A 55933-nucleotide genomic window follows, 5' to 3' on the forward strand; every position below is an offset into this window, starting at 1 on the left:
CCTTCAACCAATCCTCAATTACCTCCCGTACCTGAGCTAAATTACGAAACAGGTACGCATTTAATATCTCCCGACGAAAACTTCCAGTAAAGCGCTCGATAAAAGCATTCTGAACGGTCCGCCGTAGCGGTGGGTTTGCCCGGTTGAATCCAATGCAAACGGATCTCTTTCGCTTCGCACCACTCCGTCAGCGCAGTACTGATAAATTCAGGACCATTATCACAGCGCAGACAGTCTGGGTTTCCATAGCTTTCAAGCAATTGCTCAAGAAAACGAATAACCCGTTTAGCGGGTAGTGAATAATCTACCTCTACGCCCAATGCCTCTCGACTATAATCATCCAAGACATTGAGAGTCCGAAATCGACGGCCATCTCGCAAAGCGTCAGCCATAAAATCCAAAGACCATACCTGGTTTACAGCCGTTGCTTTGGGTAAGGGCTTACGCACATGATCCGGCAAGCGCCTTCGTTTCCGTTTGGGCAGGTTTAACCCTAATTGGCGATAAACGCGCCAAAGCCGTTTGTGGTTGTACGGATGACCCTGCCGACGCAAGCGGTGACGAATCTTCCAAAATCCCCATCCTGGATGACGCCGGGCAATGGTTTGAAGGGCCTGTTCAACTTCGTTATCCGGCTGGCGCTTGGATAGGTAAGCATTCGACGGCTTAACCCAGCCAAACGGCAAGCGCGCTGCTGGCTATAGACCTTGGCTTTGACAATCCACTGGGCCAACTGACGACGTTGAGCAGGCCCTACCACAGCGATTTCTATGGATTAAGCAAGGGCTATCGTATAATTTTTGTCATATTTTTCACCCCGACGAACCACCGCGCAAACCCGGTGAATCAGCTTATTACGAACTGCATTCAACACCAGCATCGTATGCTTGCCCTCACCTATTTTTCGTAGGTAGTAGTCCTGAAGATCGCCTTTGACCTGGATCGCCGACATGGTGCCCATGTGAATCAAGGATTTCAGCCGCTTTCTGGCCTGGTGGCTCACTCTGGTTTTACCACGAACACTCGTGCCCGAACGGTACTCGAAGGGAGCAACACCAGCATGGCAAGCCAACTTTTTAGGATCACTAATAGTCTGCATCTCATTAGTGGCTACTAACAGTTCCGTCGCAATCACAGGCCCAATGCCCGGCACAGAGACTATCAGATCAAACAATTCCTTCAGCCGAGCATCGGTCTGAATGAGATCCTTGATCTGTTGTTCAACGACTTTTTGTTCTTCTTGGAGAGCCGTTAGCGACTTTTTGACATTGCCTTTGAGTGTCTTTTGCAACGATTTGCCGATGAACGTTTCCTGCTCGGCTACCGGAACAGCCAACAGATTATAGGCTTGGTTGAGCCGCTGACGGGTGGCACTCAGAAAAGCCAGTTTCTGAATAATCTCGCGTGGCGGCTGCCAGAGGCACATTTGGTCGCGGAAACGATAGGCGTATTGGGCAATCCGCTGAGCATCAATTTTATCGGTTTTGCCCCGTTGCATCCCACCAGCCTGTTTGATCTGCAAGGATGATTCCAGCCAGATCGCCAGTTTTTGTTGGTCAAGTAAGTCCAACAGGTGGGCGTTGTAGATGCCAGTATGTTCCATGCAAAAAACGGCCTGTTTGGGGTTCCAGCCAGGCAGTGCTTTAAACTGGGCGAAAGCAGTCTTGATGCCCGCCAAGGTGTTGGGCGTGTGGGTGCTGAGTCGCACCCCTTGTTGAGTGTATACGGCCCAATCGAGGGTGTCTTTCGCGATGTCGATGCCAATAAAGTAGCAAAAGTCCATGATGCTATTTAGTTTTGGATGAGTAGTCAACAACTTGCTTACACTCGAACCCTTTTGTGGGCCTGAGAACCCTAATTTCTATCCGAGTCTGGGCAATGTAAACAGAGTGGGGACTGAATCGCTGCATAGGTCTAACTCCTTGGCGGACCGATAGTGTACCCCATTCTGGTTGACTACTGGCAAGCTACCCAATCTTGGTTTCTTACCAGCCCTCAAACCTAAAGGGCGGACCGTCACTTTTTTTTGAGGGCTTCTTTTATAACTTCATGGTCCAGGCTCAGTTCAGCCGGTCCGCCGGTGCGGTACATTTTCTTCAGCCGTCGGTTCTCGTCCGCTCCGGCGGCCCGGTTCGAGATCTTTGAGCCGTTTCAACTCGGAGGCTTCCATACCGCAGTACTTCTGTCGCTCCGGCGCCCCGGCTCTAGTTGTAGAAGGTGGCTTCACGAATGCCATGCTCACGAGCGATTTGTACAACGGTCTGGCCATTTTGCTGTTGTTTAAGAATAGCCACGATTTGGGCTTCACTGAATCGGTTTGCTTTCATTTTTCTTCCCTTTTGTGAAAAGTTAGGGGGAAGTCTCTATTTTTCAACCGATCACTTTTAGGGGAAGCTTACAGTGGTTAGTATTCCCCCTAAGGTGTCGATCTCTGAGTTGATGGGCACCCTAAAAGGCAAGTTGGCCATTAAGCTCTTCAAAAGTTATCCTCAACTCAAGAAGAAGCCCTACTGGGGTAATCATTTCTGGGCACGGGGTTATTTTGTGAACACGGTTGGTATCAATGAAGATCATATTCGTCGGTATGTAAAGCACCAAGAGGCTGAAGATCGTAAAGAAGAAAGCCAGAATGAAGGTTTCGACCTGTTTGAGTCTCCTAATGAGTAGTCTGCGGGCTATGCCCGCCACTTTTTACCAAATCCACCTGCAAAGCAGGTGGTTGTTTAATTTATAAGAGTTAACTTTGGGGAGGTTAACTCATTGACAGTTGGTGAGCAGAACAATTCAAGCTAACATCTGTTCATAAAACTCTTTGGGTATTAAGTACGATCATTTAATGCCTGTTTCGAAACCTAATCCCTTTACTCTGCAAATCTGAATTTTCATTCTATTTATTTTCTATTCTTTATAATAAAACTGTCTAGTTTTTAAGGTGAGGTCTGTTTTTTATTTATTTCGGTGTCCGATTATACTTCAGCAACTCATTTGCCCACGGAATAAAATAGGAGAAGTTGGGCGCATCTGTGTGACCGCCGTTATGTTGGCGCCAGGCCAGTTCCCCGTTTAGCAGACCCGTTAGAACAGGGGGCATTTTCTCGGCATTGTACTCGTTATTTACACTTAAGTCTCGTACTCCCAGCAATTTAAACACAGGTCCAGCGGCCACGGTAGCCTTATAACTCCCCGCCTGATCGAGCCATCTGGCATCCCCTTTTTCGGGTATTCCGTAGCTAACAAAAGTAGGTCGTGGTGCACACAGTGCCAGTAATTCGTGTGAATCAATCGGAAGATCACAGCCTGTTTTGCGGCCAAATGATGATTCGTCAGTCGCGTATTTCAGGTAATTACCCGCCATCCAGTGGTAACCACCACTACCCGCAAGGTTTTCAACAGCTTCGCCAAATACCCGGCGTTGTAGCGTAACCCCGCCTTTCCCCGATGAACCGATTAAAACCATGCCAAAACGCTGGTCAAAAGCCATTGTGACTAAGGCCGCTTTCCCATACCGCGAAACCCCTTCAATGCCTACCTGCTTAGCGTTGACCTGTGGCTCGGTTTCCAAATAATCTAAAGCCCGTGAGGCTCCCCATGCCCAGGCTCTCAAGGCACCCCAATCATCAGGCTTGCGGGGCTGGCCTTTGTTCACTAAGCCAATGATACCCCGTGTCAGACCAGCTCCGTTGTCGGCCTGAATACTACTTGTTTCGAGTGTGCAATAGCCCCAGCCAGCTGCCAATAACTGTTCGGTTGGGGATGAGTCGGCGTTGGGGGCCGGCGCAAAAAAGTTAGGTCCGGGCAGGCGGGTAATGGGATCGTAAGCTGGATAACGGTCAAAAATGGCTTTCAACTCCGGATTTTGCTTGATCATCATTTCCTTGAACGCCGTATTGATTTTTTCCATGTCAGCTAACGAAGGCTGGGCGGGAGCCGGTAAGGCCGGGGGCAAGAACCCAAACATTATCAGGACCGGAATAGGGCCTTTTACATTCTGGGGTAATACCAGCACCATATTGATGTTCACATTGATTAACGGGTATTCGCTATTATCTACCTGACCAATCAGTTGTTTGGCTACTACCGGAATTCGGCCTACGAATTCGTTATCCGTAACTTTAGTAATCCAGGTTACTTTTGGTACGTTCTTAGGCACGCGGCCATACATTTCCCGTTCAAAATCGTCTATGATTTCGGGACGCCGAACTTTCCACCATTGCTCAGGTGTGGTGACTTTTTTCCCATTCTTCGTAGTCAGCACATCGGGTAGTTGCGGGCAGGGATCAGCCTGCGACTCGTCGTAATTAGCATGGTTTGGATCTGACTCGTTACCACTTGGACCGGGTCTTAGTTTTTTGATGCCCAGCTGTTGCATCATATTCGCCTGATCCTGAATGGCCGTGAGCGTTTTAAGGGGGGGATATTTACTACTGTCGATGCTTGCCTGTTGGGCCACTCCCTTAGTAAGGAACATTGACAACATAAGTATCAGATACTTTTGCATAGGAATTGAGGTTTAGAGAAAGGTTATTGGTCAGTTCGGAAGGGCGAGGCAGGCAGACCTTCTTTGTTGTAGAGATTCGGATTTACGGGATTGTCGGCCCAGGCATAGCGAACGTATTGAGGAGCCGCTACTTCGTCGCTCCACACAATTACCTTTCCGTCTTCTATTTTCGCTTTCGCCCAGACAAACTTTTTGTCAGCACCGGCAATGGCGAATTCACTGGGTTCCTCGCCATCATTCGTTATCAGCCCTCCACCCGTATTGGTAAATCTGACGACGATTTTATCCTTTTCAACCGTGGCAGATTGAACTAACGGACCTGAATACACGATGGCTTCTTTGTAAGCAGTTTTTATTGCTGCCAGCGCCAGCCTTTCGCCAACACCTTTTTTGTTATCGGGGTGAATATCGTTCCACTCGCCCAGGTCAATTGCTACGGCCATGGCGGTGTTAGGGAGTGCCAGGGTCTTAAGTTGCGCTTCTCTCAACACCGCCCAACTGCTTTCGGTTGGCTTATAATTGTAATCCATAAAGCCAGGTAGCTGTACATACAAGAAGGGTAGATCTCCTTGTCGCCATTTCTGTCGCCAGTCTTTTAGCAAAGCCGGAAGCAGGGCTGCATATTCCTGAGGTTTACCAGCATTACTTTCGCCCTGATACCAACAAAATCCTTTGATTCCATAGTTAATTTCTGGAGCGACCATCGCATTATATAAGGCCGTTGGTTGATTCTGAGCATTAATCCCTCCAGCAGAATTCCCTCCTGCGAGAGGCCGATAGGCAGTACCTACTTTATAGTGCCAGGTTCCTTTCAGATCAACAGTGTCGGCTCCGGCGAAAAGACAGTAAGGTTTGTCGGGTACGAAGCCGCCTTTACCAGCGTTGTTGGTTACCCGCACGACCAGTAGGTTTTTGCCCGCTTTCAGAACATCGGCTGGCACTGAATAGCGCCGTTGAGGATACATATAGGTAGTTTTTCCAACCGACTTGCCATTAATGTAGAGTTCGTCAGCGTCAACGATGCGTCCCAGAAATACTTTGGCGGGTTTACCCACCATCGAAGCGGGTACGTCGATTTCTTTTCGGTACCAAACAACCCCATTCAAATCCCGGATACCCTGATCTTCCCAATAGCCCGGAACGTTAATTGGATGCCAGCCTTTGGGTATGTATGCAGCATCGTACCATTTTGTACTTCCCGATAAACCTAAATCGACGGGCGGAACGGGTCTATTCGTATTCGTTTGTTGTCGGCGGCTCAGGCTATTGATATAGGTCGTGTCTTTATTCTTTTCAATAGTCGCCTTCAGTGTCGAAAATTCGGCCAGGCTTTCTTCACTAGTCCAGGCCTCAATGGGCGTGCCTCCTACACTGGCGTTGATGATACCTATGGGTATCTTATAGCGTTCGTAGAGTTTTTTGGCGAAGAAGTAAGCAACAGCAGAAAAAGGGCGTACATCCTCGCCCACGGCTGATTTCCACTGACCATTTGGCAGATCGGCCTGGGGAGCTTGAAGGTTCGTTAAGGTCGGTATCCAGAACTGCCGAATTTGTGGGTAATTGGCTTCTGCAATTTCGTTGGCATACGTAACGTCGTGGATATTCATCTGATGCACCATGTTGCTTTGCCCACTACAAAACCAGACGTCACCCAATAAAATATCGTTGAGCAGAAGCCGTGACTTGCCGACTATCTCCATCGTGAATGGGCCTCCTGCCGACATAGAGGGCAGCTTCACTAACCACTGTCTGGTAGTGTTGGTTACCGTTTTGTAGTTTTTGTTTTTAAACCGCACCGTAATTGGCTCGCCGGGAGTAGCCCATCCCCAAATATTGAGCGGAACATCTCGTTGCAGCACCATTCCATCGCTGATCAGCTTAGGCAACCGGAGCTGGGCGTGGACTGCTGTATGGGCAATGAAAAGAAAACAGAGTAAGGCAAAACGTTTCATTAGGTGTTAAGGTATTTTTTCGACAGGATTAACAAGATTGATTATGTCGTTTAAAATTCTGCCAATCTTGTTAATCCTGTCGAAAAAGGTAGTTATTGTTTAACCGTCTCTTCCGGACCGAGATAACTTTGTTCAAGACCACCGAAATCAAGGACCAATTTTTGGAGAACAACGCCGGGGTTTACCATCCAGAATTTTACCGTGTGTTTTCCGGCTGTGGCAATTTTGTGCGTCGTGGATTTAATGATGATATTCTCCGACACCCATTTATTCCAGATGCCTTTGTCGCTGGTTTTATCTTCTTTATTCAGGCTAAGGAGTTGTGGGATTTCATCATCCACCGACATGGCGTATTGCAGACCGTTTTCGTCCCGGAAAAGATTTAACGTAGGGGAGAAGTAAGCGTTGATCGAGCATTCCCCTGCTTTATCCGTGACGATCTCGTACTCCAGGTGGGGCGCATTCCCACCTGGCTTTTGCTCGCTGGCTGTTACCGGGAAGGGTGTAATAGCCGACCCCGTTCGGCCATGATCTGGCAAGACTTTCCAGCTAATCCCACCAGTAGTTACGGCTTTGGTATAGTGGTCAGCATCGATGGAAATTCCATGTTTGGCAGGCTGAACGGGAGTCGTTTTAGGTCTTGACCCTACAGCCGAATCTGGTGAGAGATACTGAACTGTTGGTATTTTTTGCTGGTTGGGCTGCTGCCAGTACGTATAGCCAATGTGGGTCTGACTCATCAGGTGATTCCATTTGCCCTTATTCAGGCGATGATATGCCAAGGTAATTAATGAATCCTTGACGTACAGTTCATTTACTTTATCGGCATACTGGTTGGTTTCTTTCCACTTATTCACATAAGCCTGTTTATTCAACGCTACGGTATAGTACATCTCATTCAGGTTCGAACAGGCTTTAATCGGGTGCAGAACCAGTTGAAAATAAGCGTCTTTATACATTTCGGTTAATTCATTGTTTATGCTTTCCGCTTTAATCAGAAGTTCTTTATACGCGTCGACTACTGTTTTCCATTCGCCAGAAGCTAAACTATAGGTATTTGCATCGAGCAGTTCTGGTTTTCGTCGGGCATTGTACTTTCCATAGTTCGCCAGCAACCTGGCAATGTCGTTGGCATGCGATTTCCCGAATTGATCGGCGGCCCAATGTTCTGTATAAGCAGTCAGTTGGTCTGCGTCAATTTTTTTGGGATTCCAGGCATAGTCCAGAAAGAAAGAAATCGGAAATTCCATGGGTTTAATGTCGCCAACGTTGACAATCCAGATGTCGCGCACGTTGTATTCCCAGGCTAAGTGCATTTGTTCCCAGATACGCGGAAGTGGATTGGTATTTAGCCATTTATAGTTACGCGGTCCGCCGACGTAATCGAAATGATAGTAGATGCCATAGCCCCCTTTACGCGGTTTTTCATCTAGCCTGGGAAGTTTACGCAGGTTCCCCCAGTTATCGTCGGAAAGTAGCAGCGTTACATCATCGGGCACCCGCATCCCCTTGTCGTAATAATCCTGAACCTCTTTGTAGAGCGCCCATAGTTGCGGAGTTTCTGTTGCTGGTTTGCCAGTTACCTCATTGATAATGGCGCGCTGATCGGTTACAATTTGTTCCAGCAATGCGGTAGCCGTTTCTCTGGACATCGGTGCGTCGCCATCGCCCCGCATGCCAACACTCACAATTTTTTCGTTCGTGGCTCGCTTAATACCATCACGCCAGAACTGTTGTAGTTTTTCTTTGTTTGTTTCATAATTCCAGGGGCCTCCGCCTACTCTACGCCATTCGTCGTGCGCCCGCATTAGAGGCTCGTGGTGCGATGTGCCAATGACAATGCCATATTTATCAGCGGCTTTGATGTTCAGAGAGTCATCGGCGTAAAAAGCATTGCCCCACATGGCAGGCCATATATAGTTGCCTTTCAACCGGAGAACCAGTTCAAAAAACTTCTCGTAGAATAGGTGGTTAAAGCCGCCAAATTTTTCTTTCGTCCAGCCCGAAAGTGCCGGGGCTTCATCGTTGATAAAAAGACCTCTGTATTTTACGTTCGGTGCATCGGTCAGGTTAATCTTTTCGTTAATGAAAAGCTCTTTCTGGTGCACTACGGGTACGTCGGCCCACCAGTGCCAGGGCGATATCCCCATTTGTTTGGACAACTCGAATACGCCATAAGCGGCACCCCGTCGGTCATTCCCGGCAATGAGTAGCGTATGAGTTATACCCGGAGCCGGATTCGTAATGGTTTGTACTAACGAGGCTTCCCATTTTTTATCAATTGCACTCGTATTGATCTTCCTTTGCGAAGCCAGTTGTTTTATGAAAGATGACTGTTGTAACGTCCCAATGGCAATGACGTTTTTATAGTTGCTACTGATAGCCGTAACAATAGGAATCTTTTTGCCGGTTACTTGCTCAATGTCCTGTTGCAGTAGTGTTGCGGCTGTTTTTACCAGTTCGGGTTCATGACTATCAATATAAATCACCGCTTTCGTAACTGCGAAAGCGGATTTGTCTACCAGGATACGCTGAGCCCAGCCTGAGGATGAAAGAAGGATGAACAGACTTACAAGTAGGGTTGCTTTCATTTTGCTATCGACATTAAGTATCGAAAGGAGTGAATGGGCTTGCTTTAAAAATTCACCACGCCCTCAAACGCTTTCTTAGGCTGGCCACTCTGGTCAAATAACAGCGGATAATCTTTGCGGCCTGCAACGGGGAAATTATCCAGCCAGGAGTACCGATCAGATAGGTTCCAGAATGTAACGCCGGTGATTTTGTCGCGATGCTTACGAAATACCTCGAACAGCATTTTGTAATGGGCTGCCTGTTTATCAGCGATTTCTGGCGTAAACTCGCTTTTGTCTGAATCGCGACGTTCCCGACGCTCGTGCTCCTTGGGGTAGACGGATACGTCGACTTCTGTAAACTGCACCTTTAGGCCCAGGCTGGCAAACTTGTTGATCGACTCCTCTAATTCGTGTCGGGTAGGTTCGTAAATGGACCAGTGAGCCTGTAAACCGACTCCATCAATGGGTACCATTTTGTCCTTTAGTTTTTTCAGCAACTGGTAAATCCGATTCCGCTTCGAGGCATCTTCGGTATTGTAATCGTTGTAGAATAGTTGGGCCGATGGATCTGCTTCGTGGGCATATTGAAAGGCCTTTTCGATGTAGTCTTCGCCGATGATCTCGTAAAATTTCGATTGACGGTAGATGCTTTTACCAGTATCAGGAACTGCTTCATTCACGACGTCCCAGGCGTAAATTTTACCTTTATATCGGCCCATAACGTCGGTAATATGCCGTTTTAGCCGGGTGAGCAACACGTCACGACTTACGGTTTTTCCCGTTGAATCAGTAAAAAACCAGCGGGGCGTCTGGTTGTGCCAACAGAGCGTATGACCTCGTAGTTTGATATTGTTCTGCTGGGCAAAATCGGCGATGGCATCAGCATCTTTCCAGTTGTAACGGTTCTCTTCTGGATGTATAGGCCCCATTTTCATGGCATTTTCGGGCGTTATACTGTTGAATTGGACTTTGATCAATTCAGCATCCGGCCCCGGCTGTATCATCCGTGGATTAACGGCCACACCAATTGGAAAATAAGACTTATAGGCTTCTTTGAGCGTAGGCTGATTGATTGGATCGGCGGGAGGGAGTGTTGCCCCCAAGACGATAAAGCTCCCAATCAGAAGCGCTAATCCCGTTCGTTTTTTCATGAGTAGTTAGGGGAAGGTGAAATGAATAATGTAGAATGGATAATGAGTCTACTGAAAAACATTATCCATTCTACATTACTCATTATCAATTATATACCTGCTCAGTAGCCCGGATTTTGCGGGAACTTTGGCCCGTCTACAACGCGGTCGATTTGCGATTGTGGAATGGGGCGTAGCATATTAAAGTCCTGTATGTAAGGAGCTGCCTCTGGATTCCAGGCTTTCACGCGACGAACCAGCGAACGAGTTCGAACCAAATCTTGCCAGCGTTGCCATTCACCGAAAAACTCACGGCTCCGCTCGTCCAGAATAAAATCTACCGTTAGGTCAGCTGGGGTGATTGTCATCGCGGTAACAGCCGCTGTATTCTGCACTGCCGTGTTTGTTTTGCGATAAGCCGCCCGTTGGCGCACGACGTTAATGAGCGCAGCTGCCTTCGTTGCGTCACCTGCTTTCAGGTAGGCTTCAGCTCCGGTCAGATACACATCCGAAAAGCGGTATAAAACCACTGGGCGCGTTGATGGATCGTTGATGTTGGCCCCCCGACTAGGGTCCATGAATTTCTTTAGCGCAGGGTAAATCGCGTTATTCCATAGGCTCGGCGGTACTACAATTCCTTTAAAGGGTCTTGTCCCAATAAACTGGGGAGCACCAGCTACTTCATAGTCCGTAAACAAGACCGTTGTATCAACGCCCACAACCGTTGTATAACCAATCCCCCGGCTGTTGTTAGCGGTTGTGGCCGTATTCGTAACCGACGTATTCGCGATGTAAACGGTATAGAATGAATTGGCGAACCGCGAATCGACATCGCGTTTGGTAAAGGCCTGATCCAGGAAGTAATTCTTCCCCGAATTATCACCCGATGGCCATTTGTAGCTGTTGGGGCGCATCCGAATAAAAGGCCGTCCGTAATACGAATCCCGAAGCATGCCTGAAGGGCCCGCAAAAACCAAGGTTCCAGCGGCATTTTTGTAGGCGTTGACGGTGCTGTTGGTCGGGTAATTCCAGTTGGTGAGCCAGGGCGTCAGGTTTTGCGCAGCGCCACCAGCGGCCTGACCACCTACGGTGTAATAGCCATATTTAGGATCAGAAGAGTGATCGCTGACGAACATGGATTCTTTGCCGTAATCATTGGCTGGTAGAAACGCGTCGCCGAAATCTTGCCACAGGTCCAGGCCGTAAGTGCCTTTGTTGGCAATGATATCTGCGCAGATCGAAGCCGCCTGGGTGAAGTCATCCGCTGTATTGTTTAGCCAGCCACGAGTCAGGTAGGCTTTGGCTAGCAACAGTTGCGCCACTGGTTTGGTAGCCGCTTTCCCCAGAAAGGGAGCCGTTGGCTGATTCGGTAAATCAGTAGCCGCTTCCGTCAAGTCTTTGATAATCTGTTCGTAAACTTGCGCTACTGGCTGACGTGAATCGGCCTGAGACGGTACCGTGATAAAGGTCGTATGCAGGGGAACATCGCCAAAGGTCTGTACTAAATAAAAGTACCAGAAACCCCGTAAAAACTTGGCCTGTGCCAGATATTGTCGGCGGGTAGCATCGGGTAGGTCAACGGTTTGTCCATATTGCAGTACGCCATTTAAGGTATTAATGTCCTGGAATGCCACGTTCCAGGCAGCGCCAAAGTTACCGCTATTAAGCCCGTTATAGGTGTAAACGGGGCTTCCTCCTGAACTGGCTCCCTGCAAAAACTCGTCGGTTCCTCCCTGCATTTCTACGGTGAACCCTTCGGTACCCCAGTCTGATCGAATATCGTTATAGACCCCGGCGATTCCGCCTAACACACCAGAAGCACTGTTAAAGAACGAAGGGACAACTTGTGATTGGGGGTGCTCCTCCAGCAATTTTTCACAACCTGTGCTGAAAAAAGCAATCAGACCAAGAACGCACCCTATTTTTATGGTTTTCATTGTCGTGCTGATAATTAGAATTTAAGATTGACGCCCAGTGTGAATTGCCGTACAGGTGGATTATTTAAATTGACCACAACCTGACGGGCAGGTGTACCTGTGTCGCCAGCCGTTGTTGTTACCGTTCCGCCATTGCTTCCGGCTGCTAGGGCATAACCGTTCCCTTCTGGATCAATAGCCAGGTGATCTCGAACCAATGGTGAATAAAGAATAAGAGGGTTGGTTGCATTCAGATACACCCGGGCCGAGCTAAACCCAATCTTCTTAATCAATTGCGTAGCGAACGTATAGCCCAGATTTATGCTTCTAACCTTGATGAATGAGCCATCGTAATAGCCCAGCGTGGAAGCATAATACAGCACAGAATTGTTGGCATCCGGTGCCGGGAAGGCATTTGTTGGATTCGTGTCGGTCCAGTAATCAACCTTGATCTGGTTAACACGTCCCTGATTGAAGAAGGGGAATCCACCCGCACCACCTGCGTTACCCGTGAGGTAAGGAACCACCACTTTCATGCCCATCCGGGCGAAGGTGACAATCGACAGATCGAACCCTTTAAAGCTGAACCGATTGGTTAGGCCACCTTCCCAGTTCGGCTGGAAGTTACCGATGATCTGTCGGTCCTGAGGGTCGATTTTTCCATCCCCGTTAACGTCTTCCACCCGGATTTGACCCGGCTGCTGAACCGGTGAGGTTTGTTTGGCCAGCGTACCGTTTTCCTTATCGGCATTCTGCCAGATACCTATTTTTTTGTAGTCGTAGATTACACTCAGCGGTTGGCCAACGAACCAGCCTGCGCCGACATTCGATTGCTCAGCAGGAGTGGTAAGCTGAGTGATTTTTTCCCGGTTGAAGAAGAAAACCACATCCGCGCTCCAGTTAAATCCTTTTGGGTGCCGAATAATATCGCCGGTTATAGAAATCTCCATGCCCTTTCCTTCTGTTCTACCCAGATTCTTCAACGTAGAACCGGCTCCGTTACTGGCTGGTAGTGGGACCGATAGCAGGATGTCTTTTGTTTTCTGATGGTAATAGTCAATGCTACCTGTCAGGCGGTTGCTGAATAAACCAAAATCAAGACCGATGTCCACCTGTGACGTTGATTGCCAGCCTAAGTTGGTTGCGGGCAAACTGGTAACTGTGTATGCTAATTGCTGACCAGCGGTGCCCTGCCCAAAATTGTAATACCCCGCCGTTAGTGCGCCCAACGTGGCATATGGACTTACGTTCCGGTTTCCCGATATACCAAAGCCACCTCTCAGTTTTAGATTGGTAATCGCCTGTATACTCTTGATGAAACTTTCCTCGGCGATGTTCCAGCCCAGGCCAATGGCCGGGTAGTTGAAATATTGATTCCCCGGCGAGAGCGTAGAGGACCCATCGCGTCGCATCGTGAGGGTAAGCAAGTATTTGTCTGCGTAACTATAGTTGACCCGACCCATGTACGAGATCAGCCCTTGTTCGGTAAAGGATTGCAGGGTGGGGTCTGCTACAGGTGTGCCGCTGGCCAGACCAAAATTAGAGCTGAGGATGTAATCAGCCGGAACTCCGGTTACACTGAAATTACTTCCCTGTGAGTGGTCTTTTACGACTTCAAACAAGCCAGTAAACCCAATTTTATGTTTCTGGGCAATGGTTTTGTCGTAATAAAGCAAGTGCTGTAAATCGTAATTCCAGGTTTCCGAATTACTGAGACTGGCGCTGGACGATGACTGAACGGTAGCTGTATTCACATACGTCAACGGTCCGCTGTAGTTATTGCCTGCGCCCTGGCTATAGTTCAAGCCCGCATTGAACCGGTATCGTAATCCATCAATGATGTTCACTTCGGCGTAAATACTGTTGAACGTTCGAAGATTGCGGTTGCGGGCCAGGATGGCGTCGCTTTTTGTCGTAAGCGTTAACGGGCTAATGTAGTTGGGCGCATCAAGCGACCCGACTGCGGGCTGAAGATTTACCGTGCCATCTGCGTTGTAGGGAGAGGCCAATGGGGTTAACCGAACCAGGTTCGAAGGAACACCTGCCCCACCCGGTGTATTCGTATACGTCAGGGTATTCAGCGTGTTTAACCCCACTTTTATTCGACGGCCAATGCGCTGATCGATGGTGGCCCGGATATTATAACGGTTGAAGTTCTGGCCAGGAATAATGCCTTGCTCCCGGAAAAAACCGGCATTCATACCATACTGCGTCGTTTCGGTGCCACCTTGTAAACTCAATTGATGGTTGGAAGTGTAGCCTTTCTGGTAGATAAGCTTCTGCCAATCCGTAGAAACGCCCGCTGCCAAGGCATCCTTTTCCGCCTGCGTTAGACCGTACGACGTTGTGCCTGGAGACGTCCGGTTATAGGTGGCGGCATCGGTTTTAAACTGCGCATATTCGGCCCCATTATACACCGGATACTCATTCATGATGGACGTAACGCTTTGGTAACCATCATAGCTGATGACAGGCTTGCCAGTTTTCCCTCGTTTAGTCGTTATGAGCAGTACGCCACCTGCCCCCCGCGATCCGTAGATAGCAGTAGCCGATGCATCTTTCAGGATTTCGATATTGGCAATGTCATCGGGGTTGATGTCATTGAGACCACTATAAGGTATCCCATCGACCACAACCAGCGGACCATCCAGCGCATCGGCTCCCGTTTGACTAGTGGTCAGGGTGCGGTTTCCTCGGATACGAATCTGCCCTTGCGAACCCGGTGTAGCGCCGTTGCTCGTAATCGATACCCCGGCAGCCCGCCCTTTTAGCTGGTTTACCAAATTAGGGGCAGGTACTTCCTTCAGCGTCGTTTCGGTAACGGTTGCTACCGCACCTGTGATATCTCGTTTTCGTTGCGTACCATAGCCAACGACCACTACTTCGTTGAGGGTTTTGTCGTCGGTTGCCAGCGTAACATTGATGACTGATCGGCTACCCACAGACACCTCCTGCGAGGTATAGCCAATAAAGGAGAAAACAAGTACGATTCCGGCCTCCTCGGGAATGGAGAGACGATAATTTCCCGTAACGTCTGTTGTTGTGCCCCGCGTCGTATTCTTGATCTGGATATTGACGCCTGGCAGCCCCTCGCCGTTTTCTGCTGTAACTCGACCCGTCAGTTGCTTATCTACACGGATTGGGTTACTGATTTGTCTATTTACAAACTCCTGCGGCCTGCCGTCATGAGCAATACTTATCTGGGTCAGAATAATGGCAAGCATAATTTGTATGCCTGAGCCTCTCATAATCCTTTCCCACCGGTTGTGATTCAGTAAAATGTGATGCATCGGTTTACGTAGGTTATCATTTACTGCGTTTAGGAGTACTTATAGCTGCCCAAAGAGGGTGGACAGTGATTTAATTGTAAAGTTCTAATTATTAAATTTGTAAAGCAATCGGTTGCATAACAAATTTTTCATGATATAGTATAATTGCATTTATTGCACTGTTTTAGTTTATAACTGTGTTTTTTGTTGGATATTGGTCTTTTTGAACGCTATTATGGATAAAATACACTGTATTACTTGCAAATTTTATAAGTATTTATACGGATAATTAATGGTATTCAATCGATTGCAAAATTAGTTTATGTAATTTGGATTGTATTTTGCTCCACTACCAATAGGTATTTACCACAATGCAGAAGGAAATTACCATTTACGACATAGCCAAACAGTTGGAGCTCTCCCCGGCAACAGTAAGTCGGGCTTTGAACGACCATCCGGCCATTAATCAGAATACCAAGACGTTAGTTGCCAATAAAGCGATGGAGATGGGGTATCGCTCCAATATGTTTGCCAGTAACCTTCGTCGGCAGCGGACCAAGACTATAGGCGTAATTGTACCCAGGCTAGACAGTGCTTTTATGTCGACCGTTTTATCGGGTATGGAGAAAGTAGCTAATGAAAGCAGTTATAATCTGATTATCAGCCAGTCTTTAGAGTCAGTCACGAAAGAAATTGCGAACGCAAAAACCATGTTCGATAGTCGGGTGGACGGATTACTGGTATCGCTGGCGTCTGACACAGATAATCTCGACCATTTCAATACATTTTTTAGGAAGGGGATTCCCCTTATCCTGTTTGATCGGGTAATCGCTCAGAAAAACTGCATCAATATTGTTATTGACAACCAAAAAGCGGGCTATGATGCAACGATCCACCTGATTAATCAGGGCTGTAAACGCATCCTGCATGTAACAGGTAGTTTGAAACGCAATGTGTATGCTGACCGGTTAAGAGGGTACAAACTAGCTTTGCTTGAACATGGATTGACGGGCGGAGCCGAGTTAGAACGGAGCACTAATTTGACTCGGCAGGACGGCCTGGATCTAGTCAATTACATTAAAAGTATGGCTATTCCACCCGATGGCCTTTTTATCGCCAGTGATTTTTGTGCGGCAACCTGTATTACCGCCTTAAAGCAAAGTGGCTTTTCTGTTCCAACCGATATTGCGGTAGTTGGTTTCAATGATGACCCCGTTTCGCTGGTCATTGATCCTGGGTTAACGACCATCCATTATCCTGGTCAGGAGATGGGGGAAATAGCAGCACAAAGCTTAATTAATCACTTGAATGGGTTGTTGCGGTTAAGTACGACCAATACCATTCTCTTGAATCACGAACTGGTCGTTAGAGGTTCCTCACAACGAGTCGTGTCACAAAGCACATTACCCTAAGTCGGACGTTTTTCTGAACGGTGGCTGGGTAGGAGGGAAGGGGCTGGAAACGGCTTTTTTGCGTTCAATAAACCCGTTCAATTTAATGGTTCACCATTTTTAGTCAAGTTTTGGTTTTTGTGAACGAATGACCTCTATCAGAGTACCTTGCGTATGCAGTCTGATTACCTATCCTTCATCCTTTATTAAGTAACTTCGCCGATGGGAGGTCATGTTTGTTACGATCCCATTTTTCTCAAAAAGACGTCTTTCCTTTCCCGCTAAATGGATCAATTAGTTTCTGAAATTCGGCAGATTATTCATCAATCAAGAGAAAGTGCAGTTCGCTCTATCAATCATGCCCTAGCCCTAATGTACTGGCATATTGGCCGGGTTATCGTGGAAGATGAGCAGCAAGGGCAAGACCGGGCCACGTATGGTAAAGGGCTGATTAAAAACCTTTCGAGTCAATTAGTTGCAGATTATGGCGAAAACTTTTCGAGCCGAAATCTCCAGTTAAGTCGACAGTTTTACCTCACCTATCCAATTGTGAACTCACTGAGTTCACAATTGACCTGGACGCATTATAAAGTCTTGGTGCGATGGGAAGACGCTAGTAAGCGAGCGTTCTACATGGCCGAAACGGAGAAAAATGCCTGGACGGTGCGGCAACTGGAGCGGCAGATCAACAGCTTACTGTATGAACGGTTATTGATGAGTCAGGATAAGGAAAGTGTTTTAGCGATTGCTCAATCGCAAGCTAAGCCAACTCAACCTCATCAGGTGATCAAAGATCCTATGGTGTTAGAATTTTTAGGATTGAAACCACAAGCAAGTTATTACGAGCATGACATTGAAAGCGCCATTATCACCCATATTCAGGAATTTCTCTTGGAGCTAGGTAATGGTTTCTCCTTCGTCGCCCGGCAAAAGCGGATCATCATTGACAGTGACGAATTCAAAATTGACTTAGTCTTCTATAATCGGTTATTACAATGTTTTGTGCTGCTAGATCTGAAAATGGATAAGATAACTCATCAAGATTTAGGCCAGTTACAAATGTATGTTAACTACTACGACCGAGATATAAAGGAGTCTTATGAAAATCCCACGATTGGTGTTTTGTTATGTGCGGACAAGAATGACGCCGTGGTCCGGTATACGCTGCCGGAGAACAATACCCAGTTATTTGCCAGTAAGTATCAATTGCATCTACCTACAGAGCAGCAGCTAATCGACGAAATTCGAAAAGAATTAACGGGCGATGAGGCTGACCTGTAACATTATTTGCACGCAATTCCTTTTTAGTTATTAGCTCAGTAACTGTCGAATAAGTACACCCTCCATGACCACAAGAAAAAGGTGTTTGTAGAAATCACGGTTTAGCCTTAAGATGGGGTGGACTTGCAACATAATACTGGACAATGTACGGCCAGCTGATGAGTACTGGGGTCGCCAAGAACAAATCGTAGCGGAACGGCAAAAAACTAAGCAGTTAACTATGATTAGTCGACGGAAAAATCATATTTTTCAGCGCTTACAAAGTGATTAAAAGTATCTCTTCTCTTTTCAACCGCATTTGTCCACTTTGGGCTGACGATATACACTTACAAGAATCCCACATTTAACTTCCTTTTCAGAAGAACATTTTAACTCAACGATCCAAACTATATAATTTTCTATTCTCCTCTGTTAAAGGGGCAATTTTATCTGGATGATTTTCTATCCATTGAATTGCTCCCTCTGCTGTATAAGATATCCTGATTGTGTTGTTTCCAGAAACTGTCAGGATACGGTTAGCATCAGCAGAGAACACCGCCGAATTCACCGTAGCCTTATAGGGCAGGGTAGCTAGCAGCTTGCCCTGGCTATCCCACAGTCGAGCTGTCTGGTCGAGGGAAGCCGTCAGGATACGGCTGGCATCAGCAGAGAACACCGCCGAATTCACTGCAGCCTCATGGTTCAGGGTAGCTAGCAGCTTGCCCTGGCTATCCCACAGCCGAGCTGTCTGGTCGAAGGAAGCCGTCAGGATACGGCTGGCATCGGCAGAGAACACCGCCGAATTCACTGCAGCCTCATGGTTCAGGGTAGCCAGCAGCTTGCCCTGGCTATCCCACACCCGAGCTGTCTGGTCGTCGGAAGCCGTCAGGATACGGTTAGCATCAGCAGAGAACACCGCCGAATTCACTGCAGCCTTATGGTGCAGGGTAGCCAGCAGCTTGCCCTGGCTATCCCACAGCCGAGCTGTCTGGTCGAAGGAAGCCGTCAGGATACGGCTGGCATCAGCAGAGAACACTGCCGAATTCACCTCATTCTTATGGTGCAGGGTAGCCAGCAGCTTACCCTGGCTATCCCACACACAGCCGAGCTGTGCTGTCGAGAGAAGCCGTCAGGATACGGCTGGCATCAGCAGAGAACACCGCCCTATACACTGCATCTTTATGGTGCAGAGTAGCCAGCAGCTTACCCTGGCTATCCCACAGCCGAGCTGTCTGGTCGAAGGAAGCCGTCAGGATACGGCTGGCATCAGCAGAGAACACTGCCGAATACACCGTATTCTTGTGTCTCAAGGTTGATTTAGCGAACCATACGCTATCTGAGCGATTAAACTCATTGACAATTCGATCATAAACTTGAGGTAAGCTTAAGTTATAAGCTGCTGCAGCCTTTAACAATTGTAACGCCTGATCGGGAGGTAGCTTAGCACTTTCCGCTGCCCAGTAATAAGCTTTTATCTGCTGGGCATTTTCCTTTGCTGTTACATAGAAATAAGTAGCAATTACTGAAGCTATTAACGCCATAACGGCTATTACTGTGGCAGTTTGGCTACGTATGTTAGCTTGCTTCGTTAACACATTTACTTTATATTCCAATGTTCTCGCTTGTTCTTCTGCAAGCCTCTTTCGTTCTTCTGCCAGCCTCTCTAGTTCCTCTTCTACTTTTTTTCGCTCTTCGCGATATTCGGTCACTGGCTTTACCAGCGTGTCATGCGCCAGTTCATAAATCATCCGGCCCTGACTATCACGCTCTACCCGCAGCAGTGAAGTTGCTACTAGTTTATTAAGTAATTCCTCCGTCAGTCCCTCTCCTACAAAACGGCTTAGAAGGTACTCCAGCGCAAACGGAAGGCGTCGGCCTTGTTTAACCAGTTCTTCCTCAATAATTTTTTTAGCGATTACTTGTTCTTCAGGTTTTAAAAGCTCTAAGGTTTGAACATAGTAGCTACGAAATATATCCTGAATACCGACTTCTTCGTTTGTGTTTATTTTAGCCGAATGAATGTTATTACTATCCGTATTCAGGAACAATAAATCATTATAATGAAGAATGATAGGTTGTCGGTTTTGCCGCTGGATTTCTGGTACAATAAACTTCTCAAATGTGCTACACACAATTTGTAAGTTAGTTGTCTCAATTTTATGGTCCTGAACATTCCGAATACCCGTTAGAATTTGGTCTATAAAATCTGGATCGTACTCAAAAGCAGGTGTTTTGTAGCCCCCTTCTTTATTGGCTGGTTGCCGAATTGCGTCAATCGCTTCATCATCATCTAAAGCGTCTAATTCATAACAGTGCCTTAAAACTGCTGGATGAAAATCTTTTAATTCATTGAGCAAAGCCAACCGATCCGTGCGAATAGAGAAAACCACTTTTATCTCCGGTTTCCGGTAAAGCAGTTCCTGATCGGTCTCATCGAGCACTTTTATACGCTGGCTACTGGCAGCCAGCAGCCAGTCGGGAACAATCCGGTACAAAACGTCGGACAACTGCTGCTTGAAGTCAATAACCTGGTTGGCTGGGTACGAAAACAATTCCTCAAATTGATCAAACAGTAGCACAAACTGATTCACATCTGTTTGAATCTGAAAGTTTTTGATCCGGTACCAAATTGACTGGTTATTGGGCGACAGATTGGACAGTAAGCCGTCAACTACACTTGACGCAAATAACTCGCCCGTGGCTTCTGCCGGTGTAAGCTGTCGTGAGCGGTCTTCCGGGTTATAATTGCCGAAACGAATTTTGAAGAAAGGCAATTGGGCTTTTTGTAGCTTGGGCACAATACCGGCGTTGATCAGTGAGCTTTTGCCAAAACCACTTCGGCCGTATAGCACCACTATCTGTTGAGTATAAATCAGCTTAAATAATTCTTCGCGGTCGTGATCACGGCCGAAAAATAGATCCTGTTCTTCAGTCGTAAAAGGTTTGATACCAGGATAGCGTGTATTCACAGTAGAGTTATGGTATGGTTTAGGAGTTCATTTCATCAAGTAGTCGCTTGATCTCAGTGGCTACTTGCTGCCAGGCATGGTTAGGCTTTGCCCAATCTTCTACGGCTATTAATTGGTAATCGTTACCCGGATCTTTCGGACTGAAATTCAAATCCTTTAACAAAGGCAGACCTTTATCTAAAGGCGCAGCATCTTCAAACATTGTAGCTCTTACCAGAACCGGTACTATATGCACATCTGTACGCTGTTGTCGTAACCCCAAAGCTTCTTTAAGCTCAATGTTATAGCAATAGGTAGAATTCAAAAAGTAATCGCTAATCAACAGTATAATAATTTTTGACCGCTTTAATTGCATAGCAATTTCATTAGACCACTCTTCGCCCGCTCTAAGCGCATCATCAGCCCAAATTTTTACGCGCCCACTGTTCTCAAGTTGAAATAATTTGAGTTTAAGATCGTCCTTAAATAAGTTGTCCTTTCTCGCATAAGAAATGAATATTGGCACCGCGTAATTGGAAGAAATTGAATGCCGCCCATCTTTCTCTTCTGTATTTCCGGAACGCTGGCTGCGTAAAATGCCTTCCTGTTGACACTTAGCGTGGAGTTCATTAATAAAGACAGAAGGCTCTAAATCGATTACCCCCAACGAAAAATTGTTCATCACAAAAGTTAAGGCGTTATGTTGGAGAGAAGTAACTGCGGCGGCCCGGTAGGCTTCATGGGCACATAACTTCTTTAGCAGAAGATGCATGTACCACTTATCAAACATCGCTCCTAGGAAGATATATGTATTGGCGTTACGTAGGACGGCATTCAGATTAGTAGGGAAATCTTTTGGACCAAAAATATTGGATAGATAGGTGAATAAATCGTCGAAGGTCAGAATCAATTGTTGATCATTATCTGATTTACTCAGGAGGTTGTAAATTAATGGCTCATCGATGGAAGGCAATTTTGCAATTGGCTCGGGGTTTTCCCGAATGGGCTGGAACCCAAACTGGACCTTCAAGCCTTTCTGCTCCAAGGTGGTTTTCAACGTATCATCGGGAATTAGCGATAGAATTAGATGAAACGGTAAATCAGCCAGCCCGTTATAAAATTTCTGCAAGCCGAAGTGTGTTCGGTAAAAAGTCTGGAGGGCATCGGCCACTTCGAGCCTTACATCAAACCGTTGAAAGAAGAACAACTCTTCATTAGGGAAAACATGTAAATCGTCTTTCGAGAACTGACCGGCTAATGATTCACTAAATTCATCAAATAAGGATTTATCATTCGATCTGGCCACGTCTGGGCCTATAATAAAAACACAACGTTCCTCTTTAAGCGCCTTGAGTAAGACATTTCATCGTACGCTCACGCGTTGAATCATTGTAGACATAATAAAAGAAGGTTCGTGTGAAAATTAAGAGGCTCACTTATAAAAATATAGCCATATGAGTGGAGGTAAAATGTCCCTAGTCTCACAAAACGCCGTATTCTGCGTCCGTCAAAGAGCTGATCGGTTACGAAGTCCATGCTCCAGCACTGACAAATACTGGAGAGTTGAGGCCGATCTAGTCGACGTAAGGCCATTCGATAACGCTGAGATTGTTTACTGCGCAAGTTGAGCCCTTCAAGACGATATAAACGGTGTACCCGCTTGTGATTATCGCGCCAACCTTGCCGTCTAAGCAGAGTAAAAATGCGCTGACATCCATACCGTACACGGGTTTCAGCAATTTCTCGAATGCGTTTTCGAATCACCGTATCATCTCGCCTACGAGCTTTGTAAAACCAGGTTGACCTACGTAGCATTACTACTTCACAGGCTCGTCGATTCAATATCCGGTACTCATCTATCAGGCCCCGGGCCAACCCTCGGCGTTGGGCTGACCTCAGAGCTTTTTTTGATCACCTCCTGGAGCATCTACTTCTCAAGGCTTAAATCAGCGACCAACTGCTTTAATTGTTGGTTCTCCTCTTCGAGTTGACGAAGTCGCCGAAGTTCGGGAACGCCCAAGTCCCCATACTTTTTCTTCCAATTATAGAAGGTCGCTTCGCTAATGCCCATCTTGCGGTAAACCTCAGCGACAACGGTTCCGGTGTCGGCCTGTCGAAGCGCGAAAACAATCTGAGCTTCGGTGAATTTGGTCTTCTTCATAAGCAATTATTTGGTTGTTAAAAGTACCGAAAATCGCCCGAACTCTCTACTTTAGAGCGGGCCACTTTACAGGGAGGAGGTCAAAAAAAGGGTGTTTTTCCCGTATCTAAAGAATAATTATAAATATAACTTGGTGCAATTTTTCAAAAATATGGAAACAATTCATTGTATATAAAATATTTTAAATACAATGAATACTTGTACTAGATGCTACTTGCTTAGAAGACTATCATAATATATTCAAAACTGAGCAAGTTAATAGTATATATTTAATTAGATTTTGTTACTTATAAGAGGAGTATTGAACTAGTTCTGCCGCGCATACTACTTTATGAATAAGCCTAAAATTTTCATTTCATACGCTCATTCTGATGAAGAATACAAGGTAAACATTGAGAAACAACTTTCAACCTTAAAAAGAAATAATGAGATAGAACTATGGAATGATAGAATGATAAATGCAGGTAAAGAGTGGGATAAAGAAATAAAAAAGGAGCTACTTGAGGCAGATATTATTTTGTTGCTTATAAGTGCAGACTTTTTAGCTTCTGATTACTGTAATGATATCGAAGTTAGAATTGCTCTTGAGAAACATGAGTTAAAACAAGCTATTATAATTCCAATAATTATTAGAGCTTGCGATTGGAATGCGGCACCATTTGGTAAAATACAAGCGTTACCTAAAAATGCTAAACCAATTAAAAATTGGCCCGATGTTGACGAAGCATATCTTGATGTTATAAGAGGTATTAGAAATATTTTGTTTCATAAAACCCAAATAGAAATATCGAGTACACATATACTACACGAGTTTCCAACCTATCCAATGGTAGATGCGGTTGATGTTCCTAAAAATATTATTGATAACATAAGTAAGACAATTCCTATAAATGAAGCTGAAACTTGGATAAATGAGGCTAACAGATTTAGGAAAAAAGCTGACCCTGATGATCCAAAAACAACCATTATTGAGCTGCATACACTTCAATCGGTCTATCAACTTTCATCTTCCGATTACTGGGCTAAAGTGATAGGGCAAGCAAGACTACACGGACCTAGAATGTTAGCAGCCTTACTGCTAACAGTACCTGATTCTGGATTTACAACTAGTGCTAAAGAAGATAAAGATGAATTGTTACAAAGACTAAAACAATATAATTTATGAAAACCTTTGTCAAGTGCTTATCGGGTATATTGCTACTTATTAATATTTTGGGGCAATTACACGCGCAAAATACGATAGAACTTGATTCGAAGAGTAATACCCAAGCCCTCGGAGCTATTTCTAAATATACATACAATCAGGCTAGTATTGTAGATGATGAGTTAGAAAGAATGGGTTTCACTATACCCACAAATATAGCTCGAAACCAATGGATGAATTTTCCAACTGTTAGAAAGATAGAATGGGCTTACTTGTCGGCAGAAAAAGCTGCTCCTGGCAGTGGAGAAAAGGTTTTAGCTTTGTTATCAAAAAGCCTTGCCCAACAATATCAATCCGCTAACACAGATCCACTCTTAAGTCGTTTAATAAATATTTCTACCTCTCCTAGAATACAATTTGCTAAAATAATTAATCTACCTACTGTTTCACCAGTTAGAGTAGATATAAAAAAGGTGATTGTTAAAATTGCAAAATACACTGATGATGATGCGTTAGGGGGAATAAATGGGGTTTTGACAAAGCACTTTGGTTTCACTGAGAATGAAGCTTTTGATATTCAACGCAACACTAGGAATATTAATGAAGCTTTACAAAAAGGGATAACTGATTGTAAAGGTTGTGGTGATGTAAAAGTCCAAAAAGCAAACATCAAAAGTGTTATAACCGATCTTAATAAATCTTTTGAGAGCAGTCGCTATGAGGCTGATTTCGTTCCTTTTATGGATAACAATGGTGGGTTCAGTGATGGTGGTGGGTTCAGTGATGGTGGTGGCTTCAGTGGTAGTGGTGGCTTTAGTGGTGGTAGAAGCGGAAATATCTATTCTGATCCCACGACAACAAGTGTTAAACCACGTGGTAATGGGCCTAGAGGTGGTGGCGTGAGACCGCCATCAACTTCGTTTAATTCTCAAACTCACTACTCTAATTTTGTTAAAGCAAATTATTCAGGCTCAAATTCTTCAAGAAGATTTTCAGCGATGAAAATCAAAAGAGGGGGGTTTGGTGGAGTCATATTTGGTAATACAGTTAAAGTAGATCCCAATTTAAAAAAGTTAGTGTTGGATAGTTTGCAATGGATACCTAATGTTGATAACAAGTTTGAGGAAAGAGGTACTTTAGTTTTTAACTACAAATTAGGCTCTCCTAAGTATGTAAAGAATATATTATTGGAAGATTTTTTCGCTGCTTATGATATCATTTTTAATAATAGGAACGATGACTCTAAGTTTGTGGAGGGAGCAGGTATTGGATTAGCTAGCCTTACTTATGGGGCAAATACATCCTCTTTCAATGGAATATATTATACTGATTATAAAGGTAGAGAGAAGAGAAATATCTTACTTCATCCATCTGTTGCAAATTTAACAATTGGCCGTTCGCTTATTTATACAGATACTGCGCCGATTATTCTTAAAGATATTACTCATAAAATACCTAGTAAATATGAAATTAATAAAGTTAATAATGTTTTATCTAGATTTACAGATTGGAAAGTAGCAGATATGCCAGTAATAATCTCATACAATAATGATGAAATTGTTTTAAATACTATTAAGTCAATATCTGATAATAAAATTTATTTTACAATGATAGGAATAGGTGAATCTAGTTTTTTCGAGTACAATAGAGTAGATTCAACATCTTTTAACAATATTGCTCCAATTCTTTATAAAACTAATTATAACTATAAGCGAGTAAATGATTTTATAAAAATATTTGATATACTTAGATATGTTAAATCTGAAAAAGTTACTAAAATAACTTCACAACCTGTTTACGATAAATTTACACTTTACCCTCATTATATTGCTTTCGACACTACAGGTATTTTTTTTGAAACTCCATTGCAAGAAGGAACTAATTGGAGAAAAATTATAAACTCTAAGATCGATAGCGTACAATACACTAGCGGGGTAGATACGATTAAACACAATATTGCAAAAAGTATGTTACAATCTGCGATTAATGATAATACGAAGAACGATACCTTATGGAAACGAATAAATAACTATTATTATGCTCAACAAAATATAGAAAAAATATGTAATACTACTACCAATAAATCTACATATACTAACTCTTTAGATATATATGAACGCTATACTATTTCAGATTCTTTGTATAAATTAATCGACAATGATCCCAGGATACTAAACTTAAAAAATAGATTAAAACATTTATCAGACAGCCTGAAGGTTCTTAATTCTCTACTAAGCAATAAAGAATCCTTTCTTAATTCATACTGTCCAGACAAATTAAAAGATTACAGAAAATTAAATTCTGAGTTAAAAACCTTAAAATATGCATCTGAAAAGTATTACTCCGTATATGATTCAATTCAATATATAGTAATGTCTTGCGATGCTTATGTTAGTTTGTCTGATAAACTAAAATCAATGAGAAAATCAGAATATGAAGTTTATGATGATATATATAAATTTAGAAATTCTGTATACCGTAATGAAATAGAATTACTACGTCTAATAACTAAAGAAAGAAATTCGTTGAATTTTTTAGTAAGGAAGATATGTGCAGAAAAATAAATTTGGTGAAGGGGAGTTTCCAACATCCGTACGAGATGTTTCATGAATATTATTCCATAAAGATACCTAGCTATTGATGGGTGAATTGAGTGAACACTAAAAGAAACGTTCGATTTCTTTACTTGGCCAAGGCTCAGCAAATTGATATTATTTGAGCCCATTTTTTCGGTAATAAACTCTTCAATTAATTAATGAAAGCTTTCAGTCAGTCCAAATCGAGTTGTTTTGCTAATATAGCTGACCTGGTGGAACATTTCGTACGAATGTTGGCCGCCCCCCTTATTCCATATAATCGGTGAAAACCTGGCTTGTCTGCCAGCCAGTCAGTTAGTCTGAGTATGAAATGGTCTTCGTAACAAAGCCATGACGCACGTTGTGCAAACGATACAAATCTGACAAATATGCGTTAAGCATAACCACTTGTTATATAGGTAACTAGCTAACTAACAATGGTTAATCGTATTAAAAAGGACAGCAGTGTGATTAGCTATCAGGGCAATATTTGAGCCTCCAAGTTCAACCATAAAGCTGGACGCACACCACCTCCATCTCTGGGGCTGCCGAAGACACCGTTACCTCGTACGTAAACATGGCCATGTTTATTGATGCTCGCACCAGTTCGTCCGTAATAGCCGGGTGACCGGAGCCGCCACCAATGAAAATCACCCCCGTATCTGGCTTGACGTTTACTATTATTGTCGTCATCGATGGCCCAGGTCTGCCCCCCTTTATTCCTCAGGTTTGTGATGCTGTCGCCGAAATACTGGCAAACCTCTTCCAGGCTTAATAGAAATAAGTGGTCAGTCGTGTCTTGGCCACCTGGTGTGTTAAACCACGGATTGTTATCATTTCGGTTTGTAATCTCCATGATTCTTGCTTTCTCGCCTTGGCTGAACGCCGTATAAATTGCCTCGTTAAGATAGTGCCTTAAGGCGCAGTTGGCCCAAGTAATGTCTTCAAAATTAGTATGGTACCATCTCAGTTCCAATATATCTTGGGTAATAAGGAGTGCCCTGCGGCCGTCCTCAATAGCCAGCACTTGCCAAGCATACTGGCCAAAGGTTATGATGTCATCTTTAACCATTCTCTCTATATTGGATAGGTCAACATCATGCGGTAACTGTCTGGTTAGTCAACTTTCTTAATCTCAGTCGCACTGAGGGTGATCGTAAATTCACGCCGTTGACTATTCCAGCAATGTACCCGCTCACCGTATTGACTGATCACGGGGACAGGCCAGTCAATTTCACCGTTAGCCTCAACTAACTCCTGAGCAATCTTCGGGTCAATTAGCGTTACCAAGTCATCAATCTTGAACTCGTGGTTTTTCTTTATGAAGTACTGGAGTAACTAATCTGCTAGTTAATTTAGGATGAGCTGGTTTAATAGCTAGTAGCCCTTACCTTCCTACCGCTTTACCAGCGGATCAGTCAGCAGGCCCGTGTTTATTATCTGCCTTTGTCCCTGATAAAAGTCTTAAAGTCAAGTAAATGAAAGCATCCAATATCCGTTTTTTTTCGCCCACTGAGAATCGACAGCCTACGGCTAAGGCTGAAAAAGCCACTAAACCAGCTAAACTAAAGTTAACCGGTTACGTTTCGACGGTGGGTAAACTCGTTTTGCCGACCAAGACCGTGGCTCATATAGGGGTCGATCTAGGCAAAACATTCTTCAAAGTAGGCATGGACGAAGGCAAGCGCAAAGCTAAATCGTTGTATTTAGTACCAAGCAATACCGATGAGGGGACCTTTGTCTTCGAGAAAGCGGCTAAAAGTTATACGTTGGCCTTACCCTTTATCTTGAAAAAGAGTGGCGTTGATTTTACTAAAACGAAATACGACTTTACGATTCGTCTTTTCGAGTATGAAGGCACGACCGCCTTTGAACTACAAGTCACCCCTGAGGCAGTGGCTGCCAAAGTTCCATATACTGGTAAGCCAAGAGGCCGAAAACCTAAGCAGGCCTCCGATGCCGAGTAACGTTATTGAGCCCTGACTACTCAGGGCTTTTTTGTGGTTTGTATTTTTTTAGACTGGCAAGGCAATTTTCAACCGGCCTAGATTGCATAAGGCCATCTTATTTCAGCTTCTCTTAAGTTTTCCTTTTTCTGCCATCCTGACAACTTTTAGGCGATGAATTCTATGCCCTTTTCGATTACTCTTGTTTTGTCAAAAGGCAAGAACGCTCCTTCCTAATTAGTGGCAAAAAGCGCCGGGATTTTTTCGCTACTGCTAAGCCTACTATTCGTTTCTCCCCTTACAGAACTTTGAAGTGAAGGTCAAATCTGCTTTTCATCACCTTTACACAACATTTACGCTGGTTCACGTTGAGTCATCACCTACTGACGGGCTTTTACTCGCAATAAACCCTCAATGCCAATAAATTCTAATCCTGAAAAGATTCAGCTATTTGTAACTACGTAAATAGTTACTCGTAATAACGGTTAAAAATCAAAGCTCATAGCGCAGCGAACGCCATCGTTCATCGGGTACTTGATAGCCCAATGCTTGATGAGGCCGATCGCTGTTGTAATGAATAAGCCAGTCCGCTACGACTTGACGAAAACTTGCCTCATCCACTAATTCACGCCAACTCAAGCCTTCCCATTCTAGATTACGCCATAGACTCCGAATGAAAATACTCACGGATGCTTTACCCTGCCTTAAGTCGACGGGCCACACTTCGGCTTGGGAATAAACCGCTTGAACTTCTGGGCTTTTGAAAACTGGATCAATGCCGACCACTAAGGCGGGAGGCTTTCCATAAGTACTTATGGCTAATGACAATACGGTTGCTGTAGGCGTTGGTTTTAACGGCCGCAAAAGATCCCAGGTCAGTAATTTACGACTTAGCAAGTCCATAACACCCACCATTACATAGGTTTTGCGCTGCCACTTGATGACTGACCGGTCGAAAATCCAACAATCGGGTAGATTCGCTTGGGAAAGATTGGCCATAAGATATAAGTATTTAGGAGATCAATCTTCTAACGCCAGTTGCTCCCGTAACCACTCGATGGTCTGGCTTTGGCGGAAGGCAAACCATCCCTGCCGATACTCACCTGACTCATCAATCAGCTGTTTAAATCGTCGGAACGGCTTGGGCTGATCTAGAGCGTAAAGTAGTCGATTACGAAAGAGCGGGGAGTCTACCTCTGAAATAAAGCGCTCCATGATCTGAAACGATTCTCGGCTGCTCATGGAAGTAATCTCCAGATAATCGTCGGGATGGGCTTCGATCTCATCCATCTCTTGTTGCCAGTCATCGGTGTCCGGAAACTGGTCTGGATCAGGAAAGGCGATGAGTTCACCAGTTTGTCGGTGTAGATAGCACTTCATACCTGTTTCCAACTCCTCAACCACTTTTTTTAATTGTTCATCACTCAGCGCTTCCACGGTTAATTTACAATTTAGAATTAACGCTATAGCTTCAATCGCTTAATTACTAGTTCCTTATAAAAGCTTAATCTTCATCCGTTAACGATTCCTTTCCGTCCATACGACCACTGGCTTGATGAAAGGCATAATCCTCAGCACTTAAGTTTATGCGTAGAAACTCATCCATGCCTATATCGTGCCGTTCAAGGACATAGCGCCGAAACGGAAAGCTCCGTTTCGCTTTTTCCAAGCCGCCTGCCTTCTCGGCTCTGCGCAGGCCCTCATGGGGTAAGCCTTCTAAATACTCTTCAAAATAGATCTGGAGCAGTTCCCGGGCAGAACGGCTTTCGGATTGAGGAGCGAGTTGCCGTTCTAGCCAGTCGAGTAAGTCTTCGTTGGAAGCGACGGGTTCGGAATCGGGCTGCCAATCACCTTGTCCAAAGACAGCTAACTCCTTGGCCCTATTATAATAACAGTAGGTAGCATTCCCGATCCGAAACATCCGAGCCATATAGTCTCGTTGTCCTTCTGGTAGTGAGGCTAGCACCTGTGCTTGCTGCACATTGTATTTTTCAATGGGATGTTTCATTGATTTTCAGTATCTATATCGACTTCGCCCTCTACAGGTGGAAATTTTAGTTTGGCTGAATCATGGAACAAGACCCAATCCTGGGCTGATTTGGGCTTTTCGCCCTGATGAATCCGCTCCAATGACCAAATCTGCGCATAGTCAATACGGATTCGCTCCCGTTCAGCGGGCAGTTGGTTTTTCAGAATGACATCGATCTGAAAGCCATCCTTCTCGAAGTTGGGATTCCAGAGGGCATCATAGTCAATATAGAGAGGAGCTTGCCACCAACGCGTAACCGATCGTTCGGTAGGTTGCTGAATGTCAAAGTAATTGGCCTTCAGCCAGTAACTACACTGGGGATCCTGGATATCCTCCACCATTTGTCGGAGTAGTCTTGGCAAAGCTGTTTCGTCGCTCGTCGTCATCGTGTTCAAAAGCAAGGTGTCTTACAAACCTAACTTCATGGCTGCGTTGTGTTTGACCACCTGTTGTACCCGGGTATAGCGGTCAATCATGGTGCGGGTACGGTGTTTCGTTTGTTGCATGATCTCTGAGTCATCGGCTCCATTTAACTTGGCTACCGTCACAAACGACGCCCGCAGCGAGTGGGCCGAATAATCCTGTCCCAGAAAAGCCTTTACCGCACGAGCCACCTGTTTATCCGATAGTCGATCCTCGGTGATTTGCTCCCCCTTCCGGATTCGAACGAAGAGTGGTCCAGTTGCACGATTTAGTATGGCCATATAATCTTGCAGATTCCGGACTGGGCAGGTGTCCGGGTCAGCACTAAAAAACAAGGCTTTCTGCTCGGTTTTACCGTATTGATTGGTTTTGCTACCGGCATAGCTAATCACGGCTCCTTCGCGGGTGAACTGCACTCCCTCCAGATTGAGGGCGACTAATTCGGATCGGCGAAAAGCACAGGAAAAGCCCACTAACAACATCGCCCGATCCCGCAGGCCCGTCAGCGTGGCCGGCATGAGTCGAATATTCCCTTTATACTCCGCTAGGTCGAAGGCCGGGGCTTGGAGCGGTTCAGTACCGATGGTTCGCTTGATGCCCTCCAAGACGATTTTAACCCCTTCGTCGAAACTCGGATCAGGTTGCTGGTGCAGCCGATGCCATTTACGAATACTGGCCAGTCGACGCGACACGGTGGCCCACTTATGTTCGGTGGCCAGATCGGACAGATACGTGGCCAGGGTTGCAGAGGTCATGGGCAGCGGTGGCAATTCATTTCCAGTTAACCACTCAGTCGCATGCTGGATATCCGACTCATAGGCGATCTTGGAGTTCGTTGCCCCTTCGAGTCCCTTCTGAAAAAAGGCGGCCGTTTGCTGGGCCATTTCTTCTTTGGTTGGCCGAAGTACTACGGTCTGGTCGGTCGTTGTCGAGGTTGGTATCATATCTTGGAGTCTAAATCACCAATTCATGCCGAAATATAACATTTATTTATTATGTCCGATAAGTAAAGTTTATTGGACGTAATAATAAGAATGGTATAATCTTAATTCAATAACTATTTAATCAAGATTGCATTTTTATAAGTATTGATTTGTAATTACAAAAATGTAATTACTTTGCTATAGATTTTCCATAAATTGAATCCAATAGGCTATTGGTAGTTCTGCTGAAAGAAGATATCTCGTTGCGGTCATTTGAGAGAAAAATCAATCTCATCAACTCAACTAAAATGTGAGATTTTAATTTTGATTAATGAGATGACATTTTGAGACTGTAGTTTAGATAGAATTGCATTGCTAGGACATCTACTATCTCCATCTTAGTAATAGGGCGTTTCCTGAGAGGCCAAGTTTATTTATTTTGGCTAGCCTTTAGTAAGGAGACGGCTTTTTCCAACACCCTATCCGAACCGCCGATATAATAAGCCGGCTCAGCCTCCAACACTATATCGGGTTGAACCCCATGGCCATCAAACAGCCTCCCGTTGGCCTGAAAAGAAGCCATCGTACTGAGCGTGAGCCGAATGGGTGTGGCGCCCAAAATAAAGCTCTCACTATTGCCACTACCTCCCCCACTGGGTGTACCCAGCAGCGTTACATTTTTCACCCCTTTCAGCCCAGCTAAGAAAATATCGCACGCACTGAAACATTTGGCATTCATCAACACCACCACCGGTTTATCAAAATGATAAATACTGGCGTCCACTCTCGAGCGCAAAGCCAGATAATGCCAGGGGCTAAATTGGCCTACGGGTAGTTCCCATTCCGGTTTAAACCTCTTTTTGAAGCCCTCAATCGCTAACCGCTCAGCTGGGCTCCATTGAGCGTCGTCTTCCCTAAACATGAAGGGACCACCCGCCAGATGATTTTCGTTCCGTGAAACATGAAGCCGATAAGCAGCGGCTGTGAATACATGCGGTGGTGCCGTAGGCGATGCCAGATAGGAGTATAGCCATAGAAGGGCGGCACGATCCCCACCATCGTTATCCCGCACATCCACAATCAAGCCTGATGCATTTCGGAATTGAGGCATCCAAGTGGTTATCTCTTTCAGCGAAGGCTCTTTCTCCATCGTTGGTAAGCGGAGATACCCAATATTGTTGTTCAGTAAACGGGAAGGTTGCTGGGGCCAAATCGGATAGGAGAAAGGAGCCTTAGCGACTGGTAGTTCTACGACCCGGGTATGCTGACCGGTTGCATCGGTCAATTCAACCCGAACGGTTTGTTTCCGGGGAAGGCCCAATTCCTTGCGCCAGTAATCGAGCCGGCCCAGAAAGCGAACCACGCAACGATGTCTGATCCAATGGGGTGCTCCCTTGGGTACGCGCGTAGCCGCCTGATCAATCCACTGCTGGATGGGTCGGCCGTCAATCCGAGTCAGGTAGGGAAAGCCGTCCGCTACAAAAGCTGTATGATTGGATTGCAAGGCAATAAACCGATCCCCTTCGACTTCGATTAGAAAGGGAAGACATCCGCCGGTGGGCCACTGATAGCCCCGCACCCGCGAGTGGCCGTCGATACCCATAGCCACGATTTTTTCAATTTCGACGGCGAAGTGATCGGTCGAAATGCCTGATTTAATTTTTTGCCGTAGTGCCTTTATAGCCTTCAGATAATTGGCTTTATTGGCATATCAGTACGACCAGCGGGTATCCAGCGCTACCTGAAAGGAGTCCAACGCGCTTAATAGGACAGCGACAGAATCCGTTCTGTAAGACAAGGTGGATGGTTTATCTACCAGTCGGTTATACCCATTGGGCTCGATCCATACCCGATCTATCTGAGCTACCCAAGCCCATAGGAAGACTAGTATAATACTACAATGGATAATGAATTTCAACGGTATTAGATTTAGGTTAGCCTATCAAGCAGTTATAAAATAAACAAATACATCTGGATTCCTCAAGCCCGATACGGATAGGTAGCTTAAACACGCTGATCGGATCAATCTCAGTATATGTTCGTTTTTTGTAAGATGGCCATTGCCTGAGGGTGACTTATAGCTTTCCAGTCGGTTCCAGCGGCTGAACTGATCGTTATGGAACGGGGAATAGGGGTATTAGTTTTTGGGAGTGACAACCAAATTCGCAAAATGGGCATCCGTGCCGTAGCCAATCCACAGACCAATGGCCCCCACCTGGTCAGGGCCGTGCTTCAAGTCATTGACAATCAAGCTGGGCTGGCTAGCCCCGTGGACGTACAGCCGGGCTTTATCGCCCTGCACCTCAATCCGAATCTTCGTCCACTCGCCCGCCACTAAGTCCACGTACGACTCATATTTTTCCGGAGTTTCTTTCCGTAATTTTTGCCAGGGATAGTCGGGGTAAGAAACGTACTGCACCGAGTGATTGCGCCGAAGCTGATCCTGGGCCCGACCGTTGGTGGGCCGCAGGTAGATACATTCAAACTTCGACTCGTCGTCGGCCATTCGGAAGGCGATGCCCACAAAGCCCCGGGCTAATTCACCCGCCGTCGCCAGCGGCTTAGCGGCCAGTTCCACTTCAATGGTGCCGTTGTGAAACCGCAGATTCCTGATTTTGGCGTGGGTTACTTCCGGGCCAGCCGTGTTGTTGGCCATAGCGGAATCGCTCACGCGCACACTGGAGTTACCCAGGTAGGTCTCGACGGACACCTGGGCTTTCACCGGCAGTAAGCCATCTAAGCTATTGAGGGGCATTTTCCGTTGAGTAGGCTGACACAGACCGGCACTCCCCACGAGGATAGTCAAGGCAAGGGCTAGCAGTAAGTTGGTTTTCATGAATTTGTGGTTTAGTCGTAAGGGATACGAGTTAGGGGTTGAGCAATAGTATGAGTCCAAATCTTCATTCCGATCGAAGACTCTTCACCGGATTCATGAGGGCAGCTTTAAGGCTTTGGTAGCTCACGGTTAACAGGGCGATAACCACCGCCAGCAAACCCGCCAGCGCAAAAACCCACCACTCGATGGTAATCTTATAGGCAAATCCTTCTAACCAACCCCTCATAAAATAGTAGGCCCCTGGCGAAGCCAGCAGCGTAGCCAACAAAACCAACTGAAGAAAATCCCGCGCTAATAAAGCAACAATACTTAGCGCAGAAGCCCCCAAGACTTTACGGACACCAATTTCTTTTGTCCGTCGTTCCGTCATAAACGTGGCCAGAGCAAAGAGACCTAAACAGGCAATCAATAGAGCGATTAGCGTAATGCCGGTAAAAATATGCTCAAAAAGGGTATCAGCGTGATGCAGAGCGGCAAACCGTTCGTCGATAAACGAGTAACTGAATGGTCGGTCAGGGACTAAGGCTTCCCATTTGTGTTGAATAGCCTCAATCGTTGCTTCTACGTCGGATGAGCGCAGTTTGACCAACAAATTCGATAAATTTTGCCGACCCAGCATAAAGGCAAACGGTTGAATCGTTTGGTGCAGGGACGAATAATGAAAATCCTTTACGACACCAACCACGGTTCGATAATCGCCCTGTAGATTCGTATTAAGGATGCTCCCCAAAGGATGATTTAATTCTAATTGTTTGGCGGCTGTTTCATTGACCAGCAGGGAAGTAGAGGAATCTGATGGAAACTGAGTCGAGAAGAGTCGTCCCTGCCTGAGCTGTATACCCAGCACAGCCAACCCTTGGTTGTCGACCGTTATGTAATTAACCGCTACTCCTTTATCCGTTCCTTTTAGGGCCATCCCCATAGTCGAGTTGGTATAGCCAATTGCATCCGAAGCAGCACCGATTTTAGCAACGCCTGGTAAGGCTGCTAGTTCTTGCTGAAGAACGTCCAGGTTGGTCAGACCGTCAATGTTAGGTAATACCATGACCTGATCTTTATCAAAACCCAGCGAGCTAGTTCGCAGAAAATGCAATTGCTGGGTAACGATGATCGTGCCAATAATGAGTCCTGCTGACACGGCAAACTGACCCGTAACCAACCCCTGTCGTAACCGACTGAACGCGCTACCTGGCAAATGTTGCCCTTTCAAAACGTGTACGGGTTCATAGGAGGAAAGCACCAAAGCCGGATAGATACCGGCCAGCAATCCGGTTCCACTCGCTAGAAGAATGACCAATAGACTAACCATCCAGCCTTGTTGGTTCGATAAGCTTAGTTGTTTTTCAACGAATTGATTGAAAACGGGTAAGAGTAGGAACAGTAACCCAATGGCTACTAGTCCCGCCATCAGCGCCGACAAAATTCCTTCGCCTAAAAATTGGCCAATCAACGATTGACGGTGGGCCCCTGCTACCTTCCGCACCCCTACTTCCCGCGCCCGGCGGGCGGCTCGTGCTGTGGCGAGGTTAATGTAGTTGATGGCTGCCACAATCAGTACGAACAGGGCCACAAAGGATAAAATACGCACGTACGATTGTTCGCCGTTAGGAGCCAATTCCCACTTGAGTTTGGAGGTTAAATGAATCTGGGTTAGTGGCTGACTATAGAATTGGTTTAAATCGTCCGGTTGATGGCGTTTGAACAACGACTGCAAGTTGGCTGCGAAGCGCTCGGCATTAGCGTTCGGTTTCAACTTGACGTAGGTGTAAAAAACATAGGTTTTCCAATTTGAATTGAGCGTTGCGTCTAACGTGCGTAGCGGAATCAAAAAATCAAACCGAAAGTGAGCGTTCGAAGGGATGTCAGCCAGTACACCCGTTACGACGAAATCGCCCGGCTTTACATCTAGGTCGAGTCGTTTGCCAATCGGATTTTCGTCCCCAAAATATTTGCGTGCGGCTGATTCCGTCAGGACAATCGAGGTAGGCGTGGTCAATGCCGTTTGCGCGTTCCCAGCAACAAAAGGGAAGCTAAAAATGCTAAAGAAGTTAGCGTCAACCCGATAGACTCTTTCTTCATAAAACCGTTGGTCACCTCGTTTAACCAGGTACTTTTGGCCCCAATTAGGATATAAACGGGTGACAGCCTGTATCTCAGGCAATTCGGCCTGCAGAGCAGGGGCTAATGCCGCCGGAGTTGTTGCATCAGGCGTTCGCATGCCACCGCGTGTTACAAAATCTTTGGCGACGCGGTAAATGCGATCCGCATCGTCATGAAACGAGTCATAAGACCGTTCGTCGTAGACCCACAATCCGATAAAGGCAGTGCTCGTCAGGCTTAGTGCCAACCCACCAATGTTGATTAGACTGTATAGCTTATGCCGCCATAGGTTCCGCCAGGCGACTGTGAAATAGTTTCGTAGCATGTCAGGATGTAAAAAAAACGGTTGAGAATAGTCATTCGATTGGCTAGTTCTGGGCCAGCTAAACGGGCGAATCAATTGCAGCACCGCCAGCACATATCGCCAGCGGGCTCTGGGTAAACCGATGGTCTTCACCCAGTAGACGTACATTTCCTGCAAATCACCTTGCAGCTCATCTTCAAATCCGGTTGGGCTGAAGCGGCTCATTAACCACTCAGCCCAACCGGGCGGGCGGATGTTGATGTTCATGGCTTATTCGCTGCGTAAGCTTTTGACCGGATTCACCAAGGCCGCTTTAATACTTTGAAAACTGACCGTCAACACCGCAATACCCACGGCCACTAATCCCGCTAGCACAAAGACCCACCACTCAATAGTGATGCGATAGGCGAAGTCCTGTAACCATTGGTTCATGGCCCACCAGGCAATGGGGCTGGCCAGCCCAATTGCGACCAGAACTGGTTTCAGAAAACCTTTTGAGAGTAGTCCAACAATGTTAGTGACCGATGCGCCCAGCACTTTGCGAACGCCTATTTCTTTGGTGCGTTGCTCGGCCGTGAAGGCGGCCAGGCCAAACAGGCCCAGGCAGGAAATAAAGAGGGCAATAAGGGCAAATAGGTTGGCCAGCGTGCCCATAACCGATTCCGTGCGGTAAGCCTGCTCAAACTCCTGGTCAACAAAGGAATAATCAAAGGGATAGCCGGGGTTGAAGTCCTGGCATACCTTCGCCAGGCTTGTCAGGGCTTCTTTGGTTTTTCCAGGCTCCGTGCGGACAAAAAGGTAGCGCGTAGATGTTGGAGCAAGTGGTATGATGGCTGGTACGGTAGGCGAATACAGGGAGGTCATGCTAAAGTTTTTGACGATACCCACTACCTGCCCTTGTTTCCCGTACACCTCTATCCGTTTGCCAAGCACGTCTTTGCCCATCATCCGGGCGGCTTCTTCATTCAGGATAAAGTTCAGCGAATCGGCTCCAAAGTCCCTGGTGAAATCGCGCCCGGCAGCCAGTTGCATGTGCATGGTTTTCACAAAATCGTAATTGCCGAATATGATGTAAAAGAGTTGTTTGTTATCGGCCGGTTTTCCACGCCATCCTACGGCAAGCGTATTGGTTGATTTACCCAGCGGGTTGTTGCCGGATGTGGTTACGCTTTCAATGCCGGGCTGCTTTCCTAATTCCTGCATCAAGGCCTCGGCATTGTCTTTCAGCGCCCCTTCCTGCGGCACATATAACAGGTTGGCACGATCCAGGCCCAAGTTAATGGTGCGGATATAAGTGAGCTGCTGGTACACCACGATAGTCGATACAATGAGCAGTATAGACAGCATGAACTGGAATACCACAAGCCCCTGGCGTATGGAAACCGTGCCCTGTTGCTTGCTAAGGCTCCCCTTCAGCACAATGACCGGCCTGAACGAAGAAAGGTAGAGGGCCGGGTAACTTCCCGATACGACGCCGACAATCAGAGAAGTGCCCATCATGCCCAGCAGGAAACCAGCATTCAAATTGTTTAAGGCAATTTTTTTGCCGGTAAGGTCATCGAAAAACGGCAGCAGGGCTACCATAAGCGCCAGCGCTAGCAGGAAGGCGATAAAGGCCATGGCCGTGGATTCAAGAATAAATTGAACGATGAGTGATACCCGTTGGGCACCCATTGTTTTACGCACGCCAATTTCACGGGCGCGTTGCGAGGAACGGGCCGTGGCCAGATTCATAAAGTTGATACAGGCGATCACCAGCAAAAACACGCCAGCGGCTAAAAAGATGTTTACATAGTCGATGCGCCCGCCGGCAAGCTGCCCGTTTTTATAGGTGCCATGCAGATAAATATCCCCAAAACGCTGTAAAAAAAGCTGCGTACCTTCCCAGCCCGCCTTGGCCATAATATCGGCCACTTTTGCATTGAAAGCCGGTAAAGAAGCGTCTTTTTGCAGTTTGGCATAAATGGCGCAAGACATATACCCCCAGCTCCTGTATCTGTCTTCATCCTGCTGTATCCAGGCCGCTATAGGCAGTACCACATCAAACTGTAGAGTAGAGTTTTGGGGCACATCGCGTACAACGCCGGTTATGGTACATTGCCGGTTATGGTCAACCGTTATGGTTTTGCCAATAAGCGGTCTGCCCGCCCGCCAGTCGGCACCAAAAAGTCTGGCCGCAGTGCTGGCCGAAATAACCACATTTCCCGGACTTTGCAGGGCCGTTTGTGGGTTACCTTGTAGGAAAGGGAACGAGAAGATGCGAAAGAAACCCGGGCTTGCGTAACCGCCTTTCTCCCGGAAGTTGGTATTGCCGCTTGTGACAATAAACTGCTGGTCCAGCATCGATGCCGCTACGTCTTCTACTTCCGGGTAACCCGTTTGCAGGGCTTCTGCCACCCGCTCCGGCAGGGATGTCCAGGTATCTATTTTTCCGTCTGTGGTAAAATTGCGCCACACCTGGTATAGCTGGCCGCTGTCCTGATGAAAGCGGTCATAGCTGGTTTCATCGGCCACCCATACCATAATAAAAAGGCTACAGATTAGTCCCAGGGTTAACCCCGCTATATTTATGAGGGTATAGAACTTGTTTTTGGCTAAATGTCGCCAGGCAGTTTTAACGTAGTTTCGTATCATAACTGGATGTAAAAGAAAGGGTTGAGAGTAGTCATTAGACTGTTTAGTCGTAGGCTTGGTAAAGGGGCGAATCAACCGCAGGACCGCGAGTGCATATCGCCAGCGGGCTCTGGACAAACCGACTGTCTTCACCCAGTAGACGTACATTTCCAGCAAATCACCTTGCAGCTCATCTTCAAATCCAGGCGGGCTGAAGCGGCTCATTAACCACTCAGTCGGAATGCCGCAGCACCAGCGGGGTGGCTTTGGGAAGCGTTCCTCCCCCTCAGTTAAGCTCCCCATAACTGTACTACTGAAGTTGGAATCTGATCCCATAATTGGCTACGCACCTGCCGACACTCGAGCAAGGCCCGCTGCCCTGCCGCCGTGACGGTAAATAACCGTTTCTGGCGCCCACCCCGTTCGGCGGTGGCTCCTCCCATCTGAGAGGAGACAAAGCCCTTCTCTGCCAGCCGTTGCAGGGTGGTGTGGACAGTGGGAAAGCTGATGCTTCGAGCCATCTGCTGATCAATGGTTTGGGTAATCAAGGCGCAATAAGCCTGTTCCTGCAGCGCGGCCACCGTCAACAGGACAACTTCTTCCAGTTCTCCTAAAAAAGCTCGTTTCATGGCGTAAATCGGTCAGATCAGTTCGGCCATCCAAGGGCTTTGTTATACTAATTCTACGTTAAATCAGATACTACTCCTTCCTCAATGATTTCACCGGATTCGTCATCGCGGCTTTGATACTTTGGTAAATCACCGTTGTCCAGCAAATCAGGAGCGTGAGCAGACAGGCGGCAACGAATACCCAGACACCGATGTCGGTTTTGTAGGGAAAATGTTGCAGCCACGTATACATCGAATACCAGGCAATCGGAATGGCGATCGGGAACGAGAACAGGACCAGTTTGGTGAAGTCTTTGGAAAGCAATACCACCACACTCGACACGGAGGCTCCCAGCACTTTCCGAACGCCAATTTCTTTGACCCGCTGTTCGGTGGTGAAGGTGGCTAACCCAAATAACCCTAAGCAGGCAATGAGGATAGTTAGGGCCGAAAAAGCCGTAAACACCCGACTGCGAATTTCGTCAGCTTCGTAAGCCAATTCAAAATCCTGGTCCAGGAAACGATACTCAAACAGCCGATCGGGATATGTCTCCCGCCATTGCTGCCCAATGAACGCGATCGTTTTCTCCATATCTCTGGGCCGTATCTTAATGTGAATGACCTTATTAGCTGGGCGATATAGGATGATCATTGGCTCGATAAGGCTGTAAAGCGACTGCTGATGAAAGTCTTTGACAACACCGATTACCTGGGCCACTGGCTGTGCTGGCTGATCTGGCTGGGGAAGACTACCAAGGATAACTTTCTTGCCCAACGGTTCTTTCCAGCCCATCCGCTGCACAGTCGCCTGATTCACAATGACGGAGTTGAGCGTATCCGCTGGAATTTTTTCGGAGAAATCCCGGCCAGCCACCAGCCTCATCCCCATCGTTTTCAGATAATCATAGTCGACGCGCATCGGCCTGAATCCCATCTCCTTTAAACCTGTATTGGACTCTACGGTGAACAGGGTGCGATCGCCAATATGGCTGGTTGGGGCTGAAGCGGAGGCTACGTCGAGAATATTTGGGTTCGTGAGCAGCGTATTTCTCAGCGAATTAAATTGCTGGCGGGGCTGTCGTCCCCGATAATCAATGGTCAAGACCTGCTCCTGGTCGTATCCTAAGTCATGATTACGCATGAAGTTAAGCTGCTTATACACAATCCAGGTGCAGATGAGCATCGTTAACGAGATGGCAAACTGAGCGACAACCAGCGATTTACGGAAGAAACTGCCCCCCTTTGCATTAAACGCCCCTTTAAGAACGGTAGCTGGTTCGAAAGCGGACAGGTAAAAAGCAGGATAACTACCACTGATGAATCCCGTGAATCCGACAATACCCAGCGCAATCAGTACGTATTGCGGACGGAGCAATTCGCGAAACTGGATTTCTTTTCCTGAAACGGAATTGAAGAAAGGCAACAAAATCATCACCAGAAACAGACTGACGGATAAAGCCAGCACTGTCATTAGCACTGATTCGGTCAGGAACTGCGCCATCAACCGACTTCGAGCCGAACCCATCACTTTTCGAAGGCCAACTTCCTTCGCTCGTTTAGCTGACCGGGCAGTGGCTAAGTTCATGTAATTGATACTGGCCAGCAGCAACATAAAAAATGCCACCGCACTGAAGGTGTACACATAGCCAATATTTCCGTTCGATTCGCCTTCGAGATTAGAGTATAAGTGAATGCTGGTTAGTGGTTGTAGTTCGTAGGAGATTTTGATGCCCATTCGCTTGAAAATCGGCCCCATGTATTTATCGTACACTTCCGGAAACTTGCTTTCCAGAATTTTGGTATCGAAGTTTTCGGGCAAGACCAGATAGCTATAAATGTAAATGCCGTCCCATTCCGAAGCCCTCCGTTCTTTAGACCCTAACGACAACAGTCCATTGAAGGTAAAGTGGGAGTTCTTCGGAATGTCTTCCAGCACACCCGTCACTTTGTAAAACGTGGTATCATTCGTTTGAAGCGACTGACCCAGCGCGCTGCCCGAACCGAAGAATTTCTGGGCGGCCTTCTGGGTCAACACTACGCTACCGGGTTGGGCCAGCGCTGTTTTAGGATCACCTTCGACAAACTTGTAGCTAAATACGTCGAACACGGTGGAATCGGCGGCATAGATATGGTCTTCATAAAATCGTTTCTCGCCTTGCCGGAACATAACCTGGCCGTAAGGAAAGAACCGCACATAATTTTTGACAAAGGGGTAATCCTGCTTGAGCGTTTTGACCAAAGGCGGTTGCGTACTTCTCATGCGGTGGTCTTTGTCGGGCTCGGTAATGTGAGAGACGATGCGGTAAATCTGGGAAGCCTTGGCCTGATAGCGGTCGTAGCTGAGTTCATCAGTCACGTACAGGAGCAAGAGCATCCCGCAGGTAACCCCAATGGTGAGCCCCAAAATGTTAATCAGGCTATAGAATTTGTCCTTCCACAGATTTCGACAGGCGATCTTGAGATAGTTGAGAAGCATGTCAGGATGTAAGGTTGAGGGTTGAGAATAATCATTGGGTCGGCTGGTCATAAACCGGGCGAAGGGGCGAATCATCCGCAGGACAGCCAGCACATATCGCCAGCGAGCTCTGGCCAAACCGACGGTCTTCACCCAGTAGGCGTACATCTCCAGCAGATCACCTTGCAGTTCATCTTCTAATCCGGGCGGGCTGAAGTGGTTTAGTAGCCACTCCGCCCAGCGGGGTGGACCCTTCCCTTTGGTTAAGCGCTCCATAGCTGTAACACTTGGGTTGGAATCTGTTTCCATAATTCGCTACGCATTTGCCGACACTCAATCAGGGCCCGCTGACCAGCTGCTGTAATGGTAAACAGGCGTTTCTGACGACCTCCCCGCTCGGGGGTGGCTCCGCCCATATGGGAAGAGACAAAACCCTTTTCCGCTAACCGTTGTAAAGTGGTGTGCACCGTGGGAAAGCTAATGCTACGGGCCATTTGCTGATCAATGGTTTGGGTAATGGCGGCACAATAGGCCGACTCTTGCAGGGCGGCTACTGTCAGGAGGACGACTTCTTCTAACTCTCCTAAAAAGGCTCGTTTCATAGCAGAAAGTGGTTAACAGGCTCCGGCACGGTCGGCAATGCTCGGGGCTTCTGGTCCGATTACCAGCCTGGCCATCACAGCCTGTATTAATATAGACTTTGTCGTACAAATAGAGGGCCAAACTTTTCTAATTAGGCCTGTCGGCACGACAAGCCCTATTTTATGGACTCATCTGGTGAAGGTTTGTCCTAAAATGGACAACTTAAGTCCAAAAATGGACAGACCATTCACTGGAGGGTTTAAGAGGTCGCTTTAGTTACAGACTGAATTTGTCACATTTGTAAAATACGCCTACCGCGTCGGCGGCCCGATCAAATTGTGCAGGGCTTCGGTAGCCGAGCGACGACTGGGGCGATGCTTTCACTCCCGATTAGAATAAACCTCAATGTAGTCGAAGATTTTAAGATTCCGCGCGGCTTCGGCCTTTAGATTTACTCCGTTGCACGATTCTAAGATTCGACCCTGTAACTTAATGCCATTCATAGCTAGTGAAAACCAACTCCGACAGGAACACCTTAAGGCTTCGGCAAGGTAAGACCTATGGACGGATTCAGGGACCTGTCGGAACATCTTAGACGCTAACTTCAACCGGGTCGCCGGTGCGATAGAAATGCGGGCTAACGACCCATTAGAAAGCGGGGCGCCCCGTGGCGTATTGAGGAGTCTAAACGTTGGTCAACCCTGTTTTTTTACCCTGTACAACTATGCAGTTTACTTATTTTTTTGGAGTGGATGTCTCCAAAGCTACCCTCGACTTTGCGGTTGCCAAAGGAAATCAAATCTTGTTTCATCAACAGGTAGCTAATGATAAGAAAGGTATCACGCAGTTTATCAAAGACTTACGTCAGCAAACAAAAACAAGCCTAGGCCAATGCTTATTCTGTATGGAATTTACGGGTATCTATAATAACCCCTTGCTGAAAGCACTTCACCAGCAGTCTGCCAATATCTGGGTGGAGCGAGCCGCTCATATTCAAGAAAGTATAGGGCTCACACGAGTTAAGACCGATCAAGTGGATGCCAAACGCATTGCCCTTTTTGCTTATAAAAATCGCGACGAAGCTCGCTTATGGACACCACCCCGCGCCGTTATTGCTCAACTAGACCGATTGACGGCGCAACGTGCCCGACTGGTCAAAGTTATTAAAATATTACAGACCCCCTTGACCCGACTGAAAAGCCCATACGGCATTCTGGAAGAAGAACATACTCGCCGATTGATTTCTACTTATCTCCAGGCCGCACCGATGGACATTTATGACATTGGTGGAGGAACTGGCCCTTATTCAGCCTGGCTTGCCGAGGCCGGTCATCACGTTTATTTTTCAGACATTGTCCCCCATCACGTCGAACTCTTTAAAAGCCGGTATGGATCATCGAAACCTGGTATTTCGATCGGCGTGGAAGATGCCCGGCAGCTCAGTTATGAAGACAATGTAGCCGACCTGATTCTGCTAAATGGCCCACTGTATCATTTGATTGACAGACAGGATCGGCTTCGGGTATTGACTGAAGCGAAACGGATCCTAAAGGATACAGGGCTTCTGTTAGGCTTCTCTATATCCAGATTTGCCGGATTAATTTATGCCCTGTCCTCAGGAGAAGTTTTTAACAATGACTATTTTGAGATGGAAGCTGTTTAAACTTTAGTCAAAATCCCCAAAACCATGTGAATTTTGAAGTGCCAACTTTAAATACACACAGTAATGGGGATCATGGACAAAGCTATGATTGAAACCTGGATTTTGCCCCATCTTACCATCGGAACGCGCAGATTTGATACCACTGTACCGCTCACCGAAATTGTAAGATGCATTTTTCATCGGCTCAAGACGGGTTGCCAATGGCGCGAATTACCCACTAAAGAATTCTTTACCGACAAGGTTTTGCACTGGAATTCGGTCTTTTATTACTACAATAAATGGAGTAAAGCCAACTGCTGGCGTACAATCTGGGTTAACCTTCTCACTAAAAATCGGACGTATCTGGATATGTCGAGCGTAGAGTTTGATGGTAGCCACACGCCAGCTAAAAATGGGGGCGATGGCGTAGGATACCAAGGGCGAAAAGCCTGCAACACAACGAACGCACTTTTTATAGCAGATAATCAAGGGGTTATGTTAGCCATGTCCACGCCCCAGGAAGGTCAGCATCATGACCTGTTTCAGATCCAGATCTTGTTTGACGAAATCTGTCAACTCCTCAAAGAGGCAGGTCTGGATTTAAAGGGATTGTTTCTCAACGCAGACGCGGGTTTTGACTCGGCGGAGTTTGTCGCAGCTTGTGAAAAAGAGCAGATTATTGCCAACGTGAAAGACAATCCTAGAAATTCAGCTACCTCCCAACAACCGGTTTACGAACAGGGTACCCATATTTTTGATGCCCAGCTTTACCAGGATCGTTCCGTGATTGAACTTGCCAACGCCTGGATAGACGGCTTCAAGGCGCTCTTAGTGCGGTTTGAGTTTTCGGTCAGAAACTGGATGAGTTTACATTTTATCGCCTTCTCGGTCATTTTCTTACGGAAAGTCAATCGAAAAAGAAAAGTTTAAACAGCTTCCTGGTTAGCTTAGTGAACTATTCTTTTTAAATTGTATGAAAAAAATCGTCTCTGTACTCACACTGCTCCTGTCCATTCACTTCACACAAGCCCAGGATTTCAGCAACTACAGAAAAGAAGTCTTTATTCAGGGGGCGGATACCTTGCGCTACCGAATGTTATATCCTGAAAACTATAAAAAAAGAAAGCGCTACCCCCTAGTCGTTTTCCTGCATGGGGCGGGGGAAAGGGGGAATGATAATGAACATCAGTTGGATCTGGGGGCCTCTCTATTTTTAAGCGATTCTGTGCGTCACCAATTTCCAGCTTTTGTTATTTTTCCCCAATGCCCCACCGATAGTACTTGGAACAAGTTCATCACTAAATCCGATACCACGGAGGCCTACAACCGTACCTTAAATAGCGTAGGGCTTACCACCTCCGAGCGGTTGGTCAAACAGTTGATGGATAGTTTAGTCGACCATAAACTAGCCGATAAGAAACGGATGTATATTGGTGGCCTCTCGCTGGGCGGTTTCGGCACCTACGATTTAGTCATTCATTATCCGGATTATTTTGCGGCCGCCTTTTCCATCTGCGGCCAAGCCAATGTAAACTTATATACCAAAAAAGCAGGCCATGTCCCTCTTTGGATCTTTCACGGAGCGATCGATAATGTAATTCCTGTACAACCCAACCGGGATTTGTATCAATCCTTACAAAAGAAGGGTGCTAAGCAGGTGAAGTATACGGAATATGCAGGCGTCATGCATAACAGTTGGATCAACGCGTTTGTTGAGCCAAGTCTACTTCCTTGGCTATTTTCGTTTAAAAAGTAGCGTAGGTCGTTGGGCGGCCTAGTATATTTTTAGGAATCGATGGCTAGGATCGCTTAGCTATTTCGTTCCTATGCTTTTATAAACGAAGCCGCTGAATTAGGATAATCTCAAAATACCCTCATATTGAGTTACTATAATTTTTAGACAACGATTGGTCTGGTCAATAATTATGTGCCACTCATATGCCGTAGCAAGGCAATCGTCAATCTTATTTTGAAAAATCTTTGGAGGCCCTAGCTTTGCGGAAAACGTTAACTGCGTCCTGTTATGCGCATCTACTCCGTTTAAAAACGTATTTCTAAATAGTTCAAATGAAAAATTTCATATCGCTAATTACGCTATTGATTTGTATTCATTTCTCACATGCGCAGGATTTCAGTGCCTATAAAAAGGCGGTGTTTGTGCGGGGCAAAAACACCTTACTTTATCGGATCATGTATCCTGTCGATTATAACGTAAATAAGTCCTATCCGTTGATCGTATTCCTCCATGGGGCGGGACTAAGAGGAAATGACAATGAACGGCAGCTCACCGATGGTGGTCGTTTCTTTTTAACTGATTCGATCCGAACTAAGTATCCTGCCATTGTTATTTTCCCGCAATGTCCTTCGGATAGCATGTGGTTCAAGCATCCTCCGAGTCCACCCTTTGACACAACCGTAGCGGTTAACCATCAGATGAACACGCTGGCACTATCCACCCCGGAAAGGCTGGTTAAGCTTTTAATGGACAGTTTGGCAGCCCACAAAATCGCCGACAAAAAAAGAATTTATCTGGGTGGCACGTCGCTGGGTGGCTTTGGAACCTACGATTTGACCAGTCACTATCCGGATTATTTTGCCGCCGTGTTCCCCATATGTGGGCAGGCAAACGTAGCCTTATATCCGAAAAGGGCAAAGAACGTTCCAGTATGGATTTTTCACGGGGCCATGGATGATGTGATTAACATCTGGCCTGATAGAGCCATGATTAAAGCTTTACAACAAAGCGGTGCAAAACATGCGCGATACACGGAATACCCGGAGGGAAAGCATAACATTGACGCCAATGTATTCGCAGAACCAGATCTGTTCCCTTGGCTATTTTCGTTTAGAAAGTAGTCTAAGGCATTGGGCGGTACTATTTATTTCTGGAGAACTGTATGGGTGAGATCGCTTGGCTATTTTGTTACTCTACATGTATATACAAATCCGATTAGCCAGGTAATCCCGTAAAAACGCTCTATTATTGCCACAGTTAAGAAGCAGATCTATACACAATCCTTCAGCTCATTGTGAGGTGTATTATTGCGGGACGCTTCCACTTTAGGATGACTGTATAAACTACATCTACGGGCTTGTGGTCGGTTTCTCCATTTTAACTAGCGATTTTTCCGCCTACTATTCATTTATAATTTGTTGCTTTCCTGTTGGTGTGAGAACGTAGCGGCCTGATTTTTTAGACCCTTCAAACTGAATCAGCTTAGCCTCACGCAGTATCTCTAAGTCCCTTCGAATGGTCTTTTCCGTCACCCCATAGCGCTCCGCCCACTGGGTGGAGCGAAGCGGTTTGTCGTGGGCTATATCCGTTAGGATGCCCGCAATGCGTTGGCGGGACGGTTCGCTTAATAGGACATTTATTGGTACATTTATTAGGACACCAGTCGATTCCTTCGACTTTTGGTCGCTACTTGCTATCGCAACACTGGGGGCAACCATAGCACTCATTAGTCGGTCGTCGAGGGGAATAATGGTACGGAACATGTCACCCTCTATGAATTGCGCTTCTTTGCCGTTGGCGTAGGCCCCAATATATTTCGTTACCTTCCTGACGCCCGAACCAAGCTGATCCATGAAGCCAGTCTCCTTGAAAAAGTTGGCTAGAGTGGGATTCTTGGTGCGGGGCGTAAACGAATCAGGGTTGATAGGTCCCTGATAAAATGCCCGGTTGGGATTTTCGAATACGACCCGGTCGCGGTAGATCATCATGCGGGCGGTAAAACCGCTGCTATACTCACGGTGAGCCAACAGATTAACGATGACCTCTCGAAAGATAACTCCCCGGATGCTGATGCGCTGCGGGCCTTCCAGGTAGAAGGGATCGTAGAGATGCTTATCAACGAAGTCGATGAGCCGGTCGTACGTGTTGAGCAGGTTGTCACGAATATAGTCGCGGTCGTCGTAGCGATCCTCATCCACCCGGCGGAGCAACGCGTCAACAAAATACTGCGGTACAGTTGTCAGCAGCGTCTGCGGAGTGCCGAAGAGCAGGGCCGTGGCCAAGGTGTAACCTTCTTTGCCAGTCTGTACATCACGCTGCCAAAGGCCCGCACTACGGAGCATGGCTTCGTCCGACATAGTCACCCAAGGATGTTGCCGGTCTCGATACACCTGGGCCAATTGCCGGGCGCGTTGTAACGTAGCAGCGTTGAGGTCAGCCAGCGTAAGGTGGGGCAAAACTTGATTCTCGGAGAAATAAGCGGCTTTGCGAAGATACATTAGCCGCAAGGTTTCAGGATCAGTAATACGGAAATCACCATCAGCACTGCGGTCGTAGGGATACCCTTTCGTGCGGTGTACCTGTGAACCGGGCGGAACAGGTACATACAGCACCGTTTTTCCGTCAATTTCAATGACTTCAGGGAAAAGCATACAGATCGGCGACAGCTTTTCAGGACTATTAGCGGTGGTGACGAGGTCCTTTACCAGCTTGTTGACCTTGTGAGGATCAACGCCCGTGATGGTGCCATTGTCGCGGACGCCAAGCAGCACTACACCTCCCTCCCGGTTGAGAAAGGCACAGATGGTCTCAAACAGCGAACGGGGAAGATCAGTATGAGCTTCCTTGAACTCGACAGTCGGTCCTTCTCCCTGACGGAGTATTTGTCGAATACGCTGCTCATCACTCATAGACATTAAAGTGGATCAATGTGGCCAGTGGTTACAAGACCTCTTCTGATCGGAGGAAATTAAAAACACGCATAAGCTTTTGCCTATCCTGACGGTCAATCTTCAGACGAAAGTCTTGTGTAAGCCGGCGATATAAGGCATCGTACACTGCTTCATCTAATTCTGTCTCAGAACCTACCTGGATGAAACAACCCGTAAGTGCTTCCCCAGTGGATTGTCCATCCGAACGACGGAAAGTAACCAACTGAGTCCCGATCTTAACTACAATCGTTTCCAGGTCTATTTGCTTAATGAGACCAACAGAGCCTTGTCGTTGCCTAGGATATTCACAGATAACTCGTTGATCCAGTTGCAGAGAATCTGGCAAAATATTAGTCATTGATTGATGGAAGATAACCGACGGGTAAAGATAACAGAAAATGGGGCAGGCTTAAGAGGAATTGCTCACTCTGTCTACATCTCATCTTTATGATACCCGTAACACGTTTTGTCTGCGTATTCACAAAAGGAGACTGCTCGCTAAACTGTGTCACAGGTGAATGAAAGGAGTAAAACCTCTAACTTTCACCATCATGACTAACGAGTTCGAACGGTCCGCCGTCGCGGTTTGAGGCCTTCAAACAGGCCGCCATCAAAGGCCTTTATGAAGGTAAGCCCCTGACAGGCGAAAATGGCCTATTTGCTCCTTTGCTCAAACACTTTTTAGAGTCCGCTTTGGAAGGAGAAATGGATGGCCATTTAGCCCAGACCCGACTTCCCGAGCAGAACCGTCGAAACGGCAAAACTACTAAGCAGGTTAAAAGCAGTGCTGGCCCCTTAGAGTTGCAGACTCCGCGTGACCGAACCGCTCCGGCGGCCCGGCGGCCGTTATCAACCCCAGATCGTTCCCAAACGACGGGTCGTACTAACACCCCAACTTGAACAGAAGCCGGGCCGCCGGAGCGGTGCTTTCGCTCTACAGCGTAGGCAATAGCTATGCCGACATCAGCCAACACCTACTAGAGATGTATGGCTATTCGCTCTCTGACAGCGAGTTAACCGCCATTACGGATAAGGTCATTCCTGCCATGCGGGAGTGGCAGAATCGACCCTTGGAAAGCTTATACACCTTGGTGTGGCTCGACGGCATCTACTACAAAGTGCGCCATGATGGCAAAGTTGTCACGCGCGTACTTTATAGCGTGATCGGGCTGAGTTTATCAGGAAAAAAGCAAGTACTGGGCATTTATACGGCTGAAAGTGAATCAGCTAAATTCTGGTTAACGGTGCTTACCGATCTGAAGCAACGCGGAGTGGAAGACCTGTTAATTACCTGCGTGGATGGCTTGAAGGGTTTCGATACAGCCATTGGCAGTGTTTTTCCGGCCACCACAGTACAGCTCTGTATTGTTCATCAACTCCGCAACAGTTTTCGGTTCGTGCCCGACAAGTTATTGAAAGAGTTGGCCAACGATCTGAAAACTGTTTATCAGGCCCCCAACCGAGAGCAGGGCTTAGAAAACTTGTTAACAGTGCAAGAAAAATGGGGATCAGCTTACCCCAAAGCCGTCCAACCGTGGCTGGAAAAATGGGAATTACTATCGCCGTTTTTCGACTATCCAGCCGCTATTCGTAAGGTAATGTACACAACCAATACGGTGGAAGGCTATCACCGGCAGCTACGGAAAGTGACTAAAACAAAAGGGGCTTTTTCGTCAGATGTAGCTTTGCAAAAATTGGTTTATTTGACCATTCAGAACCTGCAAATCAAATGGGAGACGACGACTTATAATTGGAAAGAGATCATCAATCAATTCAGCATTATCTTTGAAAAACGAATTCAATCCCATCGCTTCGAGTAAAATCCTGCTGACACAGTTCTGCGAGCACTCCCGTTTGAGAGATAACCGAGGGTTTAAAGAAACATTAAATTAATCAGCCGCCAATCTAAAACCTATCTAATCACGTTTCTTTACTATTCGCACTAGTTCACTCAGTAAAACCAAGACTTGAACTATGGATCAATGGACCAAAGTGGGGCTATTTACACTGGTGCTGCTCGCTCAGGTAGGGTTTGCTCAAACGCCAACCCACACTAAAATTTACCTATTTAATATCACCAGTGGTGGGCTGATAAAGCCCATTACGCTACGGACGAGCTTGAATCCTGATAACCCCATTCGGATCAAGAGTCGGGAGTGCGTGCTGCTTGAAACCGATGAAGATAGCTTAGGGCTACTGGTCAACGACCAAGTCGAATCCTTTCCGTTTGAGCGTGGCCAAACCTATTATTATGTTGTCAGTTCTGATTACATGCCTATCTTCACGGTAAACGAAGTATCCAGACGCGTATTTTGGTTGACGGCTCAGGTGAACAATTCGCAAAAAATCACCTCCTATCTGTTAGCTAAAAAGGGCTTAAGTACGTCTACTCGGTAAGGCTATCAGTTAGCTATTGGGCCTTTCTTGGATTCCCAGACCAACAAAAAATCAGCGTTTATATGAGATAAGGAAAAATTAACCTTCAATGCCTCTATCGCCTAGCTGAAAACCGAGTTGATCCAGACAAGTTGGGTCGCTTTGCCGTTTCATAGGGCAGCTGTCCTTACCCCATTCAGTGAGCCAGTTTTGACTGGACTTAAGCCGCCTGTCGATATTCAACCGGCGTCATAAACTGTAAGGCCTGATGAGGCCGTTCCTTGTTATACTCTATCAGCCATGCATCCACCGTTTGGCGTACCTGTCTAATACTGGCAAATATATGAGCATCTAAAACCTCCCGGCGAAAGGTTCCGTTGAAGCGCTCAATATAAGCCGGTCCGCCGGTGCGGTTTTGCCCGGTTCAATCCAGCATAACTCGATCGTCTGACCTTTACACCAATCTTGCAAAGCCTGACGAATAAACCGCTCCGGCGGCCCGGTCCGGCCCATTATCACTCCGAATCCGCTCCGGTTTACCATATCGTTCCATCAGTTGATCCAACAATCGGATAACTCGGCCCGATGGTAACGAGTAATCGACCGCACGGGCGGCCCCGCTCAATACCCAGCGCTTCACGATTGTAGTCGTCGACTACATTTAACGTGCGAAACTTACGGCCGCCCGTTAAGTTGTCCGACGTAAAATCCAACGACCAGCACTGATGACAAGCTGTTGCTTTTGGCAGCGGCTTGCGTAGCGCATTGGGTAGCCGTTTCTTGGTTGTTCGCCGTAAACTCAACCCTAATTTTCTGTACAATCGCCTAACCCGCTTATGGTTAACCAACTCGCCCTGCTTGCGCAACCGGCGATAAATCTTCAGTACACCCCACTGCTTATGCCGTCGAGCCAACTGCTCGATCCGGCTTGCCAGCACTTTATTCTTGTCTTTGATAATTATTGGCTCAACAATGGCATTACGGCTAAGGCCCACCCAACGACAGGCTTTTCGTTGACTAATCTGTTTCTGATCAACCATCCACCTGACTAGCCCTCGACGCTCGGCAGGCCTCACCACTTTTTTGAAAGTGCTTCTTTGATAACTTCGTTTTGCAAACTTAGCTCAGCATACATCCGCACGGGCGGCCCCGTTCTTGAGTCGGCGGTTTTCATCTTCCAATTCTTTAAGCCGCTTGACTTCCGACACCTGCATGCCGCCATATTTGGCCCGCCAATTGTAAAAGGTGGCTTCGCTGATGCCATGCTCACGAGTGATTTGCGCGACAGTTTGACCGCTATCCTGTTGCTTAAGAATTGTTACGATCTGTGATTCGGTAAATCGTGTCTGTTTCATTTCCCCTTTGTTTACCAGTGAAATTTAAGTTTTTTACTCTACTTTTCACTGGCTTACTTTTATGGGATCAGGACAACAGTTCTAAATCAATAAAATAATCCACAGTAGAAAAGTACAACATTTAACAACCTTTCACACAATAGCTATTTTAGATTCTCTATCAGCTTATTTACGACTAACATATTTTACACACCAATGATGCTGGTCGTACGTTTGTAAAATTCGATGAGAAATTCATCAACTTATAGGTTGGTCGGTGTTCGATTCATTTCCAGCCAATACCGACAAAGTCGCTCAAGCACGTCCTTTAATGTATCCAAATTCGCTGCTTTGGCTATAAACGAATTGGCACCTGCTTCGTAACATCCGTTGATTTCATCCGCCGAGGCATCGGCACTCATCATCACCACCGGAATTTTCTTATAAGTGGCATGCTCTTTCAGGCCCAGGAGCGTTTGATGCCCACCTAGGTGGGGCATGTGCCGATCGAGTAGAATTAGACGGGGTAGCGGATTTAGGTAAGGAAGCGCAGCTAAAAACTCGTCCCCATCGGCAAAGAAAGAGACCGAGTATGCCGGAAAATAATGACTGAACAATTCCCCAAGTAGGAAGAGGTAATCAGCCGCATCATCTACAATACAGATTTGGGAGCCTGAGGTCATATCAATTGTCAATGCTAAGAGACCAACATCCGGTTGTTCGGTTCGTTCCGGAAGTGGTGAGATTGGGCGACCAGGCGAAAAACTCGCCTATCTAAACAGGCGTGTCAAAGAGATGAACTCTGACTTAATCAATAAGTTCTAATCCTGGTAAGCGCCATCGCCATACGAAATGGCAAATACAGCCACCAATACCTAAACGAGACTGTATTCAACCAAACTGACTGATGTTAGTTTGTCCAACAAATTTGTTCTAAATATGAGGCAATGGGCTGTTTTGTCGGTCATGCGATCAGCAGAGCCTAGTGGCCTATAACATAGCAGTATATGTATGTTTGTTTATCAAAAAACTAAGACCTACTTTTAATTCGCATGACGCTCTATTCTTAGCAGCTAAACTTGCGGTTTGGAGCCGTCGTGACTGCCTTCTACTGTACAGCCCAAACCCGTGACTGCCAATTATAAAAATGCGACCATACTGATCGCTGAAGCTAATGAGGACCAATGGCGGCTCATTCAAGAGGCCATACGCCAGCAATTACCTACAGTGAAAGCTGTACAAGCGAGTTCCCTACCTCAAGCAATGAAACTCTTGGAGGGCTGGCGACAGCAAGAGTGGGACATGGCTAAACTCTTGTTGCTGGACCCACACTTGCCCCAGTTGACCGATGGGTGGCACTTACTTAGGTGGATGAAAGCTATGTCAGCTTCTATTCGGCAGATTCCCGTGGTGGTCTTGAGTTATTCCGAGGCTCAGGCTGATATTAATGAAGCTTATCAACTGGGTGCTTCTTCTTACTTGGTCAAACCAACCGAGTTGGCTGATTGGTTAACTTGTTTAGGGGCTCTACGTGCCTACTGGTGGGAAACCGTTACACTACCGCCTGTTCATTATGGCTTTGAATAGACCTAACTCCCTTTTCGAGCATTTGTCTGTATGCTTTTGCTACTAAGCAAATGGTCATTGTATATTGTAATACGATCATAATGCCGTTTCGTACTTTAAGAAGAATAGTACGAAACGGCATTATCCTATTTACATAACTACCTAACGGGTGAATGATTCTACCCCATCGCTCAGGAATGGAAACGATTCCTAGAAGCTATGTGAAGGTTAACTATAAAATAGTTAGCAAGATGTTGTAAACTGAATTGGGTGCTTATTCTGAGTGGCTACCCAGCTTTAAGCATTCTGTCCTTACTAAGCGGTCTGTGGTTGACCGTTTATCTGGTATCCAATAGCGAATAAATACCCGTTTTTTGATTAATTTCTGCTGTAGGCAGGTAATCATCAACACTCATTCCTGACGTTAGTAGAGCAAGGGCCAATTTTTTATTGTTGGACTTGATATAGGGGTTCCGCACACTTGTCATTAAGAGTAGATGAATAGTAATACAAAAATTGGTACTTGTGGCTTTAACGGCTCTAAAACGGACTATGCCCAGCATTTCTCCAGCGTCGAAATACAGCATACCTTCTACCAACCTCCCCTTTTATCTACCTTAGAGCGATGGCGAACCGAAATGCCAACTCACTTTGAGTTTACCCTCAAAGCCTGGCAGCTTATTACTCACCAAGCCAAGAGTCCGACCTACAAG

The 55933-nt window shown here is 46.4% G+C and carries 45 protein-coding genes and 4 pseudogenes (1 of these 49 cut by a window edge); 14 read left to right on the forward strand and 35 right to left on the reverse strand.

Annotation, left to right across the window (positions count from 1 at the left end; genetic code table 11):
• From GO755_RS42220 to GO755_RS41605, 4 genes and pseudogenes are all read right to left on the reverse strand, one after another.
• On the reverse strand, positions 1-100 hold the 5' portion of the coding sequence (locus GO755_RS42220; protein WP_394351049.1) for an integrase core domain-containing protein. It extends 71 nt beyond the left edge of the window; the window shows 100 of its 171 coding nt (coding positions 1-100); the start codon lies at positions 98-100; its stop codon lies off the left edge, out of view.
• Entirely contained in the window at positions 42-686 is a 645-nt protein-coding gene (locus GO755_RS28365; protein WP_157588690.1) for a DDE-type integrase/transposase/recombinase, read from the reverse strand. The genes GO755_RS42220 and GO755_RS28365 overlap by 59 nt, the downstream gene beginning before the upstream one ends.
• An 89-nt stretch (positions 687-775) precedes the next feature.
• Positions 776-1783, reverse strand: coding sequence for an IS110 family RNA-guided transposase (locus GO755_RS28370; RefSeq protein WP_157588691.1), 1008 nt, complete (start codon positions 1781-1783; stop codon positions 776-778).
• Positions 1784-2019: 236 nt separating this feature from the next.
• Positions 2020-2327 (reverse strand): annotated as a pseudogene (locus tag GO755_RS41605) (transposase); the annotation flags it as partial.
• 73 nt (positions 2328-2400) lie between these two features.
• Between GO755_RS41605 and tnpA (GO755_RS28380) the strand changes: the two are divergent.
• Positions 2401-2667, forward strand: a pseudogene (gene tnpA, locus GO755_RS28380) (IS200/IS605 family transposase); the annotation flags it as partial.
• A 283-nt stretch (positions 2668-2950) separates the two neighbouring features.
• Here tnpA (GO755_RS28380) and GO755_RS28385 read toward each other — a convergent pair.
• The 6 genes from GO755_RS28385 to GO755_RS28410 all read right to left on the reverse strand — a co-directional run bounded on the left by GO755_RS28385 (position 2951) and on the right by GO755_RS28410 (position 15359).
• Entirely contained in the window at positions 2951-4498 is a 1548-nt protein-coding gene (locus GO755_RS28385; RefSeq protein ID WP_157588693.1) for a glucuronyl esterase domain-containing protein, read from the reverse strand.
• 23 nt (positions 4499-4521) lie between these two features.
• Positions 4522-6450 carry a sialate O-acetylesterase gene (locus GO755_RS28390; protein WP_157588694.1) on the reverse strand — a complete coding sequence of 643 codons (1929 nt, stop codon included), beginning with the start codon at positions 6448-6450 and terminating at the stop codon, positions 4522-4524.
• Positions 6451-6542: 92 nt separating this feature from the next.
• Positions 6543-9041, reverse strand: a complete 2499-nt coding sequence (locus GO755_RS28395; protein ID WP_157588695.1) for a glycosyl hydrolase 115 family protein — start codon at positions 9039-9041, stop codon at positions 6543-6545.
• 44 nt (positions 9042-9085) lie between these two features.
• A complete protein-coding gene (locus GO755_RS28400) occupies positions 9086-10174 on the reverse strand; it encodes an endo-1,4-beta-xylanase (RefSeq protein ID WP_157588696.1) in 1089 nt (362 codons plus the stop codon).
• A 101-nt stretch (positions 10175-10275) separates the two neighbouring features.
• Positions 10276-12090, reverse strand: a complete 1815-nt coding sequence (locus tag GO755_RS28405) for a RagB/SusD family nutrient uptake outer membrane protein (protein WP_157588697.1) — start codon at positions 12088-12090, stop codon at positions 10276-10278.
• A gap of 14 nt (positions 12091-12104) precedes the next feature.
• Positions 12105-15359 (reverse strand): SusC/RagA family TonB-linked outer membrane protein, encoded by a 3255-nt coding sequence (locus tag GO755_RS28410; RefSeq protein ID WP_157588698.1) that lies wholly within the window; start codon positions 15357-15359, stop codon positions 12105-12107.
• A gap of 350 nt (positions 15360-15709) precedes the next feature.
• Between GO755_RS28410 and GO755_RS28415 the strand changes: the two genes are divergently transcribed.
• A complete protein-coding gene (locus GO755_RS28415) occupies positions 15710-16750 on the forward strand; it encodes a LacI family DNA-binding transcriptional regulator (RefSeq protein WP_157588699.1) in 1041 nt (346 codons plus the stop codon).
• A 264-nt stretch (positions 16751-17014) separates the two neighbouring features.
• Complete coding sequence (locus tag GO755_RS28420; protein ID WP_157588700.1) at positions 17015-18010, forward strand: PDDEXK nuclease domain-containing protein; 996 nt, start codon at positions 17015-17017, stop codon at positions 18008-18010.
• A gap of 373 nt (positions 18011-18383) precedes the next feature.
• Here the strand turns inward: GO755_RS28420 and GO755_RS28425 are convergent, their stop codons facing one another.
• From GO755_RS28425 to GO755_RS41615, 4 genes and pseudogenes are all read right to left on the reverse strand, one after another.
• Positions 18384-19088: a WD40 repeat domain-containing protein gene (locus tag GO755_RS28425; protein ID WP_157588701.1), complete on the reverse strand. Its 705-nt coding sequence runs from the start codon at positions 19086-19088 to the stop codon at positions 18384-18386.
• On the reverse strand, positions 19078-20958 hold the full coding sequence (locus tag GO755_RS28430; protein WP_157588702.1) for an nSTAND1 domain-containing NTPase: 1881 nt from the start codon (positions 20956-20958) through the stop codon (positions 19078-19080). Before GO755_RS28430 ends, GO755_RS28425 begins: the two co-directional genes overlap by 11 nt.
• A 19-nt stretch (positions 20959-20977) precedes the next feature.
• Positions 20978-22243: a toll/interleukin-1 receptor domain-containing protein gene (locus GO755_RS42060; RefSeq protein ID WP_157588703.1), complete on the reverse strand. Its 1266-nt coding sequence runs from the start codon at positions 22241-22243 to the stop codon at positions 20978-20980.
• Positions 22244-22404: 161 nt separating this feature from the next.
• Positions 22405-23098, reverse strand: a pseudogene (locus GO755_RS41615) (transposase); the annotation flags it as partial.
• A gap of 331 nt (positions 23099-23429) precedes the next feature.
• Here GO755_RS41615 and GO755_RS28450 point away from each other — a divergent pair.
• Positions 23430-24263, forward strand: coding sequence for a toll/interleukin-1 receptor domain-containing protein (locus GO755_RS28450; protein WP_157588705.1), 834 nt, complete (start codon positions 23430-23432; stop codon positions 24261-24263).
• Complete coding sequence (locus tag GO755_RS28455) at positions 24260-26806, forward strand: hypothetical protein (protein WP_157588706.1); 2547 nt, start codon at positions 24260-24262, stop codon at positions 26804-26806. Before GO755_RS28450 ends, GO755_RS28455 begins: the two co-directional genes overlap by 4 nt.
• A 490-nt stretch (positions 26807-27296) precedes the next feature.
• Here GO755_RS28455 and GO755_RS41620 read toward each other — a convergent pair whose 3' ends face one another.
• On the reverse strand, positions 27297-27890 hold the full coding sequence (locus GO755_RS41620; protein WP_157588707.1) for a DUF6273 domain-containing protein: 594 nt from the start codon (positions 27888-27890) through the stop codon (positions 27297-27299).
• A gap of 44 nt (positions 27891-27934) precedes the next feature.
• The gene (locus tag GO755_RS41035; RefSeq protein ID WP_198174967.1) at positions 27935-28108 is read right to left on the reverse strand and encodes a hypothetical protein; all 174 of its coding nucleotides are present in this window, start codon (positions 28106-28108) and stop codon (positions 27935-27937) included.
• 188 nt (positions 28109-28296) lie between these two features.
• Between GO755_RS41035 and GO755_RS28465 the strand changes: the two genes are divergently transcribed.
• The gene (locus GO755_RS28465; protein ID WP_157588708.1) at positions 28297-28785 is read left to right on the forward strand and encodes a hypothetical protein; all 489 of its coding nucleotides are present in this window, start codon (positions 28297-28299) and stop codon (positions 28783-28785) included.
• 471 nt (positions 28786-29256) lie between these two features.
• Here GO755_RS28465 and GO755_RS28470 read toward each other — a convergent pair whose 3' ends face one another.
• From GO755_RS28470 to GO755_RS28530, 13 genes are all read right to left on the reverse strand, one after another.
• Positions 29257-29763: an integrase core domain-containing protein gene (locus tag GO755_RS28470; protein ID WP_157588709.1), complete on the reverse strand. Its 507-nt coding sequence runs from the start codon at positions 29761-29763 to the stop codon at positions 29257-29259.
• 21 nt (positions 29764-29784) lie between these two features.
• Entirely contained in the window at positions 29785-30201 is a 417-nt protein-coding gene (locus GO755_RS28475; protein WP_157588710.1) for a UPF0158 family protein, read from the reverse strand.
• A 67-nt stretch (positions 30202-30268) separates the two neighbouring features.
• Positions 30269-30772 carry a hypothetical protein gene (locus tag GO755_RS28480; RefSeq protein WP_157588711.1) on the reverse strand — a complete coding sequence of 168 codons (504 nt, stop codon included), beginning with the start codon at positions 30770-30772 and terminating at the stop codon, positions 30269-30271.
• Positions 30769-31179, reverse strand: a complete 411-nt coding sequence (locus GO755_RS28485; RefSeq protein ID WP_157588712.1) for a hypothetical protein — start codon at positions 31177-31179, stop codon at positions 30769-30771. The genes GO755_RS28480 and GO755_RS28485 overlap by 4 nt, the downstream gene beginning before the upstream one ends.
• 21 nt (positions 31180-31200) lie before the next feature.
• Positions 31201-32160: a site-specific integrase gene (locus tag GO755_RS28490; RefSeq protein ID WP_157588713.1), complete on the reverse strand. Its 960-nt coding sequence runs from the start codon at positions 32158-32160 to the stop codon at positions 31201-31203.
• A 409-nt stretch (positions 32161-32569) separates the two neighbouring features.
• The gene (locus GO755_RS28495) at positions 32570-33742 is read right to left on the reverse strand and encodes a S41 family peptidase (RefSeq protein ID WP_157588714.1); all 1173 of its coding nucleotides are present in this window, start codon (positions 33740-33742) and stop codon (positions 32570-32572) included.
• Between the two features lie 108 nt (positions 33743-33850).
• Complete coding sequence (locus GO755_RS28500) at positions 33851-34057, reverse strand: hypothetical protein (protein ID WP_157588715.1); 207 nt, start codon at positions 34055-34057, stop codon at positions 33851-33853.
• A gap of 219 nt (positions 34058-34276) precedes the next feature.
• Positions 34277-34975, reverse strand: a complete 699-nt coding sequence (locus GO755_RS28505; RefSeq protein WP_157588716.1) for a hypothetical protein — start codon at positions 34973-34975, stop codon at positions 34277-34279.
• Between the two features lie 64 nt (positions 34976-35039).
• A complete protein-coding gene (locus GO755_RS28510; RefSeq protein ID WP_157588717.1) occupies positions 35040-37646 on the reverse strand; it encodes an ABC transporter permease in 2607 nt (868 codons plus the stop codon).
• A gap of 3 nt (positions 37647-37649) precedes the next feature.
• Entirely contained in the window at positions 37650-40295 is a 2646-nt protein-coding gene (locus tag GO755_RS28515; RefSeq protein WP_227687119.1) for an ABC transporter permease, read from the reverse strand.
• Positions 40283-40621: a PadR family transcriptional regulator gene (locus GO755_RS28520; protein ID WP_157588718.1), complete on the reverse strand. Its 339-nt coding sequence runs from the start codon at positions 40619-40621 to the stop codon at positions 40283-40285. Before GO755_RS28520 ends, GO755_RS28515 begins: the two co-directional genes overlap by 13 nt.
• Positions 40622-40691: 70 nt before the next feature.
• Positions 40692-43331 carry an ABC transporter permease gene (locus GO755_RS28525; RefSeq protein ID WP_227687120.1) on the reverse strand — a complete coding sequence of 880 codons (2640 nt, stop codon included), beginning with the start codon at positions 43329-43331 and terminating at the stop codon, positions 40692-40694.
• A complete protein-coding gene (locus GO755_RS28530) occupies positions 43319-43657 on the reverse strand; it encodes a PadR family transcriptional regulator (protein ID WP_157588719.1) in 339 nt (112 codons plus the stop codon). Before GO755_RS28530 ends, GO755_RS28525 begins: the two co-directional genes overlap by 13 nt.
• A gap of 704 nt (positions 43658-44361) precedes the next feature.
• Between GO755_RS28530 and GO755_RS28535 the strand changes: the two genes are divergently transcribed.
• The 4 genes from GO755_RS28535 to GO755_RS28550 all read left to right on the forward strand — a co-directional run bounded on the left by GO755_RS28535 (position 44362) and on the right by GO755_RS28550 (position 48135).
• Entirely contained in the window at positions 44362-45300 is a 939-nt protein-coding gene (locus GO755_RS28535; RefSeq protein ID WP_157588720.1) for an IS110 family transposase, read from the forward strand.
• A gap of 63 nt (positions 45301-45363) precedes the next feature.
• Entirely contained in the window at positions 45364-46209 is an 846-nt protein-coding gene (locus tag GO755_RS28540; RefSeq protein ID WP_157588721.1) for a transposase, read from the forward strand.
• 43 nt (positions 46210-46252) lie between these two features.
• Positions 46253-47035 carry a carboxylesterase family protein gene (locus GO755_RS28545; protein ID WP_157588722.1) on the forward strand — a complete coding sequence of 261 codons (783 nt, stop codon included), beginning with the start codon at positions 46253-46255 and terminating at the stop codon, positions 47033-47035.
• Positions 47036-47346: 311 nt separating this feature from the next.
• Complete coding sequence (locus tag GO755_RS28550) at positions 47347-48135, forward strand: carboxylesterase family protein (RefSeq protein ID WP_157588723.1); 789 nt, start codon at positions 47347-47349, stop codon at positions 48133-48135.
• Between the two features lie 279 nt (positions 48136-48414).
• On the opposite strand, the gene GO755_RS28555 is transcribed toward GO755_RS28550, so the two are convergent.
• Together GO755_RS28555 and GO755_RS28560 are read right to left on the reverse strand one after the other, a co-directional pair.
• On the reverse strand, positions 48415-49923 hold the full coding sequence (locus tag GO755_RS28555) for an RNA-binding domain-containing protein (protein ID WP_198174968.1): 1509 nt from the start codon (positions 49921-49923) through the stop codon (positions 48415-48417).
• A gap of 31 nt (positions 49924-49954) precedes the next feature.
• Entirely contained in the window at positions 49955-50302 is a 348-nt protein-coding gene (locus GO755_RS28560; protein WP_157588725.1) for a hypothetical protein, read from the reverse strand.
• A 251-nt stretch (positions 50303-50553) separates the two neighbouring features.
• Between GO755_RS28560 and GO755_RS28565 the strand changes: the two are divergent.
• Both GO755_RS28565 and GO755_RS28570 read left to right on the forward strand, forming a co-directional pair.
• A pseudogene (locus tag GO755_RS28565) lies at positions 50554-51764 on the forward strand (IS256 family transposase).
• Between the two features lie 154 nt (positions 51765-51918).
• The gene (locus tag GO755_RS28570) at positions 51919-52341 is read left to right on the forward strand and encodes a hypothetical protein (protein WP_157588726.1); all 423 of its coding nucleotides are present in this window, start codon (positions 51919-51921) and stop codon (positions 52339-52341) included.
• A gap of 199 nt (positions 52342-52540) precedes the next feature.
• Here the strand turns inward: GO755_RS28570 and GO755_RS42225 are convergent, their stop codons facing one another.
• The 4 genes from GO755_RS42225 to GO755_RS28590 all read right to left on the reverse strand — a co-directional run bounded on the left by GO755_RS42225 (position 52541) and on the right by GO755_RS28590 (position 54337).
• Positions 52541-52711 carry an integrase core domain-containing protein gene (locus tag GO755_RS42225; protein WP_394351050.1) on the reverse strand — a complete coding sequence of 57 codons (171 nt, stop codon included), beginning with the start codon at positions 52709-52711 and terminating at the stop codon, positions 52541-52543.
• 145 nt (positions 52712-52856) lie between these two features.
• On the reverse strand, positions 52857-53399 hold the full coding sequence (locus GO755_RS28580) for an IS3 family transposase (protein ID WP_157588727.1): 543 nt from the start codon (positions 53397-53399) through the stop codon (positions 52857-52859).
• Between the two features lie 45 nt (positions 53400-53444).
• Complete coding sequence (gene tnpA, locus GO755_RS28585) at positions 53445-53675, reverse strand: IS66 family insertion sequence element accessory protein TnpA (RefSeq protein WP_157588728.1); 231 nt, start codon at positions 53673-53675, stop codon at positions 53445-53447.
• A gap of 242 nt (positions 53676-53917) precedes the next feature.
• Positions 53918-54337, reverse strand: coding sequence for a response regulator (locus tag GO755_RS28590; protein WP_157588729.1), 420 nt, complete (start codon positions 54335-54337; stop codon positions 53918-53920).
• Between the two features lie 445 nt (positions 54338-54782).
• Between GO755_RS28590 and GO755_RS28595 the strand changes: the two genes are divergently transcribed.
• Both GO755_RS28595 and GO755_RS28600 read left to right on the forward strand, forming a co-directional pair.
• Positions 54783-55241 carry a response regulator gene (locus GO755_RS28595; RefSeq protein ID WP_317165971.1) on the forward strand — a complete coding sequence of 153 codons (459 nt, stop codon included), beginning with the start codon at positions 54783-54785 and terminating at the stop codon, positions 55239-55241.
• Between the two features lie 476 nt (positions 55242-55717).
• Positions 55718-55933 (forward strand): DUF72 domain-containing protein (locus GO755_RS28600; protein WP_157588731.1); only part of this gene is annotated, 216 nt, incomplete at its 3' end.

Source organism: Spirosoma arboris (assembly GCF_009754945.1).
GTDB lineage: Bacteria > Bacteroidota > Bacteroidia > Cytophagales > Spirosomataceae > Spirosoma > Spirosoma arboris.

Bases quoted from the DNA above. Each gene is read 5' to 3' on its own strand.
- GO755_RS28370 (WP_157588691.1), bottom strand. From the start codon at position 1,783: ATGGACTTTTGCTACTTTATTGGCATCGACATCGCGAAAGACACCCTC.
- GO755_RS28385 (WP_157588693.1), bottom strand. From the start codon at position 4,498: ATGCAAAAGTATCTGATACTTATGTTGTCAATGTTCCTTACTAAGGGA.
- GO755_RS28390 (WP_157588694.1), bottom strand. From the start codon at position 6,450: ATGAAACGTTTTGCCTTACTCTGTTTTCTTTTCATTGCCCATACAGCA.
- GO755_RS28395 (WP_157588695.1), bottom strand. From the start codon at position 9,041: ATGAAAGCAACCCTACTTGTAAGTCTGTTCATCCTTCTTTCATCCTCA.
- GO755_RS28400 (WP_157588696.1), bottom strand. From the start codon at position 10,174: ATGAAAAAACGAACGGGATTAGCGCTTCTGATTGGGAGCTTTATCGTC.
- GO755_RS28405 (WP_157588697.1), bottom strand. From the start codon at position 12,090: ATGAAAACCATAAAAATAGGGTGCGTTCTTGGTCTGATTGCTTTTTTC.
- GO755_RS28410 (WP_157588698.1), bottom strand. From the start codon at position 15,359: ATGCATCACATTTTACTGAATCACAACCGGTGGGAAAGGATTATGAGA.
- GO755_RS28415 (WP_157588699.1), top strand. From the start codon at position 15,710: ATGCAGAAGGAAATTACCATTTACGACATAGCCAAACAGTTGGAGCTC.
- GO755_RS28420 (WP_157588700.1), top strand. From the start codon at position 17,015: ATGGATCAATTAGTTTCTGAAATTCGGCAGATTATTCATCAATCAAGA.
- GO755_RS28450 (WP_157588705.1), top strand. From the start codon at position 23,430: ATGAATAAGCCTAAAATTTTCATTTCATACGCTCATTCTGATGAAGAA.
- GO755_RS28455 (WP_157588706.1), top strand. From the start codon at position 24,260: ATGAAAACCTTTGTCAAGTGCTTATCGGGTATATTGCTACTTATTAAT.
- GO755_RS41620 (WP_157588707.1), bottom strand. From the start codon at position 27,890: ATGGTTAAAGATGACATCATAACCTTTGGCCAGTATGCTTGGCAAGTG.
- GO755_RS28465 (WP_157588708.1), top strand. From the start codon at position 28,297: ATGAAAGCATCCAATATCCGTTTTTTTTCGCCCACTGAGAATCGACAG.
- GO755_RS28470 (WP_157588709.1), bottom strand. From the start codon at position 29,763: ATGGCCAATCTTTCCCAAGCGAATCTACCCGATTGTTGGATTTTCGAC.
- GO755_RS28480 (WP_157588711.1), bottom strand. From the start codon at position 30,772: ATGAAACATCCCATTGAAAAATACAATGTGCAGCAAGCACAGGTGCTA.
- GO755_RS28485 (WP_157588712.1), bottom strand. From the start codon at position 31,179: ATGACGACGAGCGACGAAACAGCTTTGCCAAGACTACTCCGACAAATG.
- GO755_RS28490 (WP_157588713.1), bottom strand. From the start codon at position 32,160: ATGATACCAACCTCGACAACGACCGACCAGACCGTAGTACTTCGGCCA.
- GO755_RS28495 (WP_157588714.1), bottom strand. From the start codon at position 33,742: ATGGGTATCGACGGCCACTCGCGGGTGCGGGGCTATCAGTGGCCCACC.
- GO755_RS28505 (WP_157588716.1), bottom strand. From the start codon at position 34,975: ATGAAAACCAACTTACTGCTAGCCCTTGCCTTGACTATCCTCGTGGGG.
- GO755_RS28510 (WP_157588717.1), bottom strand. From the start codon at position 37,646: ATGAACATCAACATCCGCCCGCCCGGTTGGGCTGAGTGGTTAATGAGC.
- GO755_RS28515 (WP_227687119.1), bottom strand. From the start codon at position 40,295: ATGGGGAGCTTAACTGAGGGGGAGGAACGCTTCCCAAAGCCACCCCGC.
- GO755_RS28520 (WP_157588718.1), bottom strand. From the start codon at position 40,621: ATGAAACGAGCTTTTTTAGGAGAACTGGAAGAAGTTGTCCTGTTGACG.
- GO755_RS28525 (WP_227687120.1), bottom strand. From the start codon at position 43,331: ATGGAGCGCTTAACCAAAGGGAAGGGTCCACCCCGCTGGGCGGAGTGG.
- GO755_RS28530 (WP_157588719.1), bottom strand. From the start codon at position 43,657: ATGAAACGAGCCTTTTTAGGAGAGTTAGAAGAAGTCGTCCTCCTGACA.
- GO755_RS28535 (WP_157588720.1), top strand. From the start codon at position 44,362: ATGCAGTTTACTTATTTTTTTGGAGTGGATGTCTCCAAAGCTACCCTC.
- GO755_RS28540 (WP_157588721.1), top strand. From the start codon at position 45,364: ATGGGGATCATGGACAAAGCTATGATTGAAACCTGGATTTTGCCCCAT.
- GO755_RS28545 (WP_157588722.1), top strand. From the start codon at position 46,253: ATGAAAAAAATCGTCTCTGTACTCACACTGCTCCTGTCCATTCACTTC.
- GO755_RS28550 (WP_157588723.1), top strand. From the start codon at position 47,347: ATGAAAAATTTCATATCGCTAATTACGCTATTGATTTGTATTCATTTC.
- GO755_RS28555 (WP_198174968.1), bottom strand. From the start codon at position 49,923: ATGAGTGATGAGCAGCGTATTCGACAAATACTCCGTCAGGGAGAAGGA.
- GO755_RS28560 (WP_157588725.1), bottom strand. From the start codon at position 50,302: ATGACTAATATTTTGCCAGATTCTCTGCAACTGGATCAACGAGTTATC.
- GO755_RS28570 (WP_157588726.1), top strand. From the start codon at position 51,919: ATGGATCAATGGACCAAAGTGGGGCTATTTACACTGGTGCTGCTCGCT.
- tnpA (WP_157588728.1), bottom strand. From the start codon at position 53,675: ATGAAACAGACACGATTTACCGAATCACAGATCGTAACAATTCTTAAG.
- GO755_RS28590 (WP_157588729.1), bottom strand. From the start codon at position 54,337: ATGACCTCAGGCTCCCAAATCTGTATTGTAGATGATGCGGCTGATTAC.